General features: G+C 41.5%; 70 protein-coding genes (1 of these 70 only partly in view). 6 read left to right on the top strand and 64 right to left on the bottom strand.

Annotation, left to right across the window (positions count from 1 at the left end; translation table 11 throughout):
• The 5 genes from PVE40_RS02775 to PVE40_RS02755 all read right to left on the bottom strand — a co-directional run.
• Positions 1-446, bottom strand: the beginning of a protein-coding gene (locus tag PVE40_RS02775) for an AAA family ATPase (protein WP_274730346.1). It extends 703 nt beyond the left edge of the window; 446 of the gene's 1,149 nt are visible here — the first part of the coding sequence; it begins with the start codon at positions 444-446; its stop codon lies off the left edge, out of view.
• A 1-nt stretch (position 447) separates the two neighbouring features.
• Complete coding sequence (locus PVE40_RS02770; RefSeq protein WP_274730345.1) at positions 448-1,569, bottom strand: coiled-coil domain-containing protein; 1,122 nt, start codon at positions 1,567-1,569, stop codon at positions 448-450.
• A 10-nt stretch (positions 1,570-1,579) separates the two neighbouring features.
• Positions 1,580-1,924 carry a hypothetical protein gene (locus tag PVE40_RS02765; protein WP_274730344.1) on the bottom strand — a complete coding sequence of 115 codons (345 nt, stop codon included), beginning with the start codon at positions 1,922-1,924 and terminating at the stop codon, positions 1,580-1,582.
• A gap of 19 nt (positions 1,925-1,943) precedes the next feature.
• Positions 1,944-3,587 (bottom strand): hypothetical protein, encoded by a 1,644-nt coding sequence (locus PVE40_RS02760; protein ID WP_274730343.1) that lies wholly within the window; start codon positions 3,585-3,587, stop codon positions 1,944-1,946.
• 785 nt (positions 3,588-4,372) lie between these two features.
• Entirely contained in the window at positions 4,373-4,681 is a 309-nt protein-coding gene (locus PVE40_RS02755) for a hypothetical protein (protein WP_274730342.1), read from the bottom strand.
• Positions 4,682-4,932: 251 nt separating this feature from the next.
• Here PVE40_RS02755 and PVE40_RS02750 point away from each other — a divergent pair, with 251 nt between their 5' ends.
• Positions 4,933-6,105, top strand: a complete 1,173-nt coding sequence (locus PVE40_RS02750) for a site-specific integrase (protein WP_274730341.1) — start codon at positions 4,933-4,935, stop codon at positions 6,103-6,105.
• Between the two features lie 85 nt (positions 6,106-6,190).
• Here the strand turns inward: PVE40_RS02750 and rpsI are convergent, their stop codons facing one another.
• The 4 genes from rpsI to PVE40_RS02730 all read right to left on the bottom strand — a co-directional run bounded on the left by rpsI (position 6,191) and on the right by PVE40_RS02730 (position 7,633).
• Positions 6,191-6,583 (bottom strand): 30S ribosomal protein S9, encoded by a 393-nt coding sequence (gene rpsI, locus PVE40_RS02745; RefSeq protein ID WP_274730340.1) that lies wholly within the window; start codon positions 6,581-6,583, stop codon positions 6,191-6,193.
• 13 nt (positions 6,584-6,596) lie between these two features.
• Positions 6,597-7,040 (bottom strand): 50S ribosomal protein L13, encoded by a 444-nt coding sequence (gene rplM / locus PVE40_RS02740; RefSeq protein ID WP_274730339.1) that lies wholly within the window; start codon positions 7,038-7,040, stop codon positions 6,597-6,599.
• Positions 7,041-7,233: 193 nt separating this feature from the next.
• Complete coding sequence (locus tag PVE40_RS02735; RefSeq protein WP_274730338.1) at positions 7,234-7,401, bottom strand: GNAT family N-acetyltransferase; 168 nt, start codon at positions 7,399-7,401, stop codon at positions 7,234-7,236.
• 37 nt (positions 7,402-7,438) lie between these two features.
• Positions 7,439-7,633 (bottom strand): hypothetical protein, encoded by a 195-nt coding sequence (locus tag PVE40_RS02730; protein WP_274730337.1) that lies wholly within the window; start codon positions 7,631-7,633, stop codon positions 7,439-7,441.
• Between the two features lie 101 nt (positions 7,634-7,734).
• Here PVE40_RS02730 and PVE40_RS02725 point away from each other — a divergent pair, with 101 nt between their 5' ends.
• Positions 7,735-8,169 (top strand): hypothetical protein, encoded by a 435-nt coding sequence (locus tag PVE40_RS02725; protein ID WP_274730336.1) that lies wholly within the window; start codon positions 7,735-7,737, stop codon positions 8,167-8,169.
• 90 nt (positions 8,170-8,259) lie between these two features.
• Here PVE40_RS02725 and PVE40_RS02720 read toward each other — a convergent pair whose 3' ends face one another.
• From PVE40_RS02720 to PVE40_RS02705, 4 genes are all read right to left on the bottom strand, one after another.
• On the bottom strand, positions 8,260-9,264 hold the full coding sequence (locus tag PVE40_RS02720) for an acrylyl-CoA reductase family protein (protein WP_274730335.1): 1,005 nt from the start codon (positions 9,262-9,264) through the stop codon (positions 8,260-8,262).
• Between the two features lie 303 nt (positions 9,265-9,567).
• Positions 9,568-10,410, bottom strand: a complete 843-nt coding sequence (locus PVE40_RS02715; protein ID WP_274730334.1) for a carbohydrate ABC transporter permease — start codon at positions 10,408-10,410, stop codon at positions 9,568-9,570.
• Between the two features lie 3 nt (positions 10,411-10,413).
• Entirely contained in the window at positions 10,414-11,328 is a 915-nt protein-coding gene (locus PVE40_RS02710; RefSeq protein ID WP_274730333.1) for a carbohydrate ABC transporter permease, read from the bottom strand.
• Positions 11,329-11,358: 30 nt separating this feature from the next.
• Positions 11,359-12,678 (bottom strand): ABC transporter substrate-binding protein, encoded by a 1,320-nt coding sequence (locus PVE40_RS02705; protein WP_274730332.1) that lies wholly within the window; start codon positions 12,676-12,678, stop codon positions 11,359-11,361.
• A 271-nt stretch (positions 12,679-12,949) separates the two neighbouring features.
• Here PVE40_RS02705 and PVE40_RS02700 point away from each other — a divergent pair, with 271 nt between their 5' ends.
• From PVE40_RS02700 to PVE40_RS02690, 3 genes are read left to right on the top strand one after another with little or no spacing between them, the layout of a single operon-like run.
• Positions 12,950-13,582 (top strand): DUF624 domain-containing protein, encoded by a 633-nt coding sequence (locus tag PVE40_RS02700; RefSeq protein ID WP_274730331.1) that lies wholly within the window; start codon positions 12,950-12,952, stop codon positions 13,580-13,582.
• On the top strand, positions 13,582-15,321 hold the full coding sequence (locus PVE40_RS02695; RefSeq protein ID WP_274730330.1) for a cache domain-containing sensor histidine kinase: 1,740 nt from the start codon (positions 13,582-13,584) through the stop codon (positions 15,319-15,321). The genes PVE40_RS02700 and PVE40_RS02695 overlap by 1 nt, the downstream gene beginning before the upstream one ends.
• Positions 15,322-15,332: 11 nt before the next feature.
• Entirely contained in the window at positions 15,333-16,769 is a 1,437-nt protein-coding gene (locus PVE40_RS02690) for a response regulator (RefSeq protein WP_274730329.1), read from the top strand.
• A 204-nt stretch (positions 16,770-16,973) separates the two neighbouring features.
• Here the strand turns inward: PVE40_RS02690 and truA are convergent, their stop codons facing one another.
• The 4 genes from truA to PVE40_RS02670 are packed head-to-tail and all read right to left on the bottom strand — an operon-like array spanning position 16,974 to position 20,314.
• Complete coding sequence (gene truA, locus PVE40_RS02685; RefSeq protein ID WP_274730328.1) at positions 16,974-17,765, bottom strand: tRNA pseudouridine(38-40) synthase TruA; 792 nt, start codon at positions 17,763-17,765, stop codon at positions 16,974-16,976.
• Between the two features lie 59 nt (positions 17,766-17,824).
• Entirely contained in the window at positions 17,825-18,622 is a 798-nt protein-coding gene (locus PVE40_RS02680; protein ID WP_274730327.1) for an energy-coupling factor transporter transmembrane component T family protein, read from the bottom strand.
• Positions 18,615-19,499 carry an energy-coupling factor ABC transporter ATP-binding protein gene (locus tag PVE40_RS02675; RefSeq protein ID WP_274730326.1) on the bottom strand — a complete coding sequence of 295 codons (885 nt, stop codon included), beginning with the start codon at positions 19,497-19,499 and terminating at the stop codon, positions 18,615-18,617. Before PVE40_RS02675 ends, PVE40_RS02680 begins: the two co-directional genes overlap by 8 nt.
• Positions 19,475-20,314: an energy-coupling factor ABC transporter ATP-binding protein gene (locus PVE40_RS02670; RefSeq protein WP_274730325.1), complete on the bottom strand. Its 840-nt coding sequence runs from the start codon at positions 20,312-20,314 to the stop codon at positions 19,475-19,477. Before PVE40_RS02670 ends, PVE40_RS02675 begins: the two co-directional genes overlap by 25 nt.
• Before the next feature lie 205 nt (positions 20,315-20,519).
• Here PVE40_RS02670 and PVE40_RS02665 point away from each other — a divergent pair, with 205 nt between their 5' ends.
• Complete coding sequence (locus PVE40_RS02665) at positions 20,520-21,266, top strand: alpha/beta hydrolase (protein ID WP_274730324.1); 747 nt, start codon at positions 20,520-20,522, stop codon at positions 21,264-21,266.
• A gap of 246 nt (positions 21,267-21,512) precedes the next feature.
• On the opposite strand, the gene rplQ is transcribed toward PVE40_RS02665, so the two are convergent.
• The 47 genes from rplQ to PVE40_RS02430 all read right to left on the bottom strand — a co-directional run bounded on the left by rplQ (position 21,513) and on the right by PVE40_RS02430 (position 56,462).
• Positions 21,513-21,893 carry a 50S ribosomal protein L17 gene (gene rplQ / locus PVE40_RS02660; RefSeq protein WP_274730323.1) on the bottom strand — a complete coding sequence of 127 codons (381 nt, stop codon included), beginning with the start codon at positions 21,891-21,893 and terminating at the stop codon, positions 21,513-21,515.
• 26 nt (positions 21,894-21,919) lie between these two features.
• Positions 21,920-22,864 (bottom strand): DNA-directed RNA polymerase subunit alpha, encoded by a 945-nt coding sequence (locus PVE40_RS02655; RefSeq protein ID WP_274730322.1) that lies wholly within the window; start codon positions 22,862-22,864, stop codon positions 21,920-21,922.
• 82 nt (positions 22,865-22,946) lie between these two features.
• Positions 22,947-23,336: a 30S ribosomal protein S11 gene (gene rpsK / locus PVE40_RS02650; protein WP_274730321.1), complete on the bottom strand. Its 390-nt coding sequence runs from the start codon at positions 23,334-23,336 to the stop codon at positions 22,947-22,949.
• A 27-nt stretch (positions 23,337-23,363) separates the two neighbouring features.
• Positions 23,364-23,729, bottom strand: coding sequence for a 30S ribosomal protein S13 (gene rpsM, locus PVE40_RS02645; protein ID WP_274730320.1), 366 nt, complete (start codon positions 23,727-23,729; stop codon positions 23,364-23,366).
• Between the two features lie 20 nt (positions 23,730-23,749).
• The gene (gene rpmJ / locus PVE40_RS02640; RefSeq protein WP_062470716.1) at positions 23,750-23,863 is read right to left on the bottom strand and encodes a 50S ribosomal protein L36; all 114 of its coding nucleotides are present in this window, start codon (positions 23,861-23,863) and stop codon (positions 23,750-23,752) included.
• 35 nt (positions 23,864-23,898) lie between these two features.
• Positions 23,899-24,117, bottom strand: a complete 219-nt coding sequence (gene infA, locus PVE40_RS02635; RefSeq protein WP_274730319.1) for a translation initiation factor IF-1 — start codon at positions 24,115-24,117, stop codon at positions 23,899-23,901.
• 130 nt (positions 24,118-24,247) lie between these two features.
• Positions 24,248-24,898, bottom strand: coding sequence for an adenylate kinase (locus tag PVE40_RS02630; protein WP_274730318.1), 651 nt, complete (start codon positions 24,896-24,898; stop codon positions 24,248-24,250).
• Between the two features lie 63 nt (positions 24,899-24,961).
• Positions 24,962-26,257 (bottom strand): preprotein translocase subunit SecY, encoded by a 1,296-nt coding sequence (secY, locus tag PVE40_RS02625; RefSeq protein WP_274730317.1) that lies wholly within the window; start codon positions 26,255-26,257, stop codon positions 24,962-24,964.
• Positions 26,257-26,697, bottom strand: coding sequence for a 50S ribosomal protein L15 (gene rplO / locus PVE40_RS02620; protein WP_274730316.1), 441 nt, complete (start codon positions 26,695-26,697; stop codon positions 26,257-26,259). The genes secY and rplO overlap by 1 nt, the downstream gene beginning before the upstream one ends.
• A 33-nt stretch (positions 26,698-26,730) precedes the next feature.
• Positions 26,731-26,913, bottom strand: coding sequence for a 50S ribosomal protein L30 (rpmD, locus tag PVE40_RS02615; protein WP_274730315.1), 183 nt, complete (start codon positions 26,911-26,913; stop codon positions 26,731-26,733).
• Positions 26,914-26,927: 14 nt separating this feature from the next.
• Positions 26,928-27,428, bottom strand: coding sequence for a 30S ribosomal protein S5 (gene rpsE / locus PVE40_RS02610; RefSeq protein ID WP_274730314.1), 501 nt, complete (start codon positions 27,426-27,428; stop codon positions 26,928-26,930).
• A 20-nt stretch (positions 27,429-27,448) separates the two neighbouring features.
• On the bottom strand, positions 27,449-27,805 hold the full coding sequence (gene rplR / locus PVE40_RS02605; protein ID WP_274730313.1) for a 50S ribosomal protein L18: 357 nt from the start codon (positions 27,803-27,805) through the stop codon (positions 27,449-27,451).
• A gap of 60 nt (positions 27,806-27,865) precedes the next feature.
• Positions 27,866-28,402, bottom strand: coding sequence for a 50S ribosomal protein L6 (rplF, locus tag PVE40_RS02600; RefSeq protein WP_274730312.1), 537 nt, complete (start codon positions 28,400-28,402; stop codon positions 27,866-27,868).
• 42 nt (positions 28,403-28,444) lie between these two features.
• On the bottom strand, positions 28,445-28,843 hold the full coding sequence (rpsH, locus tag PVE40_RS02595; protein ID WP_274730311.1) for a 30S ribosomal protein S8: 399 nt from the start codon (positions 28,841-28,843) through the stop codon (positions 28,445-28,447).
• A 33-nt stretch (positions 28,844-28,876) separates the two neighbouring features.
• On the bottom strand, positions 28,877-29,062 hold the full coding sequence (locus tag PVE40_RS02590; RefSeq protein WP_274730310.1) for a type Z 30S ribosomal protein S14: 186 nt from the start codon (positions 29,060-29,062) through the stop codon (positions 28,877-28,879).
• A gap of 19 nt (positions 29,063-29,081) precedes the next feature.
• Entirely contained in the window at positions 29,082-29,621 is a 540-nt protein-coding gene (rplE, locus tag PVE40_RS02585; protein WP_274730309.1) for a 50S ribosomal protein L5, read from the bottom strand.
• 27 nt (positions 29,622-29,648) lie between these two features.
• On the bottom strand, positions 29,649-29,957 hold the full coding sequence (rplX, locus tag PVE40_RS02580; protein WP_274730308.1) for a 50S ribosomal protein L24: 309 nt from the start codon (positions 29,955-29,957) through the stop codon (positions 29,649-29,651).
• A 31-nt stretch (positions 29,958-29,988) separates the two neighbouring features.
• The gene (gene rplN, locus PVE40_RS02575) at positions 29,989-30,357 is read right to left on the bottom strand and encodes a 50S ribosomal protein L14 (protein ID WP_274730307.1); all 369 of its coding nucleotides are present in this window, start codon (positions 30,355-30,357) and stop codon (positions 29,989-29,991) included.
• Between the two features lie 38 nt (positions 30,358-30,395).
• Positions 30,396-30,662 carry a 30S ribosomal protein S17 gene (gene rpsQ, locus PVE40_RS02570; RefSeq protein ID WP_274730306.1) on the bottom strand — a complete coding sequence of 89 codons (267 nt, stop codon included), beginning with the start codon at positions 30,660-30,662 and terminating at the stop codon, positions 30,396-30,398.
• A gap of 23 nt (positions 30,663-30,685) precedes the next feature.
• Positions 30,686-30,883, bottom strand: coding sequence for a 50S ribosomal protein L29 (rpmC, locus tag PVE40_RS02565; RefSeq protein ID WP_274730305.1), 198 nt, complete (start codon positions 30,881-30,883; stop codon positions 30,686-30,688).
• Positions 30,873-31,307: a 50S ribosomal protein L16 gene (rplP, locus tag PVE40_RS02560; protein ID WP_126108899.1), complete on the bottom strand. Its 435-nt coding sequence runs from the start codon at positions 31,305-31,307 to the stop codon at positions 30,873-30,875. Before rplP ends, rpmC begins: the two co-directional genes overlap by 11 nt.
• A 3-nt stretch (positions 31,308-31,310) precedes the next feature.
• Complete coding sequence (gene rpsC / locus PVE40_RS02555; RefSeq protein ID WP_274730304.1) at positions 31,311-31,967, bottom strand: 30S ribosomal protein S3; 657 nt, start codon at positions 31,965-31,967, stop codon at positions 31,311-31,313.
• 3 nt (positions 31,968-31,970) lie between these two features.
• The gene (gene rplV / locus PVE40_RS02550; protein WP_274730303.1) at positions 31,971-32,327 is read right to left on the bottom strand and encodes a 50S ribosomal protein L22; all 357 of its coding nucleotides are present in this window, start codon (positions 32,325-32,327) and stop codon (positions 31,971-31,973) included.
• 20 nt (positions 32,328-32,347) lie between these two features.
• A complete protein-coding gene (rpsS, locus tag PVE40_RS02545; RefSeq protein ID WP_274730302.1) occupies positions 32,348-32,629 on the bottom strand; it encodes a 30S ribosomal protein S19 in 282 nt (93 codons plus the stop codon).
• 51 nt (positions 32,630-32,680) lie between these two features.
• Positions 32,681-33,511: a 50S ribosomal protein L2 gene (rplB, locus tag PVE40_RS02540; RefSeq protein ID WP_274730301.1), complete on the bottom strand. Its 831-nt coding sequence runs from the start codon at positions 33,509-33,511 to the stop codon at positions 32,681-32,683.
• 46 nt (positions 33,512-33,557) lie between these two features.
• On the bottom strand, positions 33,558-33,845 hold the full coding sequence (gene rplW / locus PVE40_RS02535; RefSeq protein WP_274730300.1) for a 50S ribosomal protein L23: 288 nt from the start codon (positions 33,843-33,845) through the stop codon (positions 33,558-33,560).
• Positions 33,845-34,468: a 50S ribosomal protein L4 gene (gene rplD, locus PVE40_RS02530; protein WP_274730299.1), complete on the bottom strand. Its 624-nt coding sequence runs from the start codon at positions 34,466-34,468 to the stop codon at positions 33,845-33,847. Before rplD ends, rplW begins: the two co-directional genes overlap by 1 nt.
• Positions 34,469-34,495: 27 nt before the next feature.
• Positions 34,496-35,131 (bottom strand): 50S ribosomal protein L3, encoded by a 636-nt coding sequence (gene rplC / locus PVE40_RS02525; RefSeq protein ID WP_274730298.1) that lies wholly within the window; start codon positions 35,129-35,131, stop codon positions 34,496-34,498.
• 51 nt (positions 35,132-35,182) lie between these two features.
• Positions 35,183-35,491 carry a 30S ribosomal protein S10 gene (gene rpsJ / locus PVE40_RS02520; protein ID WP_274730297.1) on the bottom strand — a complete coding sequence of 103 codons (309 nt, stop codon included), beginning with the start codon at positions 35,489-35,491 and terminating at the stop codon, positions 35,183-35,185.
• Positions 35,492-35,840: 349 nt separating this feature from the next.
• On the bottom strand, positions 35,841-36,848 hold the full coding sequence (locus tag PVE40_RS02515; protein WP_274730296.1) for an RnfABCDGE type electron transport complex subunit D: 1,008 nt from the start codon (positions 36,846-36,848) through the stop codon (positions 35,841-35,843).
• A 5-nt stretch (positions 36,849-36,853) separates the two neighbouring features.
• Positions 36,854-38,176, bottom strand: coding sequence for an electron transport complex subunit RsxC (rsxC, locus tag PVE40_RS02510; protein ID WP_274730295.1), 1,323 nt, complete (start codon positions 38,174-38,176; stop codon positions 36,854-36,856).
• A gap of 138 nt (positions 38,177-38,314) precedes the next feature.
• The gene (locus tag PVE40_RS02505) at positions 38,315-39,613 is read right to left on the bottom strand and encodes a mechanosensitive ion channel (protein WP_274730294.1); all 1,299 of its coding nucleotides are present in this window, start codon (positions 39,611-39,613) and stop codon (positions 38,315-38,317) included.
• Positions 39,614-39,714: 101 nt separating this feature from the next.
• Positions 39,715-40,680 (bottom strand): general stress protein, encoded by a 966-nt coding sequence (locus PVE40_RS02500; RefSeq protein WP_274730293.1) that lies wholly within the window; start codon positions 40,678-40,680, stop codon positions 39,715-39,717.
• 76 nt (positions 40,681-40,756) lie between these two features.
• Positions 40,757-41,785, bottom strand: coding sequence for a YsnF/AvaK domain-containing protein (locus PVE40_RS02495; protein ID WP_274730292.1), 1,029 nt, complete (start codon positions 41,783-41,785; stop codon positions 40,757-40,759).
• Positions 41,786-41,919: 134 nt separating this feature from the next.
• A complete protein-coding gene (locus PVE40_RS02490; RefSeq protein ID WP_274730291.1) occupies positions 41,920-42,600 on the bottom strand; it encodes a general stress protein in 681 nt (226 codons plus the stop codon).
• A 171-nt stretch (positions 42,601-42,771) separates the two neighbouring features.
• Positions 42,772-43,959, bottom strand: coding sequence for an elongation factor Tu (tuf, locus tag PVE40_RS02485; protein WP_274730290.1), 1,188 nt, complete (start codon positions 43,957-43,959; stop codon positions 42,772-42,774).
• A 128-nt stretch (positions 43,960-44,087) separates the two neighbouring features.
• A complete protein-coding gene (fusA, locus tag PVE40_RS02480; RefSeq protein WP_274730289.1) occupies positions 44,088-46,190 on the bottom strand; it encodes an elongation factor G in 2,103 nt (700 codons plus the stop codon).
• Positions 46,191-46,288: 98 nt separating this feature from the next.
• Positions 46,289-46,759 (bottom strand): 30S ribosomal protein S7, encoded by a 471-nt coding sequence (gene rpsG / locus PVE40_RS02475; protein ID WP_274730288.1) that lies wholly within the window; start codon positions 46,757-46,759, stop codon positions 46,289-46,291.
• 38 nt (positions 46,760-46,797) lie between these two features.
• A complete protein-coding gene (gene rpsL / locus PVE40_RS02470; RefSeq protein ID WP_274730287.1) occupies positions 46,798-47,217 on the bottom strand; it encodes a 30S ribosomal protein S12 in 420 nt (139 codons plus the stop codon).
• A gap of 288 nt (positions 47,218-47,505) precedes the next feature.
• Positions 47,506-48,981, bottom strand: coding sequence for a lysine--tRNA ligase (gene lysS, locus PVE40_RS02465; protein ID WP_274730360.1), 1,476 nt, complete (start codon positions 48,979-48,981; stop codon positions 47,506-47,508).
• Between the two features lie 197 nt (positions 48,982-49,178).
• Positions 49,179-50,090, bottom strand: a complete 912-nt coding sequence (locus PVE40_RS02460; protein ID WP_274730286.1) for a PLP-dependent cysteine synthase family protein — start codon at positions 50,088-50,090, stop codon at positions 49,179-49,181.
• Between the two features lie 19 nt (positions 50,091-50,109).
• Entirely contained in the window at positions 50,110-51,003 is an 894-nt protein-coding gene (hslO, locus tag PVE40_RS02455; protein WP_274730285.1) for an Hsp33 family molecular chaperone HslO, read from the bottom strand.
• Between the two features lie 143 nt (positions 51,004-51,146).
• Complete coding sequence (gene ftsH / locus PVE40_RS02450; protein ID WP_274730284.1) at positions 51,147-53,288, bottom strand: ATP-dependent zinc metalloprotease FtsH; 2,142 nt, start codon at positions 53,286-53,288, stop codon at positions 51,147-51,149.
• 113 nt (positions 53,289-53,401) lie between these two features.
• Entirely contained in the window at positions 53,402-53,950 is a 549-nt protein-coding gene (gene hpt / locus PVE40_RS02445) for a hypoxanthine phosphoribosyltransferase (protein WP_274730283.1), read from the bottom strand.
• Between the two features lie 9 nt (positions 53,951-53,959).
• Positions 53,960-55,387 (bottom strand): tRNA lysidine(34) synthetase TilS, encoded by a 1,428-nt coding sequence (tilS, locus tag PVE40_RS02440; protein ID WP_274730282.1) that lies wholly within the window; start codon positions 55,385-55,387, stop codon positions 53,960-53,962.
• Positions 55,388-55,474: 87 nt separating this feature from the next.
• A complete protein-coding gene (locus PVE40_RS02435) occupies positions 55,475-55,951 on the bottom strand; it encodes a S1 domain-containing RNA-binding protein (RefSeq protein ID WP_274730281.1) in 477 nt (158 codons plus the stop codon).
• Positions 55,952-56,045: 94 nt separating this feature from the next.
• Entirely contained in the window at positions 56,046-56,462 is a 417-nt protein-coding gene (locus PVE40_RS02430) for an FtsB family cell division protein (protein WP_274730280.1), read from the bottom strand.
• Positions 56,463-56,769: the final 307 nt, after the last annotated feature.

Below are 56,769 nucleotides of genomic sequence, written 5' to 3'. Positions count from 1 at the left end.
GTAAAGGCAAGGTGCATCGTCCCTTTCTGTGTCTGCAGCCCCTGTTTGGTTCGGAGCATCTGCACTGTTTGATAGGCAATCAAATCGTTCACCTTGGATTTAACACCCTCCAGTCCGACCAGTGCGTTCAACTCATTGAGTAGTTCTTCCAGTGAACGGGTATCCTCTTCGATGAATGCTTTATCTTGCGAATCGAGGATAGCATGGTACCCATGGAATTTGATAATGCTGTCTTTCAAGGCATGTGCAAGACGTTTTAAATCTTTCGATGCCTCGGTGGATTTGATAATCTTGGACGTGTACCTGATGAGATGAACCGTGGCGGGATTATCCCGTTCCTCAACAATCACTGTCGCTGCTTTGACAATCTCACCATACGCGTTTGTCACGGCATCCAACTTGGAGGCGTAATCCAATAATTCCGTATAAAAAATATTATCTTTCATTTTACATCCCACCCAACAGGTTCCAAAGCAGCTGTATGACTGTCAGTACAGCAGCACCACCCGCCACATAATTGGCGATTTTTACTTTCTGGGTTAGCATACTGACTTGTTCACTGAGTGTAGCTTTTTCTTCATCAAGCGTTTTTTCGGTTTTTGACAGCCTTGTTTCTTGTTCCTTGGCGTTTCGTTCAAGAACAGCAGATTGGTTGTCTGTCCAGTCAGCCAACTTTTGGCTCTGCTGGTTTTCGATAACGGTCAATTTTTCTGTCTGTTCAGCCCGAAGCTTATCAAATGAATCGGTCTGTTTCAAAGCGATGGCATCGAGTGCGGCCGTTTGCGTGTCAGTAAATGTTTTGACTTGTTCCTTGAAATCGTCACGGGATTCCGTTAACGTCTGGTTGGTATTATCAATGAATTGCTGTTGCGCTTCCTCTGCGTTTTGAAGTGCCTGATTGAAATCAGAAAGGGATTCATCATGGAATGCCAACGTTTTTTGGATAGTCGCAATGTCCTTATCGAGTTTCTCATTTCTGCCCCACAGGGTATCGATGTCTTCCAAATGTTTTAATTTGGACAATCGGTTCATGTAAGCACTCAGTTCGTTCGAAAGGGCGGTTTGCTTTTCCAACATGTTCCAAGCTTCATCAATATCGGTCAGGTGTTTGAGCTTATCGATGTCTTCTTTAAACTTTCTAAGGACTTTTACAGATTGTTCATGTTGTACAATCATTCTTTTGATGTCTTTGCGGTCTTCCTGTTCCCGCTTGCTGACTGCCTCGGCTGCTTTGATAGAGGTGACAATCCCCGCAATGTAATCCTTGTCCAGAGATTCAAACGCCTTATACACTTGCACAAACTCCTCTACGAGGCCTTGGCCCAATTCATTGAGGTGAATCAGGTAATTTTGGATTTGGGATGTAATTTGGTTCAATTCCTTGCCAGTAACCTTGTGATTGACAAGGTTGAACAAACCACCGCCATAAGGAACTTTACTGAGCCCGACCTCCTCTCTCGTTTGCTCCGAATATTTTTTTATGGAACTCATAGCATCCTGAAAATCATGTTCTTCGATTTCAAGAGTAGGTACCTCGTTTGTATCCACTATAACCCTTTCTTCACTCATATGCGTTCCCTCACTTTAACAAATCATCGAGTCCGTCCCCGATTTTTTCAAGGATTTCATCGTTTTCGCTCACAACATCATCACCATTAAAAATGGTATTGAGAGACTCTTCAATCGTATCTACTGCCTCGTTATGCCTTTCCTGGACCGATGCCACAACCGCCTCTTTTTCAAAACGGAATTCGGGAGCAGTTGCCGAAGCATCCGGCGTGGCAGTATTTGAATAGATGGTTTCCGGCGTCGAGTTGGTAACGTCCAGGACCTTGTTTCGCTTTTGGAGATGCTTATAGACCCCATAAGCCACAGCGCCAGCGACCATCAGGCTCCCTAAAATTAAAAAGGTACGATTTTTCATTTTTAATTATCCCCTTTCCCTATTCCAGCAAATCAGCTAAATCGGCATCCATGGTATCAAACCGGTCATGGTTACTCGCTTCATCCTCATCCTCGGTGAAAATGGTTGCCATTGCTTCACTGATGATGCCTTTGGCTTCTTCACGGTTTCTTATCATGGCTTGACCGGCACTTTCTTTTGTGATGGACATTTTTTCGATTTTAACACCAATCAGTTTATCCTGCGTTTGCAATATCTCATTCTTTTTGTCAATCTGGTTATCCATATTTTCATTTTGTTGCCGTTTGGCGATATAACGGTCGATAAGGTTGATGACAGTGGCTCCGATGACGCCCGCAAGCAAGCTGGACAAGAACATGCCAGTTACGTTGGCGATGCTTCCGAGTAAGGGTATTTTAACCGTCATGATTGGGAGATGGAGCAGGGCTTTCTCAATGAATTCTCCACCAACGATGGCACCGCCCGCGGCCAATCCAGCCGTGACTATCTTGCCAACTTGCGCAATCTTGATGCTCAAAGGCTTATTTTTGTTTTCCTTGGCGTTCAGATAGTGAATCGCCTCCGTCAAGCTTGAGGCACCTTGCTTGATGAAACTCGCCAATTTTTTGAATGTACTCACGATTGGGCCAAAAATCTCACTCACGACTGTGCCGATGGCCGAAGAGGCACCCGTCCGGGCAAAGTTGGAAATGTGGCTTATGAAATACTTGATGGACGCCTTCATTTCGGTTAAGAACCGTTTGAATGACTTGTCTTTTTCCTTGAAGAACCGCACCAACCCGTTCATGACGGCTTTGAGGAGGTCAAACAATGCAGACACAAGCATCATTTTCAAGGCATCCTTCCCCGCTTTCTCGACCGTTCGTTTCGCAGCAGCCGGAGCAATCACTTTATTCATATCCTTGCGCGCTTCTTTATCTCTTTTCAGCATCAAGGTGTCATCGGCATCCAACTTATCTTGCAGACGCTTATCAGCTTTCTCATGTGCAAGGCGCTTATCCACCGGCGCTTCATGAGATTCATCGATTTTTCGATGTGCGGCTTCATTTTGCTTTAGCAACCCTTCTTCCCTTTGGGCACGTTCGACGACATACTGCTGGTTGGTCTTAGCCCCTTTGCTCTTGTTGAGCGATTCATTCGTGGGTCTCAGATTCTTTTCCCTATTGGCTAAATCCTTCGTGTCAATATTGGATTGCTTTCGTCGGGCATTTTCATACAGCTCTTTTCTTGAAACAACGTGGTCGAGGTTCGGTTTATCTTGGACGCCCAGTTTTTTTCCGGTATAGTCATCCGTCAACGTCCCATTTTCGTGTTGCTGTTTCATTTCCGCATAGGCTTTTGTGTAGTTCGGGTCTTTCATGATGGCGTTCCCAACTTCTTTGTTGTATTTTTCGGGATTTTCCCGGTCGTAGGCTTGAATCAACGTCTCGTTTGTCAGGTCCAAGCCAATTTGATTCCCGAATTGTGTCCAAACCTCGCCCAGAATAATTTCGCCAAGGTTATCGGGATTGCCAATTTTAGCTCTTTCGTCCTCAAAAAAGGCGAGGTCGGAAAACTGTATTTCCAGTTCCGCTTCTAAACTGGCCTCCAAGTCAGCAACCATGAGGTCATCTTCATCAAATTCCAAACTTTCAGATAAAGCATTTTCATTTTTCGACGGCACAGTAGCTCCTCCTATGAGTAACGGTAAGGTTTCATTCATTCTGTTTACCATGTGTTGCTATTACGAATTAAATTTAATGAAACAATATTTATCATTATTATAACACAATCGATTTGAGTATTTACTTGTCTTTTCACAAAAATAACAAACAAGCGCCACCTGGTCATTCAACCAAATGTCGCTGTTCCCCGTTTTACCGTGCTTCGGCACATGGAGCCTTCCACTACTTGAACAGCTTGAACAAGTCCTTCCAGATGGTGCGAGTCATCTTGTTGTACACCTTGTTATAAGCGGCCTTTTTTCGGGTCCTTTATCCAGCCCATTCCTTCTTTGCCATGACCAGGAATCTCGGCCTACTTCACTTTCCCTTTCACCCTCTCGGTGGTGCTGGCACTGAGTCTCTTTGCAAATTTTTCTGCAACCGCCGTGACAATGCCCACAACGAGCACTCCCCCCGGTCATCAGAAACACCCGAAAATCTATATCCTGCATTCACCGATTCGCCTCTCTATATTCTCTCGATACTTCCTTATATAATGCCAGTTACATGTACTATTCCGTACTGTTCCCCAGAAAAACCTTACTCCGGTAAAGCCGTTCTTTGTCCTTCATCATGTACAGTTGCATATCTTTACCCCCTTTTGATTGAAGCTCAGAAGAGCTCCTCTATAGCATTGCTGATGCATATGTTATGCATGGTCGCCAAAAGTTGTGGCTTTTTAATGAAGTACGCAAAAAAAAGCACACCACTGAATGATGTGCTTTTTATGTATTCACGTTTGAAATTATGCAGCTTTACGAGATTTTCTACTTTTTATCACTTCATCATGTATCTCCATCCACTCATCTACCCGATTGCAATTAAAGCGAACTGCACCTGCGATGTTGGATGAAGGAAAAGTTGGGTTTTCTTTGATGAATTTATCTAATGTCCTAAAGCAGACACCCATGTAACTTGCAAGTTCAGTCTTATTAAGCCATACCCTTCTTTGTTCGTCTTCTCTTTTCACCAAAATCTCTTGTAAAATTTGTTCTCTAATTCTATTCTCCATCTCAACCATATAGTTCTCCATCAATTCTCCAAAGTTTTGCATATGCACACTCTCCTGTCTATTTTTCTTACTATATTCAGAGAAAGTGTATTTATTCTTTAATCATGTTCGACTATGGTTCGACCTCTTATGAATTAATGCTTATAATTATCTCAAAGGAGGTAAACAGAGATTGAGGTTAGACACACATCGAACCTCTAACAGGAATAATATATTATCCTCTTGCCTAATATAAGTGAATCTAAACAAGGCGTGGTTAGAATTCAACTACAATTAGAAGAGGGGTCATACAAATGACAACAATCAAAGAGTATATTGAGAAAAAAACAGGAAGAACAACGTATTGGTTCTCCCACTACTGTGGAAAAGATGAATCAGGTAAAAGAAAGATGGTTACAAAGAGAGGTTTTGAAACTTTGGAGGATGCGGAACTTGCGTTGGCAACATTGAAAGTCGCACTGAGAAAAGGCACATATCAAGAAAAGCAAAAGGTTACCTTTTCCAAGGTATATGAAGCTTGGAGGATTGGTTACAAGAATACGGTGCGCCCCGTAACGGTAGACCGTACCGAACAACAATTCGAAAAACATATCCTGCCCCGATTCGGTAATAAGGAGATTACTTCGATAACCTTAAGAGAATGTCAAGAAGCTGTGAATGAATGGAGCACTTTCTACAGAAACTTCAAGGTATTGAAATCTTGCGTCCAGCGTGTATTAGATTATGCGGTGCAATCCAACTATCGCAATGACAATCCTATGCGGTTTGTTCAAATGCCACGAATTCAAGCTACAGAGGATGAGTTGCTCAACGGGAAGCCAGAGAACTTCTACAATACACACGAGCTGAGTGCCTTTCTAAAGACGCTCAAGGAAAACTTCTCTTACAGACACTATGCTATTTTCCACACGTTGAGTTACTCAGGATTACGCAAAGGAGAAATGATGGCCCTCATGTGGTCTGACATTGACTTTGAAAAGGGACTCATCCGAGTGAGCCGTAACATGATTTATCTGGACGGGAAAGTTCAAATTAGCCCACCCAAAACCAAAAACTCCATCCGAACAATTTCCATGGACGAACATTCGATGAATGTATTGAAGCATTGGCGTACACAACAATCTCTCGAACTGTTCGAGTTGGGAATACGAGTAGACTCCAAGAAACAATGGGTCTTTAATCGTATCAACAAGAAAGTCCAGAATGTTCCCCTTTACCACAAGTACACAGACACCGTCATCGAGAAAGTGTTGGGTATGAACCCCGCTCTTCCCGAAATCACGACTCATGGTTTCCGCCATACACATGCATCCATTTTGGTCGAAGCTGGAGCCAACGCGAAGGAAATTCAGTCAAGGCTCGGCCACACTTCCATCCAAACAACGCTTGATACCTATGGGCATATGACAGAAAGAGCGATGGAGAACACGGGCGTTAAGTTTGCCAAACAAATGCTTGTAAGATGACATTCATTCACGCTTTCAGTCACGACAAAAAAAGACACTTCCCAAATGAATGAGAAGTGTCTTGAATCGTTGATATGACAACAAATTAACGCTTGGAGAACTGAGAAGCTTTACGCGCTTTTTTCAAACCTGGTTTCTTACGTTCAACCATACGTGGGTCACGTGTTAGAAGACCAGCAGCTTTCAATGGTGCGCGGAAGTCTGGATCTACAGACAACAATGCGCGAGCGATTCCGTGACGAGCTGCTCCAGCTTGTCCAGTGAATCCACCACCGTTAACGTTCACGTGAACGTCGTAGCTTCCTAGTGTATCAGTAATGTTCAATGGTTGTTTGATTACTTCGTACAAGTAAGGGAATGGAATGTATTCTTCCATGTCTTTTTTGTTGAAGACGATTTTTCCTGTTCCAGGTACTAAACGTACGCGGGCAGTTGAGTTTTTACGGCGACCAGTGCCGATGTATTGTGCTTGTGCCAATGAATTTCCCTCCTTAAATTAGGTTTGTGATGTCTAAAACTTCTGGTTGTTGTGCTGCATGTGGATGAACTTCTTCACCGTAAACATGCAATTTTCTGAATTGTTGCGAACCTAAAGCGTTCTTAGGCAGCATACCCTTGATAGAGTTTTCTAGTAAACGACGAGAGTTCTTGTCACGCAATTCACCAGCAGAAACTTGTTTTAGTCCACCAATGTAACCTGAGTGGCGAGAATAGATTTTGTCAGTTGCTTTTTTACCTGTTAATTTCACTTTGTCAGCGTTGATAATGATGACGAAATCACCAGTATCTACGTGTGGAGTGTAAGTTGGTTTATTTTTTCCGCGTAGGATTGATGCAGCAATTGTTGATACACGTCCCAAGGGAATATCTGTTGCATCGATCACGTACCATTTGCGTTCGATTTCGTTAGCTTTAGCCATATATGTTGTACGCACGTTTGTTTCCTCCATATCTTATACCTGAATGTTTGAACCATTTTGAGTTTCCGGGGCTCATCAGTGGTGGCAAACAATACCGTCTAATATAATACGATACATATCGGAATATGTCAAATTTAAATTTGGAAAAAATTTTTTTATTTTATCTTGTTGATTCTAAAATTAAACGTGAGAAATACAATCCGCCAATTTAAACATCATAGTAATAAATAAGCTCGCCATTCGGGTCTTTCTCATTCCAATATCGAAAACCCAATGCTTCGTATAGATAAGCTGCTCCTCTATTCTCCTCGACAAAACGGAGATAGATGCGGTTCACTTTATACTCTTCCGCAACGATCTCGATAAGTTTAGACATAGCTTTTTTACCTAGCCCTCTTCCCTGAAATTTCTCATCAATTAAAGGCGGTCAATCCACGTATCACGATTTGGTCCGAACAATCCGTACATGGCGAGGCCAACCGCTGTGCGGCTTCTGCCAAGCACTCATCCACGGTTTCGATAAAGGTTCGTTGTTCTGGCTTTACTTTCATTTTCCTAACTTCTTTTTCGTTAGTTGGGTTAACCGGTTGAAAATATATTTCTTGCATCGAACTGATTGCCTCCTTCCGACATAAAAGTAAATGTAGCGATACTCATTCTGGTATGATAGAAGTGTGATGAAGATAAAACTGAAACTGGAGTGTCCCACATGAAGCGTTTCCGAAGTGATTATGTACCCCATCAAGGTTGTGGAATCTTTTTTTTAATGGTTCTCTTCTTTCTTTTTTTATTAAGCATCCCACTTGTTACATTTACTCATAATATTTTCTTGTTTTATACTGAGAAGCAAATTCTATTGACCAGTGACTCTCCGAAAGAAACGTATCATATTGAAATTTCAACGGAAGGACCATCAACCAGAATTCTTATTGAAGAGGGAACTACTTCTTCCGAACTTTATGCTGATATTGTGAAAGAAGGCTTAGCAGATGTTCATTCAGAAGATTTAGAGATTCATTGGCTCAGTGATACAAGTGCTGAAATAACAGTAGAAGGAAGAAGAGATACTTTCCACTATTTCCTTTTCGATGCTGATGCAGAACAAAAAATAGAGAAAATACCAAGTACCACTTCAAGCAACTAAGGGTGAAACTACAAGAAAAAGAAAAAGTGACTTTATGTTTCTCAGTCGGAAACTAAAGCCACTTTTTTCTCCTAAACCTGCTGCCGTCTTTTAGGATTTCACCTTCACCAAAATCCGCCCCTGCATCTTCCCAGCAACAATCTGCTCAAAGGCTCCCGGCAGTTCTTCTAAGGTTACTTCATGATCAATGAACCCTCCTAAGTCCTCTGGTTTCAAATCCTTTCCAATTCTTTCCCAGATAGCGATTTGCTTTTCTTTTGGCAGATCAACAGAATTGATTCCCAACAGATTTATTCCGCGCAAGATAAACGGCAAAACGGTAGTAGTGAATTTCACGCCTCCTGCATTTCCACTTAACGCAACGGATCCATTTGCCTCGAGTTGGGCTAGATAGTCGCTAAGCTTGTCTCCGCCAACTGGATCGACCACAGCTTGCCATAATTGGCTCCCTAGTGGACGCGGCTTCTCCATTTGGACTTCTTCCGGGAGTACGACTCCAGTGGCTCCTAGGCCCTCTAAATAGCTTGTAGAGGAATCCTTCTTCCGGGACTCCGCGATGACCTTGTATCCGAGTTGACTTAGCATCTTAATGGCCATTCCGCCTACGCCGCCTGTTGCTCCGCGCACAAGAATCGGTTTGCCGTCTGTTTGTACGTCGTGTTCTTCCAACGCTATGATCGACTGCGCGGCAGTGAAACCCGCAGTCCCTACAATCATCGCTTCTTTCAAAGTTAGCCCTTCAGGCAGCGGTACAATCCATTCAGCTGGAACGGATGCATATTCACTGTACCCGCCATGCTGACGAACGCCTATGCCAAAGTTATGGGCCAAGATTCGATCACCCGGTTTGTAGGCATCGACTTTCGATTCCACTACTTCCCCACTCAAGTCGATTCCAAGAACAATGGGATAGGCTTTGGTTACCCCGCTCTTGGCTTTTGTGGCGGCCAGGCCATCTTTGTAGTTGACGCTTGAGTAATGAACACGAATCAACACATCGCCTGCTGGGAGGTCCTCACGGGTCATTTCGGTCAAAGTTAAGTCTACCGTTGCATCTTCGTTGGCAGTCGCAAGCAACGCTTTAAATGGATTCATTCTTTCCCCTCCAAATTCAATTTCTATACTTAAAAAAATACCACTTTTACAAAAAGAAAGCCATTTCTCTTTTCGAGAAATGACTTCCTTTATACGATTATCTGCCTCGTAAACGTGTTCCAAAAGGCAACTCCGACGTCACTTTGTCATGATTGTTGCTGCTTTAGCAGCTTACAAGGATGATACACTTGGGCGTCAGCCCACAGTGCTTCCGAATCATGCTCAGATGGTCTACGACCATCCTGCGCATGATTCGTTCCATTGATTCGGAGTTTAGCGCCTTTTGTCACACTCTTTTTGTGTTTATTTCAAACCAGTTGTACTGATTCCTTGAACAATATATTTTTGGAACATGAAGAATACGATTAATACTGGCAACAAGGAGATAACGGACATCGCGAACATCGCACCCCAGTTTGATGCAGAAGATGCATCCAGGAACTGTTTCAATGCGACGGAAACGGTGAAGTCGTCTGGTCTTGTCAAGTACAGCATCGGACCGATTAATTCTTCCCATCTCCAGTAGAAGGAGAAGATTGCGGTTGTTGCTAGGGATGGTTTCAATAACGGAATGATTACGCGCAGGAAGATTTGTACTCTTCCACAACCATCCATCTTCGCAGCTTCGTCTAACTCAACTGGAATCCCTTGGATAAATTGTACCATCATGAAGATGAAGAACGCTTGACCAAAGTAGTAAATAGCTGTAACAGGCAGTAATGTATTTACCCAGCCCAAGAAGTTATACCACAAGTATTGCGGAACCATGATGATTTCAGCAGGCAGCATCATGGTAACAAGTACACAGGCAAACCAGAATCCTTTTGTCTTAAATGGAATCCGAGCGAAGCCATAAGAAATGATGGCAGAAGAAACGACTGCCCCTACTGTTGAAATTAACGCAATCGTTAGCGAGTTCATGATGAATTTCATGAATGGGATGCCGCCAATTCCCTTGAATCCCGTTACATAGTTGTCTAATGTCCACGTACGCGGGAACAATTCAGTCGCTGTTTGGAAAATATCTGTATTCGGCTTGAAAGAACTAAAGATGAGCCATAAAACGGGATATAACATTAAGACAGCGATTGTTAACACAACGGCATTAAAGGCATAATTTGCTATTTTTTTTCGTTTCATATTCATATCTTATTTCTCTCCATTCTCTGAAAATACCCAGAATTTCGATGTCGCAAATAATAGGATGGTAATGACACCAACAATCAGAATCAAGATCCATGCGAGAGCGGAGGCATATCCCATTTCCAACTCACCAAAGGCTTGTTGGTAGATATAAAGGGCATATACGAGTGTTCCGTTTCTAGGTGACCCGGTTCCGTTTGAAATAACGTATGCCGGAGTAAAGGTCAAGAAGGAAGAAATGGTTTGCATCACTAAGTTAAAGAAAATAATAGGAGACAAAACAGGTAAGGTAATACTAAAGAATTGACGAACTTTACCAGCTCCATCGATGTTTGCTGCTTCATATAATTCATTTGGAATATTTTTCAATCCGCCCAAGAAAACCAGCATGGATGAACCAAACTGCCATCCTGCTAATAATACGAGCGTTAATAGTGCGGTAAATGGTTCTTTGAAGAAGAAGATTGGTTCCAAACCAATCGCTTCCAAAACACCGTTAATTAATCCTGCGTCACCAAATAAATTTCTCCACATAATTGAAACTGCTACGGAACCACCAATTACAGATGGAATGTAAAACAGCACCCGGTACAAACCCGAAAGCTTGGAAGGTCGGTTAATTAACATTGCAACAGATAGTGCCACTATCAAACGTAGTGGCACTGCCATTGCAACATATTTTAATGTTACAGAAAGAGACGTTCTAAATTTCGGATCATCGAACAAAATTTCCTTGAAGTTATCAAGACCAATAAACTTTGGTTCTGTTAATAAGTCATAGCGTTGGAATGAGATGACTAAAGAGATGATCATCGGAACGATAATAAACATTAAGAAACCGATAATAAATGGAGAGATAAATAGATATCCAGAAACGAGGTCCTGTTTTGCTGTGGACATTTTCTTAAATTTTTGCATCATCTGAATGATCCCCTAACCCTTTGTTATCTATTAGTCTTCGTAGTTTTCATCAAAGGTCTTTTGCATTTCTTTGGTTAAAAATTCGTATGCTTCTTCTGGGGTCATCGTACCGTACGTCAACTCTGCATAAACATCTTTCGCTGCTTGAGAGATAGAAGAGAATCCGATTGGTGGTACTGGTGAAGCTTCACCAACAAGGTCTTCAATTTCAGTTAAGTAGTCTGCTGCAACTTTTTCAGTGTCTGTCAAAGAATCATAAATAGTATCTAGGTTCGCTGTGTTGGATGGAATTCCACGTTCAGTACCCATGATTTTCGCTACTTCTTCATCGTTAACCAAGAAGTCGATGAAACGAGCTGCTGCGTCTGCATCTTTAGTTGTTTTCGCTGCTGAGTAATAGAAAGATGGACGGTAGTACAACGCTTTTGTATTGGCAGCATCATATGGTAAGTGTAAAGTAGCTTCTACCCCTTCTGCCAATGCATCTGTTACAAGCGTAAATTGATTTTGCCAGGTTTGGTAGAATCCGGCTTGACCGAGTGCAAATGGATTTTCGTTAAATGATTTCGTGTTCGATGCTACTTCAGATGTGGATATGGCACCTGTAGAAGCTAGATCATAAATCGATTGGAAGAACTCCAATGCAGATTCTTTGGTGAAGGCAATTTCTGGTTTCCCATCTTCATTGTATTGGTAGAACTCTTCCCCTTTTGTACGGAAGTAATATTGCATCAATACATAGTTATCCACTACGTCGATAAATCCGTATGTATCCGTTTTGTCTTTAATTTGTTGCATTGCTTGTGTATATTCTGCGTATGAATAGTTGTCCCAATCAAGCTTTGCTCCTGCGTCCGCCATCAGTTGTTCATTCGCCATTACAGACATGGCATTCATCGCTGGAGAAATCGCATAGGACTCCCCTGCAATAGAACCTGCTTCGATAATGGAATCTGGTAAGTTTTCACGACTAATGGTTCCTGCTTCAATGGCACTGTTCAATCCAAGGAGCAAGTTTTTATTTCCGTACTCACCTAAGTAAGATGCATCCATTTGCATGACATCTGGTAATTCACCAGCAGCTGCCTTGGTTGCTAATTTTTTCCAATAGTCATCCCATGCTGCGAATTCATATTCGATGTCAACATCTGGGTTGTTTGCTTCAAATAATTCAATTGCTTCGATGTAGTTATTGTGTCTTGATTCTGAACCCCACCAAGCAAACGTTACTTTTGTTTTTCCGCCTTCATCTGCACCTGCATCTTCTGCATTTGAAGAACCACAAGCTGCTAAACTGGCTACCACTGCAAGAGAAGCCACGCCTAGACCTAATTTTTTGAACAACTTCATTTTTCTTCCTCCTTATTTGTACCGCTTACAAATACATCATACCTTTTTCAAAAATATTACAGAATGGAAAAATTCCGCCAAAAATTTGAAAAAACCGACTTAGAAACCGTTTTCTTACTATTTTATTTGATAAAATCGAGGTACTTTTTATTTCATCTTGTTTGAAATTGAAATTCGCCTATAATGATAGTAGTCGCTTTTTAGCTTGGAATCCCTTGTAAAAGTAAGCGTATCCAAGGGGAATATATATAAAGAGGAAGGTTTTGAAGATATGAAAATACAATGGCGAGGCTTTTTAATGTCTCTTTTATTTGCTTTTAGTAATGTGGTTTATCTGAATTTGTTGTGGATCTTATTTAGTTTATTGGGATTAGGAATTTTCGGTGTGGCTCCGGCTTCTATTGCGGTGATGAAATGCTATTCAGATTTTTCGATCAATGGAGATTACATTTCAGTGAAGCAGTTCTTTGATTTCTATAAACAAAATTTCAAGAAGGCAAACAAGCTTCAAATCGGTTTTACATTGTTTATTATGCTTCTCTTGGTTTCTGCCCGTATTCTAGTCGTATTGATGAATGTAACGGGATTCATCCCATTTCTATATTTGTTCTTAATTATCATTCTGTTGATTCTAAATTTAATTTCTCTTCAAACATTTGAATGGTACCCTGCTATGAAAGGTTTTGATCGCTTCAAATTAGCCATGTTCTTGTTGTTCCGCTACCCATTCCGTTACTTACCTGTTCTTTTCACGCTCTACTTCTGTTATGGACTTCTTTCAATGAAAGCAACCTTTGTCCTACTGGCAGGTATTTCACTCCCGATTGCCTTTATTAGCTTTTTGCATCGTCAAGTATGGGCGAAATTTCAGGCAGATTTCCCAGAGTTTGGGATGAGTAAGTAATGTGGTATGATTTTCTGAAACAAAAGTGGCGAAACTTTACCTATTTCAAAAAGTTCTCGGCTCTGTTTTATGCATTTTTTGTCCTGTTTGCTTTGTTCACTCTGATCGCTACTTCTATTTTGGTAATGGAACTTACGAAACGCGAGTACAAAAACAATCAGGACAACATCTCCACCCTTGCTGAATCAATTGGTACGCAGATGGACAGCTTGGAGTTTTTTACTTACAAAGTAATTGATGAGGAAGACATCCAAAAATTGATGACCGAGCTTAATTTTGAGGATCTTACTGTACAAGAAGAAAATCAAAAAAGATCTGCTCTACGTAATGAAATTTACTCCCTTAGTTCTTATGAACGCAACTTGAATACGGTATATGCATATGATTCCGAGGGTGATAGTTTCGAGAGTACGCTCTATAATGATATGACGTTCTTTGATTCGTTGACTACCGATGATGTAAGAAGAGAATTAGGCGATGAACCGCATCCAGCAAAATGGTTCTTCTCAGAAGATGGTACTCGGGCGATTGTTGCTCGTAACGTTTTTTCAACAGATAATATGGAAAAACTGGGAACTATTGTGGTATCCTTGCATACTTCTTTTATTACGAATACCATCGAGAATACTCACTTATATGCGGATTCGGATCACTTTGCCCTGCTATATGGAGATACAGCCTATCCCATTGGCAAGATGATGCCCGACCCTATTACAGATTATTTGAACAGTGATCCTTTTTCCAATCGCTATGGCAACCAAGTGAAGCGATTGGGTGGAACGGATTACTTTATCGCGCAGAGTGCCTTCAATCAAGGTGAAATGCGCATTGTCGGCGTTATGCCTCGTAGTGTTGTCTTGCGGGAAATTATGCTTCTAGGGATTATTCTCTTTTCTTTATTTGTTTTGCTCTTTGTTTTTATTCTGTTGGTTTCACGTCGGGCTATTCAATCTTTAGTTAGTCCTATTAACCGTCTCGCCCATAAGATGGCTTCCTTTAACAAAGAAACCCACGATGTAGTCGTGTTACGGACCGATGAAGAAAACAATCGGCCGGATGAAGTAGGCGCTTTGTACGCCAGCTTCGATGATTTGATTCAAATGATTCATGACTTAATTCAAGAAAACTATCAATCTAAGATTTTGACGCAAGAAATGCAATTTCGTGCGCTCCAATCACAGCTTGATCCACACTTTTTATATAATACGCTTGATTCGATTAATTGGTTAGCGGTTAACAATGAGCAAGATGAATTATCAGAAATGGTTACTTCTTTAGCGATGTTATTTCGGACCAAGCTCTCTACTGGCAGTCCGTTCCATACGATTACTGAAGAAATGACGATTATCGAAGCATACTTGACGATTCAAAAATTCCGTTTCGGTTCCCGTTTGCAATATGTCGAATCGATTGATCCTTCCTTGCTTTCTGTTACCATTCCTCGGTTGTTGATTCAACCGTTGATTGAGAATTCATTGAAATATGGGGTTGAGCGGATGAATCAGCCTTGCCAAGTAGAACTCGTCATAAAAAAAGAAGACGAGGCGCTCGTTATTACGGTAACGGATAATGGTCCAGGCTTTATAAACAGTAAGAATAAAACGAATCACTCAACAGGTGTGGGGCTGAAGAATATTCAGGAGCGAATTGAACTGTACTACGATGGAAAGGGAGATGTTACCATCCATTCTCTTCCCTTCGAAAAGACAATTATTTCGGTTACTTTGCCACTCCCTTAAGGAGGAAGAACATGCAAAAAGTTATCGTCGTTGATGATGAAGTTTTTATTGCGAATAGCATTGCTACATTAATTCAGCGATCGGCAGAAAATATTCATGTAGAAAAAGTGCTCTACTCAAGCGAGGATGCCCTCCAGTACATTCAAAATCATGATGTTGATATTATGATTACCGACATCCAAATGCCGGGCCTAAATGGGCTGGAACTCATTGAGCAAGTTCATGCGTGCAATCCCTTTGTTCAAATGATTATTATTACCGGGTATGGAACTTTTGAATATGCGAAGCAAGCCATGGCGCTTGGGGTCAAATTCATTTTCCAGAAACCAGTGAAGGCGAAGGAGTTAATGGCAGCTATCGATCAAGTGGTCCTTGCTTCCAAACATGACCAGCAAGCCTTCTCGCTCCTGAAGTCGGAACGTTTGAATGAATATTTACTAAAAGACCACCAACCCATGCCGGACATTCCGGACGGTTTCAGCTTGTTCATGATTGATATGCTCCATTTCGATACGTTTGATCCGTTATTTCGTGATACCTTCGCTTCCAGCACGATTTTGAGCGGAACGATTCGTTCTTATCGGTATTACCTGATTCCAGAAACTGAAGATTCTGACTTGATTCATGAGTGGAATCTTGAAGAAGGATTATTACTTTACCGGCACCACTGCTCAATGAACGAGTTGAAAGAAATCATCGAGTACGGGGAGCGGATGTTGAATCTGCAGTTCTATTACATGGAATTCCAACTAATGGAAATTAAGGCGCACAATTATCGTCCCGTCACCGAATATAAAAAACGCTTCGAAGCTTTCAGCAATCAAATGATTGCTTCTTTAGAGGAAGGTTCCATTGCCCATTCCAAAGAAATTCTCTATGCGTTCTTTTTGGATAACAAAAAACATAACCATCCTAAAGAAGTGGCTATTCTCGAAAGTCATCATTTGATTTCCAAGTTGATTATTCACTTTCAACTTCAGATAATTGACGAGATTACCCAAATCAATGAGAATATCTCTCTAGCGGTTTACTATCAAGATGTCGTGAAGCAATTCGAGACCATCTTAGAACGAGTCAAATTGGAAGAAAATGATGAGACTGCTGAGCAAGATTTAGCTGCAGAAATCAACACCGTCATTGAGGAACATTATAGTAATCCAGACCTGTCCCTAACTTGGATTTCCAAAAACTTACTGTTCTTCAACGCAGAATACTTGGGCCGCGAATTCTCACAACGGGTCGGAAAGAAATTCAACACCAAACTTACTGAATACCGCATCGAGCAAGCGAAAAAATTGCTCCTCAAATCCTACAAAGTTTATGAAGTAGCGAAAATGGTAGGTTATGAGAATAATCCTGAATACTTCAATCTCGTATTTAAGAAACACGTCGGCACAACGCCCTTGAAGTACAGCAAGTTAAATCAAAAAGCCATGCAGACGAATTAAACAAAAAAGGCAGCGAAATGAGAGGATAACCTTTCATTTCGCTGCTTTTTTTATTGTATGGAACTGCTTGGTTCGGACAAGTGAGGCATAAAAAAGTGGGCTACTTGTCCGAACTGGGCCACATTCGGACAACTGAAGCTCAAAAAAGCGACCTACTTGTCCGAACTGACTCTCATTCGGACAACTGAAGCTCAAAAAAGCGACCTACTTGTCCGAACTAACAGATAAAGCTTTCTTAAACTGCTCATCATAATACACTTCAACTAAATACAGCCCTTGCCCAGACGCAGTGGGGCCAGCTTCATTGCGGTCCTTCACTTCAAACAGCCGATCAATCTCTTCAGGCTCTCTGAGTCCATCCGCAATCTGTAAGCACGTACCTACAAAAATACGTACCATATTGTATAAAAATCCATTCCCGATAAAGGTAAAAATCAGTTCGTTACTCTTTTCATCCAGCTCATAACTTGCTTGATAAACGGTCCGTACTTTGTCCTCTTTGTCCGACTTGGTCGAACAGAAACTCGTGAAGTCATGCTCTCCTACCAACTTATCCAAAGCGCGCTGCAATTTTCCATAATCCATGCGGTACGGGTGATGCAACGTATAGAGACGTTTGAATGGGTCTGGGAATCGGTTCAGATCAACGCGGTACTGATATTTTTTCCCTTTTGCGAGAAAGCGGGAATGAAAGTCGTTCGACACGCGCTCTGCTTCTTTAATCAAGATGTCCGGCGGCAAAATGCTGTTCATGGCTCGTTGTAAATGGACCGGCTCAATATCAGCTGGGCAATCAAAATGAATGACTTGCCCCAGCGCATGAACTCCCGAATCCGTCCTTCCAGATGCCTCTACCATAATTTTATGGCCTTTGAACATCTTTCTTAGCGCCTTTTGCAACTGCTCTTGCACGCTCATCCCGTTTATTTGTACTTGATAGCCTACATAGTTCGTCCCATCGTATTGAACAATACACTTATATCGTTGTGCAGTCATTTGACACCTCTTTTCATGATAAAAGAGGCTGGATATCACTCCCGCCTCTTTTTATTTCGTTAATTACGTAAGAATATTAAGAGCACCGTTAGTAACACTAAGCCGACCATCGCCAAGGTATCCCGACTCTGCCAATGCAGCAAGCGGTACTTCGTGCGTCCTTCGCCGCCTTGATAGCCACGTGCTTCCATCGCGTTCGCCAATTCATCAGCCCTGTTAAAGGAACTTACAAACAAAGGTACCAAAATCGGCGTTACAGCTTTCATCTGCTGGATAATATTTCCTTCACCAAAGTCTACTCCTCTTGCTCGTTGGGCGTTCATGATTTTGGTTGCTTCATCCATCAAGGTAGGCACAAAGCGAAGCGCGATCGACAACATCAAAGCAATCTCATGAACCGGCAAGTTGACTTTTTTGAAAGGTCCCAGTAGCGACTCAATCGCGTCCGTTAACGATAACGGCATGGTGGTTAAGGTCAGCAAGGTGGACATGAAAATAATCAAGACGAAACGGATGAAGATAAAAGCTCCGTTAACTAACCCAAACGAAGTGACATGAATAATTCCCCAGCTAAAGTACGTTTCTCCACCCGTCGTAAACAGAATTTGTAACAGTACGGTAAAAGCAATCAGCCAGATTAACGGTTTAACCCCGTTCATAAAAACTTTAAAAGGAATATCCGACAACCAGATACATAAAAGCGTAAAGGCAGCCATTGCTGCGTACGTAATCCAGTTGTTCGCTAAGAAGATGACTACAATAAAGTAAAATGCGCCAATCAACTTCGCCCGTGGATCCATTTTGTGTACGTAAGAATTCCCTTGAATATATCTACCAAATAGGAGTTTTTCAAGCATCTTGGGCACCTTCTTTCTGTGCCTGCAGCTTCTTCACAATTGCTTCTGCTAGCTTCTCTGTACCGAGCGGCCGTTCGGAACCGAAATCGATTCCCGTCTTCTCTTCAAACATTTTTAAGAACTGTAAGGAAGAAGGCAACCCTAATTGTTTTTCTTTCAGCCAATCTGCATCCAAGAATATTTCTTTAGGAGCTCCCATTTTCACAACCTGTCCTTTTTCCATAATGATGACGTGATCCGCATAAGCTGCTACGTCATCCATTTGGTGCGTTACAAGGACGATGGTGAGGTTTTGTTCTTTGTGAAGGCGATTAAACATTGTCATCACTTCGCGTCGTCCAGCAGGGTCTAATCCCGCTGTAGGCTCATCTAAGACTAATACTTCCGGATCCATTGCCAATACCCCTGCAATCGCAACCCGGCGCATCTGACCTCCTGATAAATCAAACGGAGAACGATCCATAAACGTTTCGTCCAGCCCTACCATCGGTAAAACCCGTCTCACAATTTTCATTGCTTCTTCTTCCGAAACACCAAAGTTCATCGGTCCAAAGGCAATGTCTTTAGCAATCGTTTCTTCAAAAAGTTGCGACTCTGGAAACTGGAAGACAATCGCTACTTTTTTACGTAGAAATTTCAAATTTTTATTACTTGTCGCCCGTGTAATCTTGCGGTCGCCAATCGTTACGGTACCTTCAGTCGGTTTCAATAGCGCGTTTAAATGCTGGGTAACGGTCGATTTCCCACTGCCGGTATGCCCAATCAGTGCTGTATAGCTCCCGGTAGGAATAGCCAAATTAACATCATACAGGGCACGACTTTCAAATGGTGTGCCCGCTGAATAAGCAAAGCCTACTTTGTCGAAAATAATGTCCACAGAAAGTCCACCATCCTTTCTTCCGTTAAGTACGCTTCTGGTACTTCTAATCCTTGCCTTCTTAGCTGGTATTTTAATTTTTCTGGAAAGGGAATGTCCAGCCCCATATCAATAATATCCGCACCTACCGCAAAGATTTCTTCCGGTGTTCCGACTCGTTTCAATTGTCCAGCCTGCATGACAAAAATACGATTGGCTTTCGCCGCTTCATCAATATCATGCGTAATGGAAATCACGGCCAAGTTTTGTTCTTTCTTAATGCGCTGGATTGTTTCAATTACTTCTTTTCTTCCTTTTGGATCCAACATGGTCGTTGCTTCATCCAGAATGATAATATCCGGAGCCAAAGCAATAATTCCAGCGATTGCGATACGTTGCTTCTGGCCGCCTGACAAACGTGCTGGTTCTTTATCCATAAAATCATCCATGTTCACTGCAGCAACTGCATCAGCGACACGCATAATCATTTCTTCACGCGGAACACCGATATTCTCCAGGCCAAATGCCACATCATCTTGAACCGTTGAACCAACAAACTGGTTATCCGGATTCTGGAATACCATTCCTACCTTCCGGCGTACATTCCAAACTGTATCGGCAGATAGTGTGGTTCCATCAATCACCACTTCACCAGACTCTGCTTCAATCAAACCATTGATTGTTTTTGCTAAAGTGGATTTCCCTGAGCCGTTAGGACCGATTATGGCTATCCATTCCCCACGTTTAACAGACAAAGAAACTTCCTTCAAAGCTGGACGCAGGTCTTCTTCTGCGTAGGTAAACGAAATATTTTTTAATTGAATGATTTCTTCCATTCCATACCCTACTTCCTTCTCGTTGTCGAAGTATTCGACATTTGTAATGTTATTATAAAGGAGACATGTTCTAATATATATAAAAGCGATTCTTGTTACGGTTGCTCCTAATGCCACCTATCTAGTATAATAGAAAGTAGTAAAAATTGCATTATCTGTCTTGACACTTTTTCAGGAACTTTCAAAGAAGATGAGGAGGAATTTTATGGGTGTTATTCATGCAAATCTTTTTTCCGATGCTTTACAGATGCATATTTCGTATACCGCCATTTTACCCGAAGGAATGGAAGGACCTTATCCCGTTCTCTACTTGTTACACGGCTTATCAGATGATGACCATGCTTGGCTTCATCAAACGTCTTTGGTGCGGTATGCCCAGAAACGGAAGGTTGCGATTTTCATGCCGCAAGCACATCGAAGCTTTTATACTGATATGAAACACGGTGGAAAATACTGGACCTTCATCAGCGAGGAGTTCCCACAGAAGATGAACCGCCTCTTCCGGATCAGTACAAAGAGAGAGGATACCTTTGTAGCAGGACTATCGATGGGTGGCTATGGTGCCTTTAAGTTAGCCAGTGCATACCCCGAGCGGTTCCATAAAGCTGCCTCCTTTTCTGGTGCAGTAGATATCGCCTTATCTTGGAGCAAGGATCAAAGTCGAGATGACCTTTTTGGGGACATTTATGGCACCCTGGAGCAATTTGAAAGTTCAGACGATAACTTGTTCACCTTGTTTAATAAACGAAGAGATAATAAAATAAAGCCCTCCTTTTACCTTGCTTGTGGTACTGATGACTTTGTGTTAGATGGGAATCGTCATTTCTATGAAACGTTTAAGAATGATTATGACTTATTATATGTGGAAGAACCCGGAGATCATAATTGGGAATTCTGGGATCGTCATATCTTACTGGCGTTAGAGTGGATGGGGATAGAGAAAGTTAAATAAGTGATATTTAAACAATAAAAAAGGTGAGCACATCGGCTCACCTTTTTTTGAACGGGTATATGGGAATTGAAAAAAAAATAGAGCTGAACACCTTTGTTCATCTCTTCTTACAATCTGATCAAATGGTGAGCACCTTGCAGAAATAAGTATTTCCGCAAGGGCTGCACGAGCTAGACTTTACCTCCTCAACCAATTGGGAGAAGACAACATCGTAACGCTCTTTTCATCTGAAGCAATTTGTGAATCTTAAACTAATTCAATGATAACCATTGGAGCTGCATCGCCACGGCGTGGTTCAGTCTTCATGATACGAGTGTACCCACCTTGACGGTCTACATAGCGTTCCGCTAATCCATTAAAAAGTTTTTGTAATGCAGTTTCGACAACGATTTCTTCGTTCTCTTCACGTACATCTGCTACTTCATTACGTACAAATTGTGCTGCTAAACGACGAGCAGACAAATCTCCACGTTTACCTAAAGTGATCATTTTTTCAACAGTCTTACGGACTTCTTTCGCGCGTGCTTCTGTTGTAACGATACGTTCGTTAATAATTAGATCAGTAGTTAAATCACGTAGCAATGCTTTTCTTTGAGAGCTGGTGCGTCCCAATTTACGATAAGCCATTCTGGTAATCCTCCTTTACTTACGTACTAGTCATCTTGGCGCAAAGATAAGTCTAGTTCAACTAGCTTATTTTTCACTTCTTCAAGTGATTTACGTCCTAGATTACGTACTTTAATCATTTCTGCTTCTGACTTGTCAGTCAGTTCCTGAATGGTATTAATTCCTGCACGTTTCAGACAGTTGTAAGAACGAACAGAAAGATCGAGTTCTTCGATGGTCATTTCAAGCATTTTCTCTTTTTGAGTTTCTTCCTTCTCAACCATTACTTCAGCCTTGCGAGCTTCGTCAGTTAAGTTAACAAAGATATTCAAATGTTCAGTCAGAATTTTCGCAGCTAAACTAACCGCTTCTTCTGGACTAACGGAACCGTCTGTCCATACATCTAGGGTTAATTTATCATAGACATTTTTTTGACCGATACGAGTATTTTCAACTTGATAGTTCACCTTATTAACTGGGGTGAAAATCGAATCGATCGGAATAACGCCAATTGGCATGTCATCCGTTTTATTATGTTCGGCACGTACATAACCACGGCCATTTTTTGCATCCATACGCACATGGAATTGTGCATCTTCTGCAACCGTACAAATATATAAATCAGGATTTAATATTTCCACGTCACTGTCATGATTGATGTCCGCAGCTGTTACAAATGCAGGACCTTTAATGTCGATTTCCAGTGTCTTATCTTCATCGGTATAGAATTTCAATGCTAATTGTTTCATGTTCAAAACAACTTGCGTTACATCTTCTAACACACCATCAATTGTTGAAAATTCATGCAGAATACCATCGATTTGAATCGTAGAAACTGCTGTACCTGGCAAAGATGACAACAAGATACGACGTAATGAGTTACCTAGTGTTGTCCCATATCCCCGTTCAAGTGGCTCTACAACGAATTTGCCAAACTTAGCATCCTCGCTGATCTCAATCGTTTCGATTCTTGGTTTTTCAATTTCGATCATATGTCAATTTACCCCTTTCAAAACGGTTCGTTCATCCTAATGAGTCCATTGTGATAACTAACAGTTGGATACAAGATAGGTATTATACCCGACGACGTTTTGGTGGGCGGCATCCGTTATGCGGAATAGGTGTTACGTCACGAATAGCAGTAACTTCTAATCCAGTAGCTTGTAAAGAACGGATTGCTGCTTCACGTCCAGAACCAGGACCTTTAACTGCTACTTCAACAGACTTCATACCATGTTCCATACAAACTTTTGCTGCAGCTTCAGCAGCCATTTGTGCTGCGAAAGGAGTAGATTTACGAGAACCTCTGAACCCTAGCGCACCTGCAGAAGACCAAGAAACAGCATTACCATGTACGTCTGTAATCATAACGATTGTGTTGTTAAATGTAGAACGAATATGTGCTACACCAGTTTCAATGTTTTTTCTCACACGACGTTTGCGTGATACTTTTTTATTAGCCATGAAGTGTTAACCTCCTTCACTCAATTATTATTTTTTCTTACCAGCGATTGCTTTTGCAGGACCTTTACGGGTACGTGCATTGTTTTTAGTGTTTTGTCCGCGAACAGGCAAACCACGACGGTGACGGATTCCTCTGTAAGAACCGATTTCGATCAAGCGTTTGATGTTCAAGTTTACTTCACGACGTAAGTCACCTTCAACTTTAAGCTTGTCTACTTCAGCACGGATGCGGTCCAATTCATCGTTTGTTAAGTCACGAACGCGAGTATCTTCAGAAACGTTTGCTGCTTCAAGAAGTTTCTGAGCAGTTGTTGATCCGATCCCGTAAATATAAGTTAATGAAATAACGATGCGTTTATCACGCGGAATATCTACTCCAGCGATACGAGCCATTTACTGGCACCTCCTTAAAATTATCCTTGACGTTGTTTGTGTTTAGGATTTTCACAAATCACCATAACACGGCCATTTCTACGAATAACTTTACATTTTTCGCAGATAGGTTTTACTGATGCTCTTACTTTCATTTTTTAATATCCTCCTTTAAAATGATGGAGTGCAATTATTTGAAACGATAGGTGATACGACCGCGTGTGAGATCATACGGAGACAATTCCACCGTAACTTTATCTCCTGGAAGAATACGAATGTAGTTCATCCGAATTTTACCAGATACATGTGCGAGCACAACATGGCCATTCTCAAGCTCTACCTTAAACATTGCGTTCGGCAAAGTTTCAGCGACTACTCCTTCAATTTCAATAACATCATCTTTCGCCATCTTTTACCCCTCCTCACATTGTGTTAAGCCGATGAATATCTTATCTAAGTATTATTTTACACTAACTGTTAGATTATAACATAACACGATACATTTGCAAAGAAAATACTTTTCTAATCAACCTCAATACTTAACCAATAATGTTTTGGATCTCGGTAAAGACATTCTCAATTCCAATTTCTCCATCAACTGTATGTAGGATGCCTTTGTCCCCATAAAACTTGATGATTGGTTGTGATTGTTCTTGATTGACGCGAATCCGGTTTTCTACGGTTTCAGGTTTGTCGTCTTCACGTTGATACAAATCTGTACTTCCACAACGATCACAAACGCCGTCTACTTTTGGTGGATGGTTTAATTTGTGATAAGTGGCGCCACAGTTCCGGCAAATTACTCTGCCTGATAAACGAGCTTTGATAACATCTGTGTTTACTTCGATATTAATGACTGCATCAATCTTACGATCTAGTTCAACCATAATTTGTTCCAAAGCTTGCGCTTGGTCCATTGTACGAGGGAAACCATCTAATAAAAAGCCATTTTTTGTATCATCTTCCGCTAAACGTTCCTTCACGATTCCGTTGGTTACTTCATCTGGAACTAAATTTCCTTGGTCCATATAAGCTTTTGCTTCTAAACCTAAGGCAGTTTGGTTCTTGATAGCCGCACGGAACATATCTCCAGTAGAAATATGCGGAATATTGTAGGTTTCAACAATACGCTCTGCTTGGGTACCTTTTCCAGCGCCTGGCAGACCGGTAATAATTAAGTTCTTGTTCATTTGGTTTGTTCCTCTCCTTTATCTTCCTGCAAGTTGTGGTGGGGAAAAATCCCCTCACACAGCTTACTTTTGGATAAACCCTTGATAATTGCGTTTCACCATTCGACCTTCGATTTGCTTTGCGGTATCTAATGCAGTTCCCACTATAATCAAAAGACTAGTTCCTCCAAGAGCTAATGAGTCTGGAAGGTTCCATAATGCCGAAGCAACAATTGGCAAGAGAGCAATCAAACCTAGGAACAGTGCACCAACTGTGCTTAAACGCATCAGTAGAGCGGTAATATACTCTTCTGTACCTCTTCCGGGACGAACACTTGGGATGTAAGCACCCGATTTTTGTAAGTTCTCTGCCATTTTTTCAGGATTAATCTGAATCAAAGCATAGAAATACGTGAAGACGATAATCAAAATGGTATAAATAGCAGCTCCAATTGGTTCACGGAAATTGAAGATTGTATTCATTACTTGATACCAAGTTGCTTCCCCATGGTTTGCAGCAAAAAATCCAAGGATTGTTTGTGGCGTCATCATGAAAGAACTTGCAAAGATAACCGGAATTACTCCAGCCGAATTAATTTTCAGCGGTAAATGAGCAGCTTGGTTCGAGCCAGTTGCTCGTTTGGAATATTGAACCGGAATTCTGCGTTCCGCTTGTTGAATAAATACAACAAAAATGACGACCAACACCATTGCTACAAGCAATGCAATCGTGAAGATAATATTTTTAGTAAGATCATCACCAGCATTGACAAAGCGGTCTTGATAGAACGAAACAACATCAACAGGAACACGAGCGACAATACCGGAGAAGATAATAAGAGAAGTTCCGTTCCCTACTCCGTGCATTGTAATGGAATCACCGATAAAAATAACGAACATAGAACCAGCTGTCATAATTAAAGCAATAATAAGATAGGTACGAATACCTGGATTATTAATTAACCCTAGATCTGATAGTTGGTTAAATCCGATAGAAATACCGATGGATTGCACAAATGCTAGTACAACTGCTAAGTATTTCGTTGATTGGTTTAACTTTCTTCTACCGACTTCACCTTGCTTGGACCATTCCGTAAATTTCGGAATAATGTCCATCTGCAAGAGTTGAACGACGATCGAAGCGGTAATGTATGGGGAAACACCCATAGCGAAGATGGAGTACTGACTTAGTGCTCCACCGCCAAAGGTGTTCAGTAGACTGAATAACCCTGTTGATGCCAACGTTTGGATGGCACCAGCGTTCACTCCAGGAACGGTGATGTGTGCTCCAATACGGAATACAATCAACATTGCTAGTGTGAAGAAAATTCTGTTCCTAATGTCTTTCACCTGAAATGCATTTTTCAGAAGTGTAAACATTAGATCACCTCTACTGTTCCACCTGCAGCTTCAATTGCTTCCTTCGCTGCTTCGGAGAATTTATGAGCTTTAACAGTCAATTTTTTCTCTACAGCACCTTTTGCTAAAACTTTGATGCCGGATTTTTCATCACGAACAACTTTGCTTTCGATTAGCAACGCTGGTGTTACTTCCGTGCCTTCTTCGAAACGGTTTAAGTCATCAAGATTGATGATTGCATAGTCCTTACGGTTAATGTTTGTAAATCCACGTTTTGGAATACGACGGAACAATGGATTTTGTCCACCCTCAAAACCTAGTCTTACGCCACCACCTGAACGTGCTTTTTGACCTTTATGTCCACGACCAGCAGTTTTACCGTTACCGGATGAAGAACCACGGCCTACACGATTGCGTTCTTTACGGGAACCTTGTGTTGCTTCAAGTTCATGAAGTTTCATAGTAACTGGGCACCTCCTTCATTTTTGATTCAATTAGTTGATTTCTTCTACTTCGATTAAATGATTTACTGTTTGAACCATACCTTTGATTGCATCATTAGCAGGTTTTACTACAGTTTTGCCGATTTTAGTCAACCCTAAAGCCTTAGCTGTATCTTTTTGGTTTTGAGGACGTCCAATCAAGCTGCGTTTTAAAGTGATCTTTAATTCTGCCATTTTGTATATCCTCCTTAACCTTGAATTTCTTCTACAGTTTTACCGCGCAATGCAGCAACTTCTTCAACTTTTTTAAGTTGTACTAAACCTTCGATTGTTGCACGTACCATGTTAATTGGTGTGTTTGATCCAAGAGACTTGGATGTGATATCAGCGATACCAGCCAATTCAACAACGGCACGAACAGGACCTCCAGCAGATACTCCAGAACCCGCAAGAGCTGGTTTCAACATTACGTTACCGCCGCTGAAACGACCAATTACGTGGTGAGGGATTGTGCTTCCTGTGATAGGTACTTCGATCAAGTTTTTCTTCGCAGCTTCAATAGCTTTACGAATCGCTTCAGGAACTTCGTTTGCTTTTCCTGTTCCGAAACCAACATGACCATTTTTGTCTCCGACAACAACTAAAGCAGCAAAACGTAACTTACGTCCACCTTTAACTACTTTCGTTACACGGTTAATCGCAACAACGCGATCTTCTAAATCTAAATTAGTTGGGTCAATATATACCATGAGTGGGCATCCTCCTTTTCTTAGAATTCTAGTCCATTTTCGCGAGCAGCTTCAGCTAAAGCTTGAACACGGCCATGGTATAAGTATCCGCCACGGTCAAATTTGACAGCTTTGATGCCTTTTTCAAGTCCACGTTCTGCAATAAGTTTCCCTACAACTGTGGCACTGTCTGTTTTTGTAACATCTTCTGTTACGTCTGTCTTGCTAGAGGCACTTGCTAGCGTCACACCCGCTACGTCATCAATTAATTGAGCGTAGATGTGTTTGTTAGAACGGAATACATTCAAGCGTGGGCACTCTGCAGTACCAGAGATTTTTCTTCTTACACGTGCGTGTCTAGACTGACGTGTTTTATTTTTATCTGGTTTATTAATCACAATTGTCACCTCTTTTTATTATTCAATATGAATCAACTTGCAAGAAGGAATAGCCGGTTATTATTTACCGGTCTTCCCTTCTTTACGACGGATGATTTCGTCAACGTACTTGATTCCTTTACCTTTATATGGCTCAGGTGGACGTACGCCACGAACGTTAGCTGCTAATGCGCCAACTTTTTCTTTGTCATATCCAGAAATAACGATACGAGTGTTAGAAGGTACTTCTACAGTAACGCCTTCTTCTGGTGTAAACTCAACTGGATGAGAGTATCCAACGTTCAATACAAGCTTGCTTCCTTGTAATTGAGCACGGTATCCAACCCCAACTAAGTCCAATTCTTTCTTAAATCCTTCTGATACACCCACTACCATGTTGTTGAACAATGCACGTGTAGTACCATGTAGAGATTTTGTGAATTTTTCTTCGTTAGGACGAGTAAATGTAACGATGTTTCCTTCAATATTGATTGAAATTAGTTCACTGATTGTTTGTGTCAATTCACCTTTAGGACCTTTGACAGTCACAGTGTTTCCATTTTGAGTAACGGTTACGCCTGCTGGAATTTCGACTAGTTTATTACCAATACGACTCACAGGGCTGCACCTCCTTCTATTTTTGTAAGGGGATTGTATGGATTACCAAATGTAAGCCAATACTTCTCCACCAATATTTTTAGCTCTTGCTTCTTTATCAGTAACAACACCTTGTGATGTTGAAACGATAGCGATTCCTAGTCCGTTAAGAACGCGAGGAACTTCGCCAGTTTTCGCATATACACGCAATCCTGGTTTAGAAATACGTTTCAAGCCAGTAATTACACGTTCGTTGTTTACACCGTATTTCAAGAAAACACGGATAACGTTTTGTTTGTCATCTTCGATGATTTCGTAGTTTTTGATGAATCCTTCATTTTTAAGGATTTTTGCAATTTCCAGTTTCACGTTGGAAGCAGGTACTTCCAAGCTTGCATGGCGAACCATGTTAGCGTTACGAATACGAGTTAGGAAATCTGCGATTGGATCTGTCATAACCATTAACTTTTACCTCCTTCTTGCGGGTATGGTTGATTACCAGCTTGCTTTTTTCATGCCAGGAATTTGTCCTTTATAAGCAAGATCACGTAAGCAAATGCGGCAGAGCTTGAATTTACGATAAACGGAATGTGGACGTCCGCAACGTTCACAGCGAGTATACTCTTGTGTAGAGAATTTAGCAGGACGTTTGTTTTTAGCAATCATTGATTTTTTAGCCAAGTCTTTTCGCCTCCTTCGCTTATTTTTGGAATGGCATGCCTAATTGTGTTAATAATTCTCTTGATTCTTCATCTGTGTTTGCAGTTGTAACGATAACGATATCCATACCGCGAACTTTGTCAACTCGGTCATAGTCAACTTCAGGGAAAATCAATTGTTCTTTAACACCTAATGTGTAGTTTCCACGTCCATCGAAGGAACGTTTGCTAATTCCACGGAAGTCACGTACACGTGGCAAGGAAACAGTCACAAGTTTGTCTAAGAAATCGTACATTCTTTCGCCACGTAGAGTTACTTTAGCTCCGATAGCCATACCTTCACGTAAACGGAATGCAGCAATTGATTTTTTAGCATGTGTAATAACAGGTTTTTGACCAGCGATCAAAGTTAGTTCTTCCACAGCTTTTTCGAGGTTCTTAGCGTTAGCTACAGCATCACCAACACCCATGTTGATAACAATTTTTTCTACTTTAGGAACTTCCATAGTAGAAGAGTATTCGAATTTTTCCATCAAAGATGGTGTAATTTCACTTAGATATTTTTCTTTCAAACGGTTCATTGAATGAGATCCTCCTTTCTACAATAATTAGTCGATGATTTCGCCAGTCTTTTTAGAAACGCGAACTTTTTTATCGTCTTGGATTTTATAACCCACTTTTGTAGGCTCGTTAGTCTTAGGATCAATCAACATTACATTAGACACATGGATAGATGCTTCTTCTTCAAGAATCCCACCAGTCACATTTGCTTGAGACGCCTTGCGGTGTTTCTTCGCAATGTTGATACCTTCTACGATTACGCGGTCTTTTTTAGGGAAAGTTTTAAGGATTACTCCTTCTTTGCCTTTATCTTTACCAGTAATCACTTTTACTCTATCGCCAGTTTTTACGTGCATAAATGTTGCACCTCCTTCAATCAATCAAATCTTACAATACTTCTGGAGCAAGGGAAACGATCTTCATGAAGTTGTTGTCACGCAATTCACGAGCAACAGGTCCAAAGATACGTGTTCCACGAGGGCTCTTGTCATCACGGATGATCACACATGCATTTTCATCAAATTTAATGTATGAACCATCTTTACGGTGAGCACCAGTTTTGGTACGCACGATAACAGCTTTCACTACATCACCTTTTTTGACAACGCCACCGGGTGTAGCTTGTTTTACTGTTGCGACAATAATGTCACCAATATTTGCATATTTACGGCCTGAACCACCCAAAACTTTGATCGCTAAGACTTCTCTTGCGCCTGAGTTATCGGCAACTTTCAAACGAGATTCTGTTTGTATCACTTCAGTATCCTCCTTCCGGACAGGAATTCATTCTATTATTAGATAATAACGGACTCTTCAACAATATCAAGCAAACGGAAGTTTTTCGTTGCAGACAATGGACGAGTTTCCATGATTCTTACTACGTCACCCATTTTTGCTTGGTTGTTTTCATCATGAGCTTTATATTTCTTTGAGTATCTTACGCGTTTACCGTAGCGAGGGTGATTTTTGTAAGTGGAAACTTCAACAGTGATTGTTTTGTCCATCTTATCGGAAACCACGCGGCCTTGGTAGACTTTACGTTTGTTACGTTCCTCAGTCATTTATTCGTACCTCCTTTGCTGAATTACAGATTTTGCAACTCTTGTTGACGCAATACTGTTTTGATGCGAGCAATTGATTTGCGTACTTCTTTCAAGCGGGCAGTATTTTCAAGTTGCCCTGTAGCAAGTTGGAATCGTAGATTGAAAAGCTCTTCTTTGAACTCTTTTTCTTTTTCAACCATTTCAGCAGTGGATAATTGTCTGATTTCATTAGCTTTCATTCGATTCACCACCAATTTCTGTGCGTTTTACTATTTTAGTTTTGATAGGCAACTTGTGAGATGCCAAACGCAAAGCTTCACGTGCTACTTCTTCGGATACGCCGCCAACTTCAAACATGATTTTTCCACGTTTAACTGGTGCAACCCATCCTTCTGGAGCTCCTTTACCGGAACCCATACGAACGCCGATAGCTTTGGATGTATATGATTTATGAGGGAAGATTTTAATCCAAACTTTCCCTCCACGTTTCATGTAACGTGTCATTGCAATACGAGCAGCTTCGATTTGACGGTTAGTGATCCATTTGGAATCTACCGCTTGTAATCCGTATTCACCGAATACGACTTCTTTACCACCTTTAGCTTCTCCGCGCATTTTTCCACGGAATTCACGACGGTGTTTTACACGTTTAGGTACTAACATTGGTTATTTCCCTCCTTTCTCAGTTTCTTTACGGCCTGGTAATACTTCTCCACGAGAAATCCAAACTTTAACGCCTAGTTTTCCGTAAGTTGTATCTGCTTCTTCCCATGCGTAGTCAATATCTGCACGTAATGTGTGCAAAGGAACAGTTCCTTCAGAATAAGATTCTGCACGAGCGATATCTGCACCGTTCAAACGACCGGATACCATGGTTTTGATCCCATGAGCGCCAGATCTCATTGTACGTTGAATAGCTTGTTTTTGCGCACGACGGAAAGCAACACGGCCTTCTAGTTGTTTTGCAATTCCTTCAGCTACTAATTTAGCATCTAAATCAGGTTTTTTAATTTCAACGATGTTGATGTGAACACGTTTGTTAGTTAGGTTGTTTAGTTCTTTACGTAATTTTTCTACTTCAGAACCACCTTTACCAATTACCATACCTGGTTTAGCAGTATGTACGGAAACGTTCACTCGGTTAGCAGCGCGTTCGATTTCTACGCGAGAAACAGAAGCTTCTGCTAGGTTTTTAGCGATGTATTCACGAATTTTTAGGTCTTCATGTAAGAAATCAGCGAAATCTTTTTCTGCATACCATTTCGCATCCCAGTCACGGATGATTCCAACACGCATACCATTAGGATTTATTTTTTGACCCACAGACTATCCCTCCTTCTTTTCTGATACCACTACAGTGATGTGGCTTGTACGTTTCAAGATTGGAGAAGCGGAACCTTTTGCACGTGGACGGAAACGTTTAATTGTTGGTCCTTCGTTCACATAAGCTTCACTTACTACCAAGTTTTCAATATTCAAGTCATAATTATGTTCTGCATTCGCGATAGCTGACATCAACACTTTTTCTACTGCAGGAGATGCAGCGCGTGGTGTGAATTTCAGAATGGAGATTGCTTCTCCAATGCTTTTTCCTCTGATAAGATCCACTACTAAACGAACCTTACGAGGTGCGATGCGAACAGTGTTAGCAGTTGCTTTTGCAGCTGTAATTTGTTCTGCCATTTTAATTCCTCCCCTCGTAATTAACGACGTCCTGTTTTCTTATCGTCTGCCGTGTGACCACGGTATGTTCTTGTAGGAGCGAACTCCCCTAGTTTGTGTCCTACCATATCTTCTTGAACGTATACCGGAACATGCTTACGTCCGTCATACACTGCAATTGTTTGGCCGATGAATGATGGGAAAATTGTTGAGCGACGAGACCAAGTTTTGATAACTTGTTTCTTTTCGCTGTTTCCTGCTGCTTCCACCTTTTTCATAAGATGTTCATCGACGAAAGGTCCTTTTTTCAAGCTGCGACTCATGGTGAAGCCTCCTTTCGGTTCCTCTTCAGTATTCCTACTTTATTTTAGTAATTATTTTTTACGTCCGCGAACGATTAGTTTGCTTGACTTAGCTTTCTTGTTACGTGTCTTCATACCAAGTGCAGGTTTGCCCCATGGAGTCATAGGTGATTTCAAACCGATTGGTGACTTACCTTCACCACCACCGTGTGGGTGATCGTTAGGGTTCATTACAGATCCACGAACAGTAGGTCTCTTACCTAACCAGCGATTACGTCCAGCTTTACCAATGTTAATCAATTCGTGTTGTTCGTTACCAACTGTACCAACAGTTGCACGACAAGTTGAAAGGATCATACGAACTTCACCAGAGTTCAAACGAACAAGGGTGTATTTTCCTTCTTGGCCCAATACTTGAGCGCCTGTACCAGCGGAACGAATTAATTGTCCACCTTTACCAGGTTTTGTTTCGATGTTATGGATAAACGTACCAACTGGGACATTTGCCAAAGGCATTGCATTCCCTACTTTGATATCAACGTTTACTCCAGATTCAATTTGTTGTCCAACTTGGATTCCTTTTGGAGCCAAGATGTAGGCTTTCACACCGTCCGTGTAATGGATCAATGCGATGTTTGCGCTACGGTTTGGATCATATTCGATTGCATTTACAATACCAACTACGCCGTCTTTGTTACGTTTGAAGTCGATAATACGGTAAGCACGTTTGTGTCCGCCAGCTTGGTGACGTACTGTGATTTTACCTTGGTTATTACGACCAGCATGTTTGCTTTTCTTTTCTAACAAAGTTTTCTCAGGAGTAGTTTTGGTGATTTCCGCGAAATCGGACCCGGTCATATTACGACGGCCGTTTGTGGTAGGTTTGTACTTCTTAATCGCCACGTTTTGTCCCTCCTATATTATATGGTTTAGGTTTTTAAGTTCTGTTTTATTCTTCGTCGAACAATTCGATTGTTTTTGATTTTTCTGTCAAAGTAACAATCGCTTTGCGGCGTTTTCTTGTATAGCCTTTGTAACGGCCCATACGTTTCAATTTACCGCGCACGTTCATGATGTTCACTTTTTCAACTTCTACGTCAAACAATTTTTCGATTGCTTGTTTTACCAAAGCTTTATTAGCGCGAACATCCACTTCAAAGGTATATTTCTTCTCGTCCATTGCAAGCATAGAAGCTTCAGTGATAATTGGACGTAAAATAACATCATGTAATTCCATTATTGAAGAGCCTCCTCTACCTTAGAAAGTGCAGCTTGCGTCAATACTACTTTGTTGTTTGATACGATATCAAGTACGTTCAAGCCGTTTTCACCCAATACTGTTACAGCAGGGATGTTACGAGCTGACAATACTACGTTGTCGTTGTCATTTTCTACGACTACCAATACTTTGGAGTCAACGTTCAAGTTGTTTAACACACGTGCAAATTCTTTTGTTTTTGGTGCGTCTAATGCTAGGCTTTCTACTACGATCAAGTTTCCTTCTGCAACTTTCTCAGAAAGAACAGATTTCAAAGCTAAGCGACGAACTTTTTTGTTAAGTTTATATTTGTAAGAACGAGGGGTAGGTCCGAAAACCACTCCACCGCCAACCCATTGTGGGGAACGGATTGATCCTTGACGAGCACGTCCGGTTCCTTTTTGTCTCCAAGGTTTACGTCCACCACCGCGTACTGCACTACGGTTTTTAACTGCGTGTGTTCCTTGTCTTAATGAAGCACGTTGCATTAGAATTGCATCAAATACAACACTTTCGTTTGGTTCGATTCCGAAGATGTCTGCGTTAAGGGTGATTTCACCGTTAATTGTACCATCTTGTTTATAAAGACTTACGTTAGGCATATTTCTCGTTCCTCCTTTCTACGATTCTTATTTAGCAGCTTTACGAGCTGATTTGATTTCAATTAGAGATTTTTTAGATCCAGGAACATTACCTTTGATTAAGATAACATTTTTTTCTGCATCAACTTTAACGATTTCTAGGTTTTGAATGGTTACGCGAGTGCCACCCATTTGTCCAGGTAAGTTTTTACCTTTGAATACACGAGACGGATCAGAAGCCGCACCCATGGATCCAGGACGACGATGGTAACGAGATCCGTGAGCCATTGGTCCACGAGATTGTCCGTGACGTTTGATTACGCCTTGGAAACCGTGTCCTTTAGATGTACCACTGACATCAATGATGTCTCCTGCTTGAAATACATCAACTTTGATTTCTTTCCCAACTTCGTATTCTCCCAGCTCAACATCCTTGATTTCTCTAATGAAGCGCTTAGGAGCAGTTTTAGCTTTTACTGCATGACCTTTAGCAGGTTTGTTTGACAATACTTCACGCATTTCTTGGTATCCCAATTGAACTGCTTCGTAACCGTCCGTTTCAATAGTTTTTACTTGCATTACTACGTTTGGAGTAGCTTCGATAACAGTTACTGGTACTAGTTCACCGTTTTCGGTAAAGAATTGAGTCATTCCTACTTTTCTTCCTAAGATTCCTTTGGTCATGGTAACACCTCCGTTATTTTAATAGTTTTTTTAATTTGGGTTAACAATGTATTATAGTTTGATTTCGATGTCTACGCCAGATGGTAGATCAAGTTTCATCAATGCATCAACTGTTTTGCTAGTTGGGTTGATGATGTCAATCAAACGTTTGTGAGTACGCATCTCGAATTGTTCACGAGAATCTTTGTACTTGTGTGGTGAGCGAATCACTGTGTAAACTTGTCTTTCAGTAGGCAATGGGATCGGACCTGAAACAGAAGCTCCTGTTCTCTTTGCGGTTTCTACGATCTTGTCTGCTGATTGATCCAGTGCACGGTGTTCATATGCTTTCAAACGGATACGAATCTTTTGTTTTGCCATTTTATTTCCCTCCTTCGTCATATGTAAATCATAAGACTAGCTCCACGAAAATTTTCCGGCCTCGCCCGCCGTGGCAAAGCGTCCGGGCGTGTCGCAACCTCTCGTTTCTTCACTATGGCACTCTATCACTAGAGCCCCTGCGCGTTTCTCTTTTGTAAAATTCGCACTTTATTAGTATACACAGTTCCTTTTGAAAATGCAAGTTATTTTCAAGAAAAAATATTTTTTTTGTTCTGTTTCTAACCCTATGTTATTCTGACAGAACTTTGCCGAAGAATCAAGCAATACAAGCCAAAAAAAGAGATTATTTCCTGCGTTCGAAATAATCTCTTCCTATTATATATCTTTTTTATTTTGTGGTAACTCGTTCACGGAGTGGGTTATTCTTCTCAATTCTTTTCCTGTGTCCGTAAATACGTGGTGCAAGATACCGGTCAGTGAGCGGTGCCAACGCGTTCATGATTAAAATGGAGAATCCCACTCCTCCGGGAAAGTCAGTTACGATCCGAAGAATTCCTGTAAGCAACCCTGCCCCTACCGCGAAGACTAATTTCCCATCAGGGGTAATGGGTTGTGAACTGTAGTCGGTCACCATATAAGTTGCCGCAAAGAATGCAGTTCCGCTAAGAACATGGGTCATGAAGTACTGAAAACTAAAGCCGCCGTAAATAGTCGTTACAAGCGCTAAAGCAGCGAGATAGAGAAGCGGTATAGTCGGAGGAATAATTTTTCTACCAATCAAATACAACATCCCGATTAAAATCATTACTTTAGATGTTTCTCCAACCGGTCCCCCTACTCCTACACCAATAAATAAATCCCACAACCCTGGCACTTCAGCTGCTACTTCACTTGTAAAGTTTCCAATATACTCTAACGGAGTGGCTGTTGAGACAAGATCTGGTCCTGGTAACACCCAATTTGTAATCCACGGGGAAAAGAATGCCTTTAACATTACCCGAGCAGCTACTGCCGGATTAAAGAGATTCCTGCCAATTCCACCTGGGAGTTGCTTCACAACTAAAATAGCGAACAAGCTCCCAATTACGACCGTCCATAAAGGTGCGGTGACCGGCAGGCTGAGTGCCAATAAATAACCGGTCACTACTGCACTCAAGTCTTTAATCGTACTTTTTCTGCGAGCTAGTTTTTGAAAAATGTATTCAGCTGCAACCGCAGTGACCATTCCCGTCCCAATCAGAAGGAGCACTCGCCAGCCGAAGAAATAGACGGCCGATGCTGTAGGAAACAGCAAAGCAATAATCACTTGTACCATAATCCACTGGGAGTTTGGTTTAGCATATAGATGCGGCGAAGGGTCTTTCTTCAGCTGGTTAACGTTTATTTGCTCACTCATTTCTCTCACCCCGCGTTCTTGGCTTTTATGGCTGCTTTCGCACCCCTGATGTTATCCAACAAAGGAATCTTAGATGGACAAATGAATGAACAGTTTCCGCATTCGATACAGTCCATCGCACCTAATCGTTCTGATTCCTCTATATCTCCTCGTTCATAAGCATTACTGATTAATATAGGTTGCAGGTTTACGGGACAAACGTTAATACACTCTGAGCAACGAATGCAGTCTGTCTGCTCTTCTCGTTCTGTCTCCTCAGGATGTAAAAAGGTAATGGCTGCAGTCCCCTTTGTTACAGGAACTTCTGCTGAAGCTAATGGTTTCCCCATCATGGGACCACCATGCAGCAGTTTTCCAGGCGGTGAGACAAATCCTTCACACTCTTCAATCAGAGCGTTAATGGGCGTACCGATTCGTACTCGCAAATTCTTCGCCTTGGCAACTGGATCTCCAGAGACCGTTGTGACTCGTTCTACAAGAGGCAGCCCATGATTCACTGCTTCATGAATGGCATGGGAGGTTCCAACATTCATCAGGAAGACTCTCACATCAGCTGGCAGTCCGCCAGCTGGTACTTCTCGACCCGTAATTTTTTCTATTAGAACTTTTTCTGCTCCTTGTGGATACATAGTGGGAAGGACAATCATTTCTATATCTGAATGATCCTCAATAGCGGCTTCTAGCGCCGCTTCACAGTCCGGGGTATCATCTTCCAAGGCAATATATATTCTCTTAGCTTTCAGGATTTCTTGAACAACCCTGGCGCCTTTTATAATTTCTTCTGCATGTTCAATCATGAGTCGATGATCACTGGTTGAATAGAGCTCACATTCAGCTCCATTCAGGATAATGGTATCAATTGGCTTCTTCGGGTTCGGTGATGCTTTCACAGCAGTTGGAAAGGTTGCTCCTCCCATTCCTACAATTCCAGCTTTACGGATAATCTCTAATTTCTCATCTGCTGATAACGTTTCCTTTTTTTCATACAGGGGGACTTCTTTTGTATCTTTATGGTCGTTACGGATGACAATGCAAGTACCGGGACCATTCATTGTGTCACGTTCGGAAATGGCGATTACTTCTCCAGAAACGGAAGAAATAATATTTGCAGAGATGCCATCTTTCCCTTTTCCAATCAGCGTTCCCATCTTTACTTGGTCGCCTACATCAACCACAGCTTCAGCTGGTGCACCGATATGCATACCTAAAGGAAATATAAGGACATCTGGAACTTTTGCTGTTTCGATGGGAAGATGTTCGGTCCGGTCTTTTCGTTCTTCAGGAAAGCTCCCCTTCCTATTTTTCTTAAAACGAAATTTGAGCTGCATCTTTCTCACCCTTCCTTTTTAATTTTATTAAGCTCAATATTTGATTATCTATAGTTGAAGTATAACGAAACGATTATTATTCGTAAAGAAAAATCCCATCAGATTCTCATCTGACGGGATTTATTTTTACTTTATTTTTTATAAGCCATTTGGATCTGTAGGATCGATTGCTTTTTCTGTTTCTGTTTTGTCACCAGTACCAACTTTATTAGATTCTTCCTCAATCTTCCGGTCGAATTTATCGAGTTGACGTTTAGCAAATTCTCTTCCGCCTAATCCAAATGCTAGAGCGAAGGCAACTGCTAGGCCACCGATAATAAACAAGAAGGCTGTATTCACAATGGAAGAAGCGAATTGCAGTTGATCCAATGTCATGAAAATCGCTAGGATGTAGAGAAGATACTTCACGACTTCACCTGTCATTGTGCTTCCAGTTGAGTCTTTAATGAAAGCAGATAGAGCATTTCCACCGAAAATCCCAAGTCCTAGAATAATTAAACCAATCAATACAGATGGAAGATATGCGATAATCGCAATTCCGATTTGATTTAAGATTTCTAAGTTCAAGGCATTCAATGCTTCTACTACGAAGAACACAACCACAACGGTTTGAACAATCTTAGCAATTACATTTGATAATCGTACTTGACTGCTTGGACCAGTGCTGAGGAACCGTGAATATTTGTTAATACCGGAATTTGCTAGCAATCCTTCCAGTAAATCACCAATTACTTTAGCGATTAATCCACCTGCAATCAATAAGATGATTGCTACAAGGATGTTCGGGATCGCTGCCAACACTTGATTCAATACGTTAACAATCGGTTCGGAAATCGAGCGGATTTGCAAGGTTTCCAGAGCCATCGTAATAACAGGAATCAAGATGAGAACGAAAACTGTATTCGCTAATACACGAGCAACTGTAAAGCGTTGTCCTTCGATTTGACTTACGGGAGTGTTTGTCTTTTCGTTATACTTCGTAAGGAAACGATCGATATTCATGGTTTCCAGTAAGTTTTGAACGAGTTCTTTGACAAACTTTGCGATAAAGTAGCCAATTGCTAAAATAACCGCTGCTCCAAATAATTTTGGAAGGAATGCCAAGAAAGAGTCAAACATGTTCGTAATTGGTGCAGCAATATTTGCCATTCCAATTTGAGCTAAAATACCTGGAATAAAGAAGAGCCAGATGAGATAGTAGAACACTTTACCAATCGATTCAATCATCCGATTTCCATCATCTGTCGTTGTAGCTACTCCCCATTTGGTTAACTTTTGATTGAAGTTCAGTGCTTGTAGCCCTTTAACAATCCCTTTCTTCACCACCGATGCAAGTACCCATGCCAGAACGACCAATAATAAAGCTCCTAAGAGACGCGGTAAAAAGGCTAAAAATGAAGTTAATAAGCCTTCCAATGAATTTGTAAATCCATTCATATTCTTTTCCTCCTCTGATCTTTAATCTGTATCCATTATACCGAAGGATTTGTTATATCAAAATGATTTGCACTTTTCATACAAATTTGTTCATTTACGTATTATGGACGACGGGTTACTTCATCAATTTCTGTGTCATCTGGGAAATTTAAGTCCCTAGCATGATCCAGTCCTGTTGTATGATTCGTCAAACGGTCACGATTAAGTGTGTCTTCCTCACTCATGGGAACATCCGGATTAGCAGGAATATCATCTGTTGGTCCAGATGTATCTGTTGTCGCAGAATCCCTTTCTTCATCTACCGACAAGGAAGCATCCATTCCTGTTACACCATCTCGGTCTAAGGTAGAGCCATCATCCTCTATGTCAGTTGGGTTAATGTTCTTCAAATCAGGGTTTGGTGTAAAGGCATTTTCTTCATTTGTAGGTTCAGTCTCCGTAGTGTTTTCATCCGGTACTTCTCCGTCTTTTCCGTATAAGCCTTCTGTTTGGAAGAAGTCACCGGTTTGTCCTGGTAAAATATCACTTGACTTCGCTGTACTTAAGTCATCCACTCCTGCTCCTTCTACCGGACTGGAGTTGCTTCCCGGACCAATTGTAACAGAAGAATCCGTTCCTTCTATATTCTCGCCATCACGATCCGATCCCAATAACGTCCCTTCTTCTGCCTCACTCATATAAGGTGTTGTAGCAGTTAAATCTCCGCTTGATTCGGTTTTATCATTCACCATAATTACAATATCTCCACGGTTTAATTCTTCTTGGTACGCGTAAAGGGGATCATGATTCGTTTCATAATCAGCGTCACCATATGTCTCCGGACGGTATTCATCAACTGTAAAAGCATCTTTTACCTTTTCCCAAAATGAACGATGATCTTCTGATTCGCCTACGACTGATGCTTCCTCATCTACCTCTGCTTCTACACTCGATGGGAGTCGATTAATTACCGCATCATTTGCTACTAGGAAAATGTCTTCTTCTGTATACCCTTCTTCTCTCAGTCGTTGAATGGCTCGTAACGCTTCTTCTTCACTTTGATACGTACCTTCTACATAACGTTTCATGTTGATATCCTCCTTTTGAAAAAAGCACCAGAAACTTCTCAGTCTCTGATGCTTTCGTTCAGCCTATTGAAGTGTATTAGAGTCGACGATCTAGCTCATCTGTAGGATCCATTGTTGTATCTGTTCCTTCTACATGGACATCTCCATCTGCATCCACATCTAACTCTTCTCTACGAACGGTATCAGAAACTCTCTTTTGCTCCGTTACTTCATCGCGGTGAATGTCTACTTCTTCCACAACTTCTGTATGTTTGGAGACGTCCACTTGCTCTTCCGTAATTGGAATCACAATTTCTTCTGTTTCATCCATATCAGAAATCGTTCCATCCGTTGTTTCCCCATCCATTACAGGACGTCGTTCGATGGTAATCTCTTCATGTCTAACCGGTACCTCTACCGTTTCTGTTTCTTCAACAACTCGTTTACCGATATGAACTTCTCCCGTTTGTACTTCTGTAGTGTCCACATCTAAACGTTCTTCTTTTAATTTCAATGTTTCATCATCGGTTAAAGTAGGCTCATCCATTACATCGTCTGTTAGAGCAACATCGTCTACCAGATCTGTATCATCATGATAGGTATCATCAACAAAATTTGGATCAGGTGTAGTCGTTAAATCTGGTTGAACCGGCATCACAGGATCCGCTACATCCAGTGTAGGATCTTGCATAACCGTTGTGTCATCAACGACGGTATCGTTAAATGGAGTTGTGCTGTAACCATCAGGATCAGCTGGTACAGCTGGTTCTGCATCTCCATCTACTAAAACGATAATATGCCCACGGTCGATGTCATCGCGGTAAGGAGCCAACAAATCTGCGTCGGCATCATAATCTGCATTATCATAACGAGAGTCATCATAATCATCCACCGTAAATGCGTCTTTGATCTTGTCCCATAGTGAACGATCATCGTCCCCATCTTCTCGAAGCTCCGTATCTGAGGTTACCTCTGCATCCATCGTGAAAGGAATGGTCTCGCGAACAGAAGTATTCGCTACAAGCGTAATATCATCACGTTCGTACCCTTCCCCATGCAATCTCTCTACGGCATACATTGCATCTGTGACATTCGAATAACTTCCTTCTACACGTTTGTTCATCATATCGTTGTTTCCTCCTTCAAAAGTTTGTAATTCGGAACTACTTCAGAACACCTACATTATAACGAGAAGAAATATGACAATCAAATAATCCACTCGATTTGTTCAAAAAAGTCAATACAACTTTGTAAGAACTTTTATTTATTGGTTCGTTCATCGTCCACTAAGTCCAATTCTTCTTGAAGTGGTACATTCACATCATTGACTGTTTGCTTGGTATCTTTTGATTCTAGGTGAACAGGCCCATCGATTTGTGTATCGTGTGGATGGGTTAAGTCTGCATCACGCATTTCTTGATGTGCTGCAGAGTTATGTTTCTCCATCATCGATTTCATTCTCTCTGAAGTGTCGCCGCCACTTGTTCCAGTGCCGAACGCTTCCTCAGTAGAACCAATTCTTCCTTCATTAATCACCGGATCGGCTGGTGTTGCTATTTCGCCTACCTCACTCGCTCGATTGGTTGCAGGAACTACATCATTATCTACTAAAACAACAATTTTTCCTTGTTCCACATCTTCATGATATTCCGTTACAGAATCAGAACTGGATGTTGCTTCCTGGCTTCTGTCATCGTTATCGAATGTGAATGCATCTTTCATTCTATCCCATAGAGATTGGTGACTATTGTCTACTTGGCCACTCACTTGTTCTTCTGTTTTAACTTCTGCATCGAGAGTGAAAGGAATGGTCTGCTTTACCGTATCATTTGCTACTACATAAATCGCATTCCTACCGTACCCTTGGTCACTCAAGTGATTAACCGCCCTTAAGGCGTCTTCCATATTCGTGTATATACCTTCTACTCGTTTGTTCATCATTTATTTCCTCCTTCAATTTGAGTTTCGGAAAACCTAGAACTACTTTTATTATAACGAGAACAAATGCTTCATACAAACAATAGCTGTTGTAGCTCCAGATACCGAACAGTTTAAAAAGAAAAAAGAGAGCGGAGTCCGCTCTCTTTTTTTGATTTATGATGTTAGGAAAGATTAAGCGTCGATTGTAGATACAACGCCGGATCCAACTGTACGTCCACCTTCACGAACAGAGAAACGAGTTCCTTCTTCGATCGCGATTGGTTGGATTAGTTCAACAACAAGTTTAACGTTGTCGCCAGGCATAACCATTTCAGTACCTTCTGGTAACTCGATAACACCAGTTACGTCAGTTGTACGGAAGTAGAATTGTGGGCGGTAGTTTGAGAAGAATGGAGTGTGACGTCCGCCTTCTTCTTTAGACAATACGTAAACTTCTGCTGTAAATTTAGTATGTGGAGTGATTGTTCCTGGTTTAGAAAGAACTTGTCCACGTTGGATGTCTTCACGAGTAACACCACGTAGCAAAGTACCTACGTTGTCACCAGCTTCAGCGTAATCCAACAATTTACGGAACATTTCAACACCAGTAACAGTTGATTTACGAGTATCTTCAGTGATACCAACGATTTCTACTTCGTCACCAACTTTGATTTGTCCACGTTCAACACGACCAGTAGCAACTGTACCACGACCAGTGATTGAGAATACGTCCTCAACTGGCATCATGAATGGTTTGTCAGTGTCACGTGTTGGAGTTGGGATGTATGAGTCAACTGCATCCATCAATTCCATGATTTTTTCTTCGTACTCTTCAACGCCTTCTAGAGCTTTCAAAGCAGAACCTGCAATAACTGGAGTGTCATCGCCTGGGAAGTCGTATTCAGATAATAGATCACGAATTTCCATTTCTACTAATTCTAGCAATTCTTCGTCGTCAACCATGTCAACTTTGTTCATGAATACTACGATGTATGGAACACCAACGTTACGTGACAATAGGATATGTTCACGAGTTTGTGGCATTGGGCCATCAGCAGCAGATACTACTAAGATAGCTCCGTCCATTTGTGCAGCACCAGTGATCATGTTTTTAACATAGTCCGCGTGTCCTGGGCAGTCCACGTGTGCGTAGTGACGGTTTTCTGTTTGGTATTCAACGTGAGAAGTGTTAATTGTGATTCCACGTTCTCTTTCTTCAGGTGCGTTATCTACGGATGCATAGTCAACCGCTTCAGACAAACCTTTTTTAGACAATACTGTTGTAATTGCAGCTGTCAAAGTAGTTTTACCATGGTCAACGTGTCCGATTGTACCAACGTTAACGTGGGGTTTTGAACGATCAAATTTTTGTTTAGCCATTACTAAATTTCCTCCTCGTATTGAGTGTATATTTTTTTAGACTTTCTGCATCTACAGGAAGCGTCTATCGTAGTAAAGTATACCGATTCCGCTCCCGAAATGCAATATTCATCCTGTTAAGAATCTAATTATTCAGCGTTTTTACCGCTTTTTGAGATAATTTCTTCTTGAACAGATTTTGGAACTGCTTCATAGTGATCAAATGTCATTGTGAAAGTTCCGCGTCCTTGTGTAGCAGAACGAAGTGTTGTAGCGTATCCGAACATTTCAGATAAAGGAATCATACCTTTAACGATTTGTGCGTTACCACGAGCTTGCGTTCCTTCGATACGTCCGCGACGTGCGCTTACGTGTCCCATTACATCTCCCAAATATTCTTCAGGAACTGTAACTTCTACAGCCATCATTGGCTCAAGAATAGCTGGGTCAGCTTTCTTAGCAGCGTTACGCAATGCTAGGGAAGCAGCAACCTTAAATGCTGTTTCAGATGAGTCAACATCATGGTAAGAACCGTCATAAAGTCTTGCTTTCAAGTCCACTAATGGATAGCCTGCAAGAACACCGTTTTCCATAGCGTCTTTCAAACCTGCTTCAACTGCTGGTACGTATTCACGAGGAACAACCCCACCAACAATTCCGTTTTCGAATTCAAAGCCAGCGCCTTCTTCGTTAGGTGTGAATTCAATCCATACGTGACCGTATTGACCTTTACCACCTGATTGACGAACGAATTTACCTTCTGCTTCAACGCTCTTACGGAATGCTTCACGGTAAGATACTTGAGGAGCACCAACAGTAGCTTCCACTTTAAACTCACGTCTCAAGCGGTCTACGATGATGTCTAAGTGTAACTCACCCATACCTGCGATAACAGTTTGTCCAGTTTCTACGTTTGTAGAAGCACGGAAAGTTGGATCTTCTTCAGAAAGTTTTTGCAAAGCAATACCCATTTTATCTTGGTCAGCTTTTGATTTAGGCTCAATCGCAACTTCGATAACAGGCTCTGGGAAAATCATGGATTCAAGGATAATTGGGCGTTTTTCGTCACACAATGTATCACCTGTACCAGTGTCTTTCAAACCAACTGCTGCAGCAATATCTCCGGAGAATACTTCAGGAATTTCACTACGGCTGTTTGCGTGCATTTGCAGGATACGACCAACACGTTCACGTTTGCCTTTCGTTGCATTTTGGATGTATGAACCGGACTGTAAAGTACCAGAATATACACGGAAGAATGTTAGACGTCCAACGAATGGGTCTGTCATTACTTTAAATGCTAAAGCTGCAAATGGTTCTGTGTCGTCAGCATGGATTTCAAGGGTTTCTTCATTTTCAGTTCCTTCTGTTCCTGGAAGAATACCAGTAATAGGAGGTACGTCTGTTGGAGCTGGCATGTAGTCAATAACTGCATCCAACATCAACTGAACACCTTTGTTTTTGAAGGCAGAACCACAAAGAACTGGGTAGAATTCTACGTTACAAGTTGCTTTACGGATTGCTGCTTTCAATTCTGGAATTGTGATTTCTTCACCTTCAAGGTATTTCATCATCAATTCTTCATCGGTTTCAGCAACTGCTTCAATCAATTTTGTATTCCATTCTTCAGCTAGTTCACGATATTCAGCTGGAATTTCTTCCTCATGGTATTCTATACCATCATCTGTATCGTAAATTTCAGCTACCATTTCAACTAAGTCAATGATTCCTGTGAAAGTATCTTCAGAACCGATTGGCAATTGAATTGGATGAGCATTTGCTTGAAGACGTTCATGTAGTGTGCCTACGGAATATAGGAAGTCAGCACCAATTTTGTCCATTTTGTTAATGAAAACAACACGGGGAACACCGTATGTAGTAGCTTGACGCCATACTGTTTCGGTTTGTGGTTCAACCCCAGATTGAGCGTCTAGCAATGCTACAGCACCATCTAATACACGTAGGGAACGTTCTACTTCAACTGTGAAGTCTACGTGTCCTGGTGTATCGATGATGTTTACACGATGGTCTTTCCATTGAGCTGTTGTAGCAGCAGAAGTGATGGTAATCCCACGCTCTTGCTCTTGTTCCATCCAGTCCATTTGGGATGCACCTTCATGCGTTTCACCAATTTTATGGATTTTACCGGTATAGTACAAAATACGTTCAGTAGTCGTGGTTTTCCCAGCATCAATATGAGCCATGATCCCAATGTTTCTTGTTTTATCAAGAGAAAATTCTCTTTTTGCCATCTGCCTAATACACCTCTTTCTAGTTTGATGGTTCTATTTTATAGTGAAAGATTTGCCAGAGCAAACCTTTCCCTTTGATATACATAAGCAGGTGAATCTTACCAACGATAATGAGCAAATGCTCTGTTAGCGTCTGCCATTTTATGTACGTCTTCACGTTTCTTAACGGAAGCTCCTGTGTTGTTAGCAGCATCCATGATTTCTTTAGCAAGTCTTTCTTCCATTGTATCTTCTCCACGAAGACGGGAATAGTTAACCAACCAACGAAGAGCTAAAGCTGTACGGCGATCTGGACGAACTTCAATAGGTACTTGATAGTTTGAACCTCCAACACGACGAGCTTTTACTTCTAATACAGGCATGATGTTTTTCATTGCTTGTTCATATACTTCTAATGGTTCATTACCAGTAGATTCTTTGATGATATCAAATGCGTTATATAAAATCGTTGCTGCTTTTCCGCGTTTGCCGTCAACCATTAAACGGTTAATGGTACGTGTTACCAATTTAGAATTGTAAATTGGATCTGGCATTACTTCGCGTTTTGCGACTGGACCTTTACGAGGCATTCTGACTCCTCCTTCCTTAAATCATAATTTTTAAGTTTTTATTTTTTAGCTTTTGGTTTTTTAGCACCATATTTTGAACGTCCTTGCATACGGCCGTTTACTCCAGCTGTATCCAAAGCTCCACGAACGATGTGGTAACGTACTCCAGGTAAGTCTTTCACACGTCCACCGCGGATAAGTACCACGCTGTGTTCTTGTAGGTTATGTCCGATACCAGGGATGTAAGCTGTCACTTCCAAAAGGTTAGACAAGCGTACACGAGCATACTTACGTAATGCCGAGTTAGGTTTCTTCGGAGTCATTGTACCAACACGCGTACATACACCACGTTTTTGAGGTGAGTTTGTGTTAGTTTGTGATTTTTTGAAGCTGTTATACCCTTTTCCCAAAGCAGGAGAGGCAGATTTTTCAACAGCAGATTTACGAGGTTTGCGAACTAATTGGTTAATTGTAGGCATTGATGTTCCTCCTTCCTTAACAGGTTTCTTCTTGGTCCACACATCCAGGTGGTCCATCTTTTGGCAAAAAATAATATAATCGTACAAATCGTCGATTATGGTAAGTGTGCACTTCATACAGTCAGTCAGCACGACTGAATTCTTATCAGGAAACTGTGTACAAAAGCACCTTTGAAAGAATACCATGAATAATTCGATTCGTCAATAGAAGTGAAGAAAAAATATTGTTTTTTAGAAAATAAAAGAGTGTAACAAAATGAAGAGCCGTTTTGTTACACTCTCCCAGTTTTATTCTTCGATGTTTCTCATTGTTGGGAACAGCAATACATCACGAATGGATTGGCTATCTGTTAACAACATAATCATCCGATCGATTCCGATTCCCAGTCCACCCGTTGGCGGCATACCGTATTCTAAAGCTTCTAGGAAATCTTCGTCAACGCCATGCGCTTCGTCATTTCCTTGTTCTTTTTCTTTTGCTTGTCCTTCAAAACGTTCCCTTTGGTCTACTGGATCAGTTAACTCCGTGAACGCATTTCCGTACTCTTTGCCCATGATGAAGAATTCGAAACGATCCGTAAAGCGAGGATCTTCTTCATTCTTTCTTGCTAATGGAGAGATTGCGGTTGGATGTCCGTAAATAAAGGTTGGTTGAACCAATGTATCTTCAACAAACATTTCGAAGAACTCATTGATTACGTGCCCGACTGTCATATGCTCTGTAACAGGCACCTTGTGTTCCTTCGCCAAGTTCCGTGCCGCTTCATCAGTCATTTCTTGCCAGAAGTCTACTCCGGTTTGTTCTTTAACTGCATCTACCATATGAACGCGAGCATATGGACTTGCCATATTTAACTCTTGTCCATCATAGCTGATTGTAGTTGTCCCTTTGATTCGCATCGTAATGGTCTCGAAGATTCCTTCTACCAGCTCCATTACATCATGATAATCTGTATAGGCAGTATACAGCTCCAACATTGTAAACTCTGGATTATGAGTTGTATCGATTCCTTCGTTACGGAATACACGGCCAATTTCATAAACCTTTTCCATTCCGCCGATTACCAAACGTTTGAGATGTAATTCCAAAGCAATCCGCATGTACAGTTCCATATCTAATGCATTATGGTGCGTGATAAATGGACGCGCAGTTGCCCCACCAGCCATGTTATGCAAGACAGGCGTTTCAACTTCTAAGTAGCCAAGTCCGTTTAAGTAAGCACGTAATTCGCTAAGAATCCGGCTGCGATCAACGAAACGGTCAAAACTTTCTTTGTTGCTGATTAGATCTAAGTAACGTTGGCGGTATTTCTGCTCTACATTCGTTAGTCCATGATATTTATCTGGAAGTGGGCGTAGTGCTTTTGTCAAATGTACGAATTGAGTCGGCTTAACGGTCACTTCACCTGTATTGGTCTTCATGATGGGACCTGTTACCCCAACGATGTCCCCTAAGTCGGCATGGTTAAAGATTTCATAATCCGTATCGCCTACGGTGTCTTTACGTACGTAAATTTGGATGCGGCCTTCGCTGTCTTGTAAGTGGGCGAAACCAACTTTCCCTTTTCCGCGTTTGGTGACAATCCGTCCGGCAACTGAAACGATGATTTCTTGTTCTTCTATTTCTTCTTTCGTCAACGCATCGTATGTTTCATGTAATTCTTTTGATAGATGAGTACGGTGGAAGCCACTGTGGAAAGGCTCTAATCCTTGCTCACGTAAATCCTGCATTTTCTCACGTCGAATGAGCATTTGGTCGTTCATTTCTAGAGAATGTTTCTCTTGACTCAATGAGGTCACTCCATTCTTTCCCTATATATATTTTATCTTATCTATCTTGCCAAGAATTGACGAAAAAAGCAAGAACTTCTCCGTTCTTTCTCATTTTCAAATCATTCTGGGCACCTAAAAAAGTGGGAAGTGATCGGCAATCGCCCTCTCCTTCCCACTCGATTCCATCTCTATTGGTTCACTAAATAACGTTCTCCATCATCGCCTGAAATCGTTACGACCGTCTTTCCTCGACCCAGACGTTTCGCAATTTCAATGGCTCCTACGATTGCTGCACCACTTGAAGTTCCAAGCAGCAATCCTTCTTCCTTCGCCAATCGGATCGCCATAGCGGCTGCTTCCTGTGAGGAAACTCGAACGACTCCGTTGTACAAGGTAACGTCTAGCGCTGGCGGGATAAATCCTGGGCTGATGCCTGGGATTTGATGTTCCCCAATCGTTCCACCACTCAACACCTGTGTTTCTTCTGGCTCTACTGCGTACAATTCCACATTCGGGTTCTCCGTCCGCAAAGCTCGGCCAACTCCCGTTAAGGTACCACCTGTTCCAACCGTCGCTACAAACGCATCCGGAGCTTCTCCGTCTAGGGCTTCGATAATTTCAGGACCTGTTGTGGCCTCATGGACCGCAGCATTTGCTTCATTACCGAATTGACGTAAGTAATAAAACCCTTCTTGCTTGCCTAATTCTTCCGCCTTCGCAATTGCGCCCGGCATTCCTTCGGCCCCAGGTGTTTCCACCACTTCAGCACCATAGGCACTCAGAAGAGAAAGAACGGATGGATGAGAGGCTTCCGGCATGACGAGAAGCGCTTGATATCCCTTAGCGGCTGCAAACATCGCTACCGCAACGCCTGCATTTCCGTCCGTTGCTTCTACTAAGGTATCCCCAACTTCTATCTCTCCTGATTCCTCTGCTACTTCGATGCTATTGAGTACGGTCCGAACTTTCGTGCTGCCACCAAAGTTTGTCGCTTCTAATTTCACATAAATATCTGCTGCTCCAGATGGAACTACTTTTCTTAATGGAATAAGAGGTGTTTCGCCGACCAATTCTGCAATGCTTGAAATCTTTTTCGCCATTCCGTTCCCTCCACTCTTTTTATCGCTTGCTTGATTCGCTGCTCATTACCAACTCTGTTAATTCTTCTTCTGAATAATGATATCTCTCGCCACAGAAATGACAAACGACTTCTGCTCCATGGTCCTCTTCAATCATTTCTTTCAGTTCATCTGTGCCGATTGCTGCCATGCCATCTTTGAAGCGGTCATGGGAACAGTCGCAGTGGAATTGAACCGGCATTTTTTCGATAAATTGAACATTTCCTTCACCTAATATACGTTCCAATACTGCTTCTGGCGTATTTCCTTCGTCCATGAAACGAGAAACTAAGGGCATATCCTGCAGGTTCTTTTCTACTATGCTGATGGTTTCATCCAAAGCATCCGGCATCACTTGAATCATGAATCCGCCCGCAACCTTGATTGAGTCATCGGTATCAACCAATACGCTCAACCCAACTGCTGAAGGAATCTGTTCCGAGTTGGCCATATAATACGTGAAGTCTTCGCCCAACTCACCGCTTACGATAGGTACTTGCCCGGAGAACGGTTCTTTTAATCCTAGGTCTTTAATGACTGTAAGAGTTCCTTCTGTACCTACTACACCACGTACATCTAATTTTCCTTTTTCATTCAAAGGTAAACTGATATGAGGATTGGCGATGTAAGCTTTAATATCCCCGCGTCCATTTGCATCGGCAACCATTCTTCCGCCGGGGCCATTTCCATTAATCATCACTGTCATTTTTTGTTCGTCTTTTAATCCGGTAGTAGCAATTAAAAGCGAACCTACCATCATTCTGCCTAACGCGGCTGATGCGGTATTCCAAGTATCATGGCGTCTTTGTGCCTCTGAAACAGTTTGTGTTGCATCCACGGCGTATACTCGAAATTGTCCACCGAAGGCTAATCCTTTTACTAAATAATCTGACATTCTATATCCTCCCAAAAGGTTCTCTGCTTTATTCACATCTTCATTTTACTATAGCTTTCGTTAAATCCAAACAATTCACATTTTCTCTTCCTTTGAAACAGAAAAGAGGCGGGAGCTATGTCCCGGCCTCTACTCTCTGCCTCTTATCTAGGAGGAAATTCGTCATCCTCATCATCAAATAATGAAGAATAAGAATCGTTTGTCTTTTCATCGTCATCTCGGTTGGAAGAGTCTCCGCCAGAAGCAAAGTCTTCTCCTTCTTCGTGATCACGTTTGTCTCGTTGAACTTTTTCAGCTTCCTTTTTCTCCAATGCACGTTTTGCATCTTCAAAAGAAGCAGCTTTTTCACTTGGATATTCGTCTTGTTCTGTTGCATTTTCGGCTGGCATTCTACCAGTTTCGAAAAGACTCTTGATCGTTTTCTCATCCAGTGTTTCAATTTCAAGTAATTTTTCTGCAATTAGGTTTAATTCAGCACGGCGTTCTTCAATAATTTGGTGTGCTTTATCATGAGCAGCACTCATAATCGAACGTACTTCTGAATCAATTTGATAAGCGATATTTTCTGAATAAGCACGCGTATTACCGTAATCTCGTCCAAGGAACACTTGGCGGTTTCCTTCATACTGTACCGTTCCTAGTTGTTCACTCATTCCGTATTCTGTTACCATGCTACGAACCAGAGCAGTTGCTTGTTCAAAGTCATTACTTGCTCCTGTCGTTTGAACGTTAAAGACGATTTCTTCTGCTACACGTCCACCCAGCAAACCAACTACTTGTTCGAACATTTCTTCCTTGGTCATCAAGAAGCGGTCTTCTTTCGGTAACATGATGGCATATCCGCCAGCACGTCCACGTGGGACAATAGTAACTTTATGCACAGTACGCGCATCACTTAAGACCATCCCAACCACCGTATGTCCAGCTTCGTGATAAGCAACCATTTCGCGTTCTTTCTTGCTGATGGCTTTATCTTTCTTCGCAGGTCCGGCGATTACACGGTCATGAGCTTCGTCGATATCTAATGCATCGATTTTGGTTTTGTCACGACGAGCAGCTACCAACGCAGCCTCGTTCAGTAAGTTTTCCAAATCAGCACCAGAGAAACCTGGTGTTTGTTGAGCAACTACTTTTAGATCTACATCTGTCGCTAACGGTTTGTTCCGCGCATGTACTTTCAGAATTGCTTCACGGCCTTTTACGTCAGGACGACCCACCAAAATTTGGCGGTCAAAACGACCTGGACGCAACAACGCTGGGTCTAATACATCTGAACGGTTCGTAGCAGCAATGACGATAATTCCTTCGTTACCGGAGAAACCATCCATTTCAACCAATAATTGGTTCAATGTTTGTTCACGCTCATCGTGTCCGCCGCCCATACCAGCACCACGTTGACGACCTACTGCATCAATCTCATCAATAAAGATAATAGCAGGAGCGCTCTTCTTCGCATTTTCAAACAAGTCACGTACACGACTTGCTCCGACTCCGACGAACATTTCGACGAACTCAGAACCAGAGATAGAGAAGAATGGTACTCCAGCTTCACCAGCTACCGCTTTCGCTAGCAAGGTTTTACCGGTTCCTGGAGGTCCTTCTAAAAGAACACCCGCTGGAATCCGTGCGCCTAAAGCAGTAAAGCGACGAGGATCTTTTAAGAACTCTACAACTTCAACTAACTCTTGTTTCTCTTCTTCTGCGCCTGCAACATCAGAGAAACGCACTTTTACATTCTTCTTCGATACATCTTCGGACTTGGTCTTACCGAAGTTCATTACATTTCTTCCGCCACCACTTTGGCCGCCGCCTTGTCCCATCATCATATACATGAAGAATACAAAAATGACAAGAGGTAAGACTGTGAATAACAAGCTAACCCATGCACCGGATTGGTCTTGTTCAAGAATCGTTACTTTTGTATTGGATTCTTCTGATATCTCACCGATTTGAGCAAGTGTAGAGTCATTTGGCAATACTCTTGAACGGAAGGACTTCGTAGTTAAGTTTTGATCATCGAACAATAATAAGTCGTTCGTTTTAGACTCACTTTCAATGGTCCGCTCTTCTTGATACTCTCCGACGATTTCCCATACGCCTGCGCCAGGCTGCATGGTAAACTCGGCTACTTCATCATTATCTAACGCTTCAATGAATTCGGTAGTAGAGATGGTTTGACTAGATTGGTTTCCAACCCCACGCGTCATCATGGTAACTACAGCGATGACAGCAAGGAAGACAAGAATCCAAAAGCCACTGCTTTTAAGAAAATTATTTTTTTTCATTTGACCCTCCTGTCAGATATTCAACCATTTCGGCTTCTATCTTCCATTTCCTTCACATTGGATGTTTGTTTTTTTAATATCTTGACAATGATACCATATTTGACCAATTTTTACTAACTGTTATGCTTATAAATCTCTTCTTTTAAAACCCCAATGTACGGCAAGTTGCGGTACTTTTCGATATAGTCCAATCCATAACCAACTACGAATTCATTTGGTACGTGAATTCCTACATAATCAGCTTCTAAATCGACTGCACGACGTTCTTTTTTATCCATCAGCGTTACAATTTTGATGGATTTTGCTTTTCGATAATGGAAAATATCAATCAAATAGCTAAGCGTACGCCCTGTATCAATAATGTCCTCAACAATCAAAAGGTCTCGCCCTTCAACAGACGTGTCTAGGTCTTTAATGATTTTTACATCTCCGCTTGATTCAATGTCTTCTCCATAGCTGCTGACATCCATGAAATCTAGTTCCAAGTCGCAATCCATTGCGCGAGACAAGTCGGTCATAAACATAACTGCACCTTTTAAGACACAAATCACTAATGGATACTTGTCTTTGTACTCTTCTTTCAATTCTTGGCCTAGCTTCTTGGTTACTTCACGAATTTCTTCTTCTGAATACAATACTTCTTTAATATCTGGATGGATCATTTCGTCACCTCATTGATCTTCACTACCTCGTAGTAACAGGTAGCTCGATTTATTGTTTTTTTCTGCTTCAATTATTGTTTCTTCTGCTCTCGCCAAATGAACAGACGGAGCGACTCCTACTACCCACAAAATGGTTCCCGTCGCATCTTCTAACACCAAGGTCTGGTCGCGGACTTCTTGCGGCAGCTTCCGGTCTATGAAGAGTCGGGATACTTTCTTTGTGAAAGAAGCTTTTCGATTCAGTGAAATCCGGTCTCCTGCTCGCCACTTCCGAATGGATAGGGGCAGCTGGGAAGGGGTCATTCTTATATAATACGCTTCTTTGTGATGCGCACTATTTTCCACGTTCTTATCATTTATTGAAAACAAGCCTATTTTACCATTAAATGGCAATTCTAACCATTCATTTTGTGTGAGTTCTTGTTCAAAGTCAAGTTTTGTTTGTTGGGCCCTCTTTTTCGGTAAAAAGAAGAGTTTATCGTACCGTTTCCGTACGATACCCCCGGCAAATACTAGTTCACTTTGAGGGGATGAACTTTTAATCAAGTGCTGCAATTCCCTTATATGACTGCGTTGAAAGGAAACACCCTCTCGTTGCCATATCTGTTGCAAAAAATATCCTAGGACGAATCGTTGCACCACTTCTGTTTCCTCTTGGAAGGTAGAAATCGCTAAGGTCCACTTGCCAACCGAGCCAGTAAAGGAGCGATGATATGCCGCTTCTATTACCGGCATCGCTACTTCTAGCAAGTCATTCAAGTCTTCGGAGAACTCTTGAAAGTGCTTGGAGGCTTGCCTGTTCTCACTTTTTATAGGAGGCAAGAGATTTTGTCTAAATCGGTTCCTTGTGTACGTCATTTCTTGGTTTGTATGGTCTTCTCGAAAAGGCACGTCTCGTTTCTCACAGTACGTGTACAAAGACTCTTTTTCAAGATGCAGCAGCGGGCGAATCAATACACCGGTATGAAAGGGCCGTTTCTTTTGAATTCCTGCATACCCTTCTAAGGTACTGCCTCTGGTCAACCGCATCAAGATGGTTTCCATCTGATCGTCCGCATGATGGGCCGTTACCAATACCTTTGCATCCAATGCTTCCATTTGTTCAGCAAAAAAAGCATACCGAAACTGCCGAGCTGCTGATTCGATATTGGTAGCTGGATGGATGTCCGGTTCCCAGTGCTTCACAACGAACGGGACGTCTCGTGTGGAGCAGTACTCCTCCACAAACTGACAGTCTAAATTGGCTTCCTCCCGCAAATGATGATGCACATGTAAAGCAATAATTTGTGGTCGTTCTTCAGGAGTTAATTGCAAAAACAAATCAAGCAAAGCCATTGAATCAACACCACCAGATAACGCAAGGAGGACAACATCATCCCTTGCCCAATCATTGGTTTGTTGAAACGTTTTGATTACTTGGTTTACAATTTCCTCCATATCCTTTTCCCCCAGTTGAATAAAAAAGAGGCAGAACAAGTCGGCCTATGCCTCTATCGTTCAACCTCTTCTTCTTATCGTAGTGAATTAACTGCGTCGTCCGCCACGGCCGCCGCGTTTTCCTTCAGTATTGCGTTTTAATGAAGTTAAGCGGTCGTCACTCTCTTTTAAGAACGAGCTCATTAATGAATCAAAGGATTCTTTTTTTGTTTCTTGTTTGTGCGCAGGATGGTACTCTCTGCTCTTGTAGGCAGGTGCTGACTCGCGTGGAGCAGCGCTGCGGGGACTTGGTTTATAATCACGTTGAGGTCGGGAATCTTTTTCGGAGTTCTCTTGCGCTTTGCGAATCGATAATCCAATCTTCCCATCATCTGCAATAGATAATATTTTTACTTTAACTTCATCACCAACACTCAGGACTTCGCTAATATCTTTAATATAACGATCTGAAATTTCACTGATATGAACAAGTCCTGTCTTTTTATCACCTAAATCAATAAATGCTCCAAAATTTGTTATACCTGTTACTTTTCCTGATACAATGCTACCAACCTCAATTGACATAAAAAAAGTCTTCCTCCTTAAATTTTGTATGCTAATTATAGCATGGTATAAAAATTAAATACAGCTAGAAATCTTTAATTCTGGCGTTTTCATGTTATTCCTCTGCTGTTCTACTGCTGTTATCCTCTGGTAAACTGAAGATTATTTCTCCACTCTTGCTGAGGTAGTAGCGACTGCGGGCTAATTTAGCGATGTAATCATCATCTTGCAACAAGCCTACTGTAACTTCTAAATTTTGATTTTCAGCTGCCAGCTCTTTCTTTTCTGCCTTTGCCGTTTCAATCTTTGAATCCATCGCTTGAATCTCTGTAACGTTATCCACCACTTGTTTACCCATAGGAATAAGAACAAGCGCTCCTATAGCAACCAGGGTAAACATTCGACGCTTCGTTTTCTTGTCGATATCTTGTTTCATTTTTTTCTTTAGTAATTCTGTTTCGGTATATTCGTTTTTGATGGTTGTTATATTTGTTGCGTGAATGGAATCATCGGTTGTATGCGTAAATCTCACGAGACTACCTCCTAGTTCAGTCGGCTTCACTTCTTGCTAACTTGAAACTTGCTTATCACAAGTATAGAAGAAAAAGATAAAAAAGTCACGGTGATTTCCGCAATTTACAGATAAATCATCCTGAATTATTCATACTCCTGAAATCTTCTTGAAAAATGTCTTTTTTAACGTTTAAGCATTCCGATTTTTTTGTATCACATTGATTTTACTAAATCGACCAGATATTTTGGGTTCACATCAGGCAACTTCGGGTTTGAGCCCTATTTTTGGGCGCAGGAACCCCTTGGGTTCCATCTGATTTTTTAAA

Source organism: Jeotgalibaca caeni, assembly GCF_028863945.1.
Taxonomy (GTDB): Bacteria; Bacillota; Bacilli; order Lactobacillales; family Aerococcaceae; genus Jeotgalibaca; species Jeotgalibaca caeni.
The sequence above is the reverse complement of the archived record's forward strand: the minus strand, read 5'-3'. Positions and strand labels throughout refer to the sequence as shown.

Coding starts and splice junctions, on each gene's coding strand:
- PVE40_RS02725 (WP_274730336.1), top strand. CDS start 7,735: ATGAAGCGTTTCCGAAGTGATTATGTACCCCATCAAGGTTGTGGAATC.
- rpsH (WP_274730311.1), bottom strand. CDS start 28,843: ATGGTTATGACAGATCCAATCGCAGATTTCCTAACTCGTATTCGTAAC.
- PVE40_RS02670 (WP_274730325.1), bottom strand. CDS start 20,314: ATGGAAGAAATCATTCAATTAAAAAATATTTCGTTTACCTACGCAGAA.
- PVE40_RS02735 (WP_274730338.1), bottom strand. CDS start 7,401: ATGTCTAAACTTATCGAGATCGTTGCGGAAGAGTATAAAGTGAACCGC.
- PVE40_RS02515 (WP_274730296.1), bottom strand. CDS start 36,848: ATGAGTGAGCAAATAAACGTTAACCAGCTGAAGAAAGACCCTTCGCCG.
- PVE40_RS02655 (WP_274730322.1), bottom strand. CDS start 22,864: ATGATCGAAATTGAAAAACCAAGAATCGAAACGATTGAGATCAGCGAG.
- PVE40_RS02755 (WP_274730342.1), bottom strand. CDS start 4,681: ATGCAAAACTTTGGAGAATTGATGGAGAACTATATGGTTGAGATGGAG.
- PVE40_RS02630 (WP_274730318.1), bottom strand. CDS start 24,898: ATGAACAAGAACTTAATTATTACCGGTCTGCCAGGCGCTGGAAAAGGT.
- PVE40_RS02495 (WP_274730292.1), bottom strand. CDS start 41,785: ATGATGAACAAACGTGTAGAAGGAAGTTATTCGAATGTCACAGATGCA.
- rpsG (WP_274730288.1), bottom strand. CDS start 46,759: ATGCCTCGTAAAGGTCCAGTCGCAAAACGCGAAGTAATGCCAGATCCA.
- hpt (WP_274730283.1), bottom strand. CDS start 53,950: ATGATCCATCCAGATATTAAAGAAGTATTGTATTCAGAAGAAGAAATT.
- rplC (WP_274730298.1), bottom strand. CDS start 35,131: ATGACCAAAGGAATCTTAGGAAGAAAAGTAGGAATGACTCAATTCTTT.
- PVE40_RS02720 (WP_274730335.1), bottom strand. CDS start 9,264: ATGAATCCATTTAAAGCGTTGCTTGCGACTGCCAACGAAGATGCAACG.
- tuf (WP_274730290.1), bottom strand. CDS start 43,959: ATGGCTAAACAAAAATTTGATCGTTCAAAACCCCACGTTAACGTTGGT.
- PVE40_RS02715 (WP_274730334.1), bottom strand. CDS start 10,410: ATGAATATGAAACGAAAAAAAATAGCAAATTATGCCTTTAATGCCGTT.
- PVE40_RS02490 (WP_274730291.1), bottom strand. CDS start 42,600: ATGATGAACAAACGAGTAGAAGGTATATACACGAATATGGAAGACGCC.
- PVE40_RS02680 (WP_274730327.1), bottom strand. CDS start 18,622: ATGCTTGAAAAACTCCTATTTGGTAGATATATTCAAGGGAATTCTTAC.
- rpmC (WP_274730305.1), bottom strand. CDS start 30,883: ATGAAAGCTAATGAAATCAGACAATTATCCACTGCTGAAATGGTTGAA.
- PVE40_RS02705 (WP_274730332.1), bottom strand. CDS start 12,678: ATGAAGTTGTTCAAAAAATTAGGTCTAGGCGTGGCTTCTCTTGCAGTG.
- PVE40_RS02730 (WP_274730337.1), bottom strand. CDS start 7,633: ATGCAAGAAATATATTTTCAACCGGTTAACCCAACTAACGAAAAAGAA.
- rpsM (WP_274730320.1), bottom strand. CDS start 23,729: ATGGCTCGTATCGCTGGAGTAGATATTCCGCGTGATAAACGCATCGTT.
- PVE40_RS02460 (WP_274730286.1), bottom strand. CDS start 50,090: ATGGCGAAAAAGATTTCAAGCATTGCAGAATTGGTCGGCGAAACACCT.
- PVE40_RS02765 (WP_274730344.1), bottom strand. CDS start 1,924: ATGAAAAATCGTACCTTTTTAATTTTAGGGAGCCTGATGGTCGCTGGC.
- rplX (WP_274730308.1), bottom strand. CDS start 29,957: ATGCACGTAAAAACTGGCGATAGAGTAAAAGTGATTACTGGTAAAGAT.
- rplE (WP_274730309.1), bottom strand. CDS start 29,621: ATGAACCGTTTGAAAGAAAAATATCTAAGTGAAATTACACCATCTTTG.
- fusA (WP_274730289.1), bottom strand. CDS start 46,190: ATGGCAAAAAGAGAATTTTCTCTTGATAAAACAAGAAACATTGGGATC.
- PVE40_RS02710 (WP_274730333.1), bottom strand. CDS start 11,328: ATGATGCAAAAATTTAAGAAAATGTCCACAGCAAAACAGGACCTCGTT.
- rpsK (WP_274730321.1), bottom strand. CDS start 23,336: ATGGCTAATAAAAAAGTATCACGCAAACGTCGTGTGAGAAAAAACATT.
- truA (WP_274730328.1), bottom strand. CDS start 17,765: ATGACTGCACAACGATATAAGTGTATTGTTCAATACGATGGGACGAAC.
- rpmD (WP_274730315.1), bottom strand. CDS start 26,913: ATGGCAGAATTAAAGATCACTTTAAAACGCAGCTTGATTGGACGTCCT.
- rpsQ (WP_274730306.1), bottom strand. CDS start 30,662: ATGACTGAGGAACGTAACAAACGTAAAGTCTACCAAGGCCGCGTGGTT.
- tilS (WP_274730282.1), bottom strand. CDS start 55,387: ATGGAGGAAATTGTAAACCAAGTAATCAAAACGTTTCAACAAACCAAT.
- ftsH (WP_274730284.1), bottom strand. CDS start 53,288: ATGAAAAAAAATAATTTTCTTAAAAGCAGTGGCTTTTGGATTCTTGTC.
- infA (WP_274730319.1), bottom strand. CDS start 24,117: ATGGCGAAAGATGATGTTATTGAAATTGAAGGAGTAGTCGCTGAAACT.
- rpsS (WP_274730302.1), bottom strand. CDS start 32,629: ATGAGTCGCAGCTTGAAAAAAGGACCTTTCGTCGATGAACATCTTATG.
- PVE40_RS02500 (WP_274730293.1), bottom strand. CDS start 40,680: ATGAAACGTTATGTAGAAGGTACGTATCAAAGTGAAGAAGAAGCGTTA.
- PVE40_RS02750 (WP_274730341.1), top strand. CDS start 4,933: ATGACAACAATCAAAGAGTATATTGAGAAAAAAACAGGAAGAACAACG.
- PVE40_RS02695 (WP_274730330.1), top strand. CDS start 13,582: ATGTGGTATGATTTTCTGAAACAAAAGTGGCGAAACTTTACCTATTTC.
- hslO (WP_274730285.1), bottom strand. CDS start 51,003: ATGTCAGATTATTTAGTAAAAGGATTAGCCTTCGGTGGACAATTTCGA.
- rplV (WP_274730303.1), bottom strand. CDS start 32,327: ATGGCAGAACAAATTACAGCTGCAAAAGCAACTGCTAACACTGTTCGC.
- rpmJ (WP_062470716.1), bottom strand. CDS start 23,863: ATGAAAGTAAGAGCATCAGTAAAACCTATCTGCGAAAAATGTAAAGTT.
- secY (WP_274730317.1), bottom strand. CDS start 26,257: ATGTTTACACTTCTGAAAAATGCATTTCAGGTGAAAGACATTAGGAAC.
- PVE40_RS02505 (WP_274730294.1), bottom strand. CDS start 39,613: ATGAATGGATTTACAAATTCATTGGAAGGCTTATTAACTTCATTTTTA.
- PVE40_RS02700 (WP_274730331.1), top strand. CDS start 12,950: ATGAAAATACAATGGCGAGGCTTTTTAATGTCTCTTTTATTTGCTTTT.
- PVE40_RS02665 (WP_274730324.1), top strand. CDS start 20,520: ATGGGTGTTATTCATGCAAATCTTTTTTCCGATGCTTTACAGATGCAT.
- PVE40_RS02435 (WP_274730281.1), bottom strand. CDS start 55,951: ATGTCAATTGAGGTTGGTAGCATTGTATCAGGAAAAGTAACAGGTATA.
- rplQ (WP_274730323.1), bottom strand. CDS start 21,893: ATGGCTTATCGTAAATTGGGACGCACCAGCTCTCAAAGAAAAGCATTG.
- PVE40_RS02770 (WP_274730345.1), bottom strand. CDS start 1,569: ATGAGTGAAGAAAGGGTTATAGTGGATACAAACGAGGTACCTACTCTT.
- rplW (WP_274730300.1), bottom strand. CDS start 33,845: ATGGAATTACATGATGTTATTTTACGTCCAATTATCACTGAAGCTTCT.
- rplP (WP_126108899.1), bottom strand. CDS start 31,307: ATGTTAGTACCTAAACGTGTAAAACACCGTCGTGAATTCCGTGGAAAA.
- rpsE (WP_274730314.1), bottom strand. CDS start 27,428: ATGGTATATATTGACCCAACTAATTTAGATTTAGAAGATCGCGTTGTT.
- rsxC (WP_274730295.1), bottom strand. CDS start 38,176: ATGCAGCTCAAATTTCGTTTTAAGAAAAATAGGAAGGGGAGCTTTCCT.
- rplD (WP_274730299.1), bottom strand. CDS start 34,468: ATGCCTAACGTAAGTCTTTATAAACAAGATGGTACAATTAACGGTGAA.
- PVE40_RS02690 (WP_274730329.1), top strand. CDS start 15,333: ATGCAAAAAGTTATCGTCGTTGATGATGAAGTTTTTATTGCGAATAGC.
- lysS (WP_274730360.1), bottom strand. CDS start 48,981: ATGAACGACCAAATGCTCATTCGACGTGAGAAAATGCAGGATTTACGT.
- rpsL (WP_274730287.1), bottom strand. CDS start 47,217: ATGCCTACAATTAACCAATTAGTTCGCAAACCTCGTAAATCTGCTGTT.
- rplO (WP_274730316.1), bottom strand. CDS start 26,697: ATGAAACTTCATGAACTTGAAGCAACACAAGGTTCCCGTAAAGAACGC.
- rpsJ (WP_274730297.1), bottom strand. CDS start 35,491: ATGGCAAAACAAAAGATTCGTATCCGTTTGAAAGCATATGAACACCGT.